Source organism: Halanaerobium saccharolyticum (genome assembly GCF_003053565.1).
Taxonomy (GTDB): Bacteria; Bacillota; Halanaerobiia; order Halanaerobiales; family Halanaerobiaceae; genus Halanaerobium; species Halanaerobium saccharolyticum_B.
Genome location: NZ_QAXS01000003.1, coordinates 1 through 57,671 on the forward strand (window position 1 = coordinate 1; position 57,671 = coordinate 57,671).

Sequence of the window (57,671 nt, forward strand, 5' to 3'; positions counted from 1 at the left end):
CATTCTGAAGATTTTTATTATAATTAAAATTAGTGATGCTCTATTACTATTTACTTACATTTTATGGTAACTATCATATTTCATTTGACGGTATCCGATTTGCCCTTCTTAAAAACTAAGACAGACTTTCGCTGAGCTCAACTAGCCGCTGCTGCTGTTTCTGGTTTAAATCAATTTCGGGAGAATTACTGAGATCTGTATCCTGGTTTTCTACTATTAAAACCATCGCTTCTTTACTCAGGGTGTGGGTATGCCAGACTGATTTTTTGACATTATAGAGCTTAAATGGCTCCATCTTTTGAGCCTGAATATTCTCAACTTTTTCCTCCCCTTCGGCCAGAAAGAGAGTACATTCTCCTTTGAGCAGCACAAAAACTTCGTCTGTCTGATTGTGTTTCTGCATCTTATCTATATTTTCCACCAAAAGCTCTTCACAGTAATTTAAAACGGCTACCCGCCAGCTATTGAAATCAATAACTGGCTGATATCCTTCTTCTGTATAGCTTTTGATTTCAATTAATTCTTCTTTAGCTTTCATATTATCACTTTCCTGCTGAATTAATTTTTAATTCAAAACTACCTCTAGCTTTAATTCTTCTTCCGCACTCTCACTAATTAAACTGCGCTCAACAACTGCCGCTCCAGCTTTATTCTCAAAGTTTACTGTCTGTCCGTTAATTTTAACTTCCTGAACCTGGTAGTCATCTACTTTAAGCTGATTTGAATTGAGATAAGTAATATTTAATAGCTTATCAGCAAAGATAGTTTTGATTGCTGCCTCACCCTGTGCATCAAAGTGAGATTTAAGCAATTTCGGATCAAGCACTAGATTACCCAGCTCACCTCTAACACCAAAAATCTGAGTTACCTCAGTTAAAAGCAGCCAGCTGGCACTACCTGTCAGATAAGGATACATTCCGCGTCCCCGCTGATTGATGTATTCAGGAATTCCAGGGTAGGTTCTGCTGGTATCAAAATCCTTACAGTGCTGATAGATATAATCTATCACTTTGTGGCCGGCCTCGGCAAAACCCTGCTTATAGAGGGCGTTGCTGTACATTACTGCCATATGACTGAACATGGCTCCATTTTCTTTGTGCCCGTAAGCAAAACCAAATAGGCGGCCCAGATTGGTCTTTAATTCTTTAAAATCGGTATTTAAACGATAACCACCAACACTTAAATCCTTAAGATACTTATCAGCAGAGTCAACAACCTGCTGGATCTGATCTTCGTCAGCTACACCTGCCATCACCGGGAAAACCTGCCCGGTTAGAGTCATTCTGATTCCTTTGGGGTGGTCACCTTCCAGACGCTGGCCGTCATCATCATAGTAGCCGTTGTAAAATTTGTCGCCGGCCTCTGTTTCAATCCATTCGTTCTGATTTAAATGTTCAAAAATTGACTGACCTTTGCTTTCTAAATCACTTATCAGCTCAGTTAAATCAACTTCTATTTTGCGTCCACTAATCCCCTGGCTGCAGGTCTGTCGGTAATCACTGAGAACTTTTCTCTTGTAATCAACTGACCCATAGTTAAAATCTCTTTCGATTGTATCCAGCAAAATGCTAAGTTCTTCTGCTAATTCAATTTTTTCAAGGTCTTTCTCTGCTGCTAGAGCTTTTAAAAGTTCAGCCAGCTCAAGTAAGTTGCTGCCATATAGAGCTGTAAAAGCTACACTTTCTCCTCTATTTTCAGCCATATCCAGACCGTCATTCCAGTCACCATTTTTAAGCAGGAAGTTATTATGTTCTCCCACATCAAAGAAATGAGTTAGATGCTGAACCAGAAAGTGCTCAATTACAGTCCCCTGATAAATTTCATCATTCTGGTCTTTCAGTTCACTGCCTTCTTCAAAATAGCTCTGTTCTTTTAGTAAAAAGTCTAAATCTCCGCTCTGGTCAATATATAATTTAGTTGTGATTAAAGGCCAGGCACCGTGATCCATCCAGACTCTTTTGATATTATTTCGATCAGCCTTAAATTCACCCGGTTCAGACCCGATAATAGTTGCATTACTGCCGTCAATTCTGACTCCGGAGAAATTATTGTACAAAAGATCGCTTACAGGTTCCGGCTCCATTAAAAGCAGTGCCAGACAGTCCTGCCAGAGATCTCTCCAGCCGCGACCTCCACGTCCATAGTCATGACTGGGTAAAAATGAGCAGCCATAAATCCGACGTAAAATCGGCTGTAGAGTTACCCACTTCATCCACTGATCAAATTCACGATCAGCAGAGTTAAAATCAACTACACTGAGCTTCTGCTCCCAGAACTCTTTGTTTTCTGTCAGATATTTTTCAAATTTCTCCTGACTGCAGTATTTAGCTGCCAGTTTGTCATAATCAACTTCCTCTTCTGCTATAGAAATTGCAATAACATAAGCTGCTTCTGCTCCTGCTTTAAGAGTTATCTCTTCAAATTTTAGAGCACCGACTGTTTCGTAACCATCAATTTCTGCACCGGCTTTGAGATAGTCATCTGAACTCAAAACAACAGCCTCCGGCCACTCTAAACTACCTCCATCACCAATATAATCTTCAAGCACAGGAAAAAAGCCAACTGGTGCCTTTCCATCTGCTTCTGCTCCCAGAACCGCATAACTTACCTCGTTCTGCTTGTGTCCCCGCTCATCAAAAGAGAGAGTCGGTTTAACAACAACTCCATTTTCTAAAGTCTTAGTTCTGTGTAAAAGTGAAGTTACATGTCTGTGATCTCTTAAGTTATCGGCTGAGCGTCCATAAATTGGTACTGCCGCTGTCGGTTCAATTTTTAGCGCTTCATCACCTGTATTTTTAACTTTAACCTGCATTAATTCTAATGTATCTGAATTGGTTGGGACAAAGTTTGTTATTTCAGCTTTTAAATTTAAGTTTTCATTTGTTCTGGTAATTTTATGCCAGAGTAATCCTGCCTCAAGCTCAACATCCTCTTCTTCGCCGCTAAATTGTTTTGCAAATTGAGCAGCAGAATTTCCTGAAACCGACCAGATATTCTGCCCATTAACTTTAAGCCAGAAGTTTCTGGCTGATTTTGTATTGTGCAGATCCTCTAAAGAGACCGGTCTCATGGCAAATGTGTTCTGTCCGGTCTTAATATCTCCGTGTAGACGCGGTGTAATTGCTGACATCATTTCCGCTTCATTGGCCAGCGGAAAATACAGATATTTACTCTGATCTGCATTTTCAACTTTAAATTCTCCGTTCTCTCCAATAAATTTCCATTTATCAAGTTTTTTCATATTTATGACCTACCTTTATAAAAAATATTATCTCCTTAAATTAGTTATTAACCTTTGATTGAACCTTCAGTAATTCCAGCAATAAACTGTTTTGAAGCCAGCATAAAGACTCCAATAATCGGGGCAATTCCCATTGCTGTTCCGACCATCTGAGCTCCCCAGTTCTGATCAACCTTACCTCTGAGCATTGATAATGCAACCGGAATTGTATACTTAGCTTCACTTTCTAAAACAAGTAGAGCCTGCATATAGTTATTCCAGGATCCAAGGAAAGTTAAGATTGCCAGTGTTCCCAGACCAGGTAAACTTAAGGGTAAAACTATTTTATAAAACATTTCAAACTCACCAGCACCATCGATTCTGGCTGCCTCCATTAATTCATCCGGTATATCTTCCATAAACTGGGTCATCAAAAAGATACCAAATGCATTAGCAGCTCCAGGAATGATCAGCGGCTTAAAACTGTTCAACCAGCCAAATTCGGTCATCATAATATACCAGGGGATTACTCCTAAAAGCATCGGAATCATCATTGTAGATAACATTAAAAAGAACAACTTGTTCTTACCTTTAAATTCATATTTAGCAAAACCATAACCGCCCAGTGCACAGAAAAACAGAGTTAAAACTGTAGCTGAAGTGGAAACGATTAAACTGTTTAAAATGTTTTTGTAAAATGGTAGACTGGCCATTAATGAATTATAATTTTCAGCCAGACTGTCTCCAAACCAGAGTGGCGGTGGATAAGAAAAGATCTCTGATCTACCTCTAGTTGCCAGGACAATCATATAGAAAAATGGAAATAGTGTTGCTAAAACTCCGAACAGTAACACTGTATATAATAATATTTTTTTAAATAACTTCATGAACTTACCTGAACTCTGACCTGCATAATTCTTCTTTTTCATTCTCTTTCCTCCTAAATTTCCCTGCGGAAATATTTATTAAAGATTATCGAAGCAATTACAATAAACACACACAGCACATAGGCAATTGCACTACCGGTACCAAACTCTGTCCAGCCAAAAGCTGTCTGATATAAATACATTGCTGTTGTTAAACCAGCACGATTAGTACCTCCCATTGCTCCTAATAAGATTATTGGTTCATCAAAGATCTGCATATTTCCGATAATCGACATCAGCATAGCAAAGAACATAATTGGGCGTAACAAAGGAAGAGTAATCTTGAAGAAAGTCTGCCTTGTACTTGCTCCATCGATCGAAGCCGCCTCGTAAATGCCATTAGAAATTTTTTGCAAACCTGCATAATAAATAATAATATTCCAGCCGGTAAAGCGCCAGGTCAATAGTGCTGCCACCGAAGGGCGAATAAAGTTTGGATCACTAAGCCAGCGAATAGGGGATGATATATTTAATAATTCCAGTAAGTTTCCGATTAAAGGTAGACTTAAAAGTCCATTCAAAGTAGCGTTCAAAATTCCAAAAGGCGAACCAAAAAGGGTTGTAAAAATCATAGCTACAGCTACCGGGGCTGTAATGTAAGGTAAAAAATAAGCGGTTCTAAAAAATTCTTTAAACTTAACCATACCTCGATGTAAAATAAAGGCAAAACCAATAGCAAATACATGCTGGGGAATAGTTGTCATAATTGCAATCGAAAGTGTATTAAAGATTGACTGCCAGAACCAGGGATCTGTCAGTACAAACTGATAATTTTCAATGCCGACAAAACGCATGGCACTCATTCCATCCCAGCGGAAAAAACTTAAATAAAGTGAAAATAAGATAGGAAAGGCTCCAAAAATAAAAAATAATATAAAAAATGGTGAAATAAAGACATAGGGTGCGTGTTTTTTCTTTAGTCTCATTTTAATGCTCCTTAATTATTGATTAATAAAAAGGGGCCTGCATGCAAGCCCCTTTTTAATTATAGTTATAATTATCTTCTAATTCTTCTTTCGATTAATGTTTCAGTTTCATTAAGTGCTTCTTCTGGAGTTTTATTTCCTTCTAATACTTCTCCTAAAGCATTACCCATCATATCCATTACAAATGAATCATGCTGATTGGTGTTGATAGCAGGAATATTCAGGATTGTTTCTTTCCAGACAAGTCTAGCTTTCTGTCCACCATAGAAGTCAATTTCTTCTGCAAATGCTTCGTGGTCATAAAGATCTTCGATAGTTGGGAACATATCAGCTATTCTAAAGTTGCTCCACTGAACAGCTCTATCAGTAGCCATAAATTCGATGAACTTCCAGGCTGCTTCCTTGTTGTCAGATGATTTAGGAATACCAGCAAAAGATCCACCCCAAGGTCCGTCATATCCTTCTGGGAAAGAAGTAACTCTCCACTTACCTGCTGTTTCAGGTGCAATCCACTCTTTTAAGTGGCCGCCCAACCAGGCACCTGAGGGCTGCATTAAAACCTGACCTTCTCTTAAAACAGTAAACCATTCGTTTGTCCACTCAGAAATCTCTGCATCTAAGCCCATATCTCTAACTTCTTTTGCTGTTCTGAAGGCTTTCAAAAAGCGAGGGGAATTAATAACTAATTCTCCGTTTTCATTAAAGAATCTATCTGTGCTGCTGCCGTTAACCATCATTGTGTAGATATTGGCAACATCACCGATTAACCATCTGTTTTCACCGGATTCTGTAAATTTCTTTCCAACTTCAATCCAGTCTTCGAAAGTCTTGATGTCCTCGATATCAACACCAAGTTCTTCTAAACGATCATGTCTGTAAAAAATTGTTCCTGGAGCAACATCAGTTGGCATTGCTACTAATTGTCCGTCCTGAGTAGTTGCCTGAGCAAATGGATAACCCACTAGCTTGTCTTTATACTGATCTCCATTATATGGCTCCTGACTTAAATCAACAAAACCACCTCTCGCAGCTAAAGTTGAAATATACTGATCTTCTAAATAAGCTACATCGGGAACTTCTCCACCGGCAGCTAATCTAGTCAGTAAATTATCATGGTGGTCTTCAATTGCTGCTAACTGAAGCTCAACATTAATGTTTGGATATTTGTCATTAAATAGTTCTACTGCTGCTTCAAAAGACTCATCAGCCCAGGTACCAACTGTAATTGTTACCTCTTCGTCCTGCGCCATTACTGAAGCAGAGGCACTAAACAATAAAACACCAATAACTGCTGCCATTACAACTAAACTAAAAATACTTTTTCTCTTCAATTTTCTTCCTCCTAATAATTATGTTTTTATGAATCTTTTAATATAAACGCTGCTCATTTTGAGCCTTATATAACTTATGATTATTCTAAATACCGGGAGCGGTCCCTCTATAATAGGAGAGATTTAGTTTTATTTTACCACTGATTATCTGCTTAGCTTAAGAGCTCTCTTAAAATTATTAATCAGTTAATTGATAAAACTTACTAAAAGCTTTTCGGGAGTGCTCCCAAATCTATTAAAAAATATAATTTTACTCTTATAGTAAAATTATATATCAAACAATATTAATCTAACTTGCTGGTGGAATCTCTTTCAATTAATTCCATCTGAAAAATTACATCTTCAGTATGCGAATTGCTGGCTTCTCCATTTAATTTCTTAATTAATTTCTCCATCCCCAGGTAACCCATCTCAAAAGCAGGCTGTGCCAGAGTAGTTATCGGTGGATCCATTAAAGCAGCCATTTCTATACCATCAATTCCAATAATTGAAACATCTTGGGGCACTCTCAGCTCCATACTCTTTAGAGCTTTAAGACCTCCAATAGCCATCATATCTGAAGAATAAAAAATAGCTGTTACTTCAGGATGTTCAGTCATCAGCTTTTTAGTAGCCTGATTGGCTTCTTCTCGGGCAAAATAACCGGGATAAATTATCTCATCTTTAATCCCTGCCTCTGCAAGTGCTTTTTGGTAGCCTTTGACTCTATCTCTAGAAGCATCAGAAGAAGCAACATCTTCACCCTTAATATGAGCAATTCTTTTATGACCCAGATCTATTAAATATTTTGTAGCCCTGTAACCGGCATCTACATTATCAGCATTCAACTTGGGTATTTTTTCATTTTCTATTTTTCGATCAACAACTACAATATCGAGATTATGAGTTGCTAAGTTGTTTAAATAACTATCAAGTCTTTTTTCACTACCACCACTGATCATTAAAATTCCATCAACTCGTCCTTCTTCGAACATCTGGATACACTTTAATTCTTCTTCAACTACCCAGTGACTATTGGCCAACATCATATTGTAGTTGGCTTCCATAGCCTTTCTTTCAGCTCCCTTAACAAACATTGCAAAAAAAGGATCAGTTATATCTGAAATTACGAGACCAATTGTTTGAGTTTTTTTACTGGCCAGCCCTTTGGCTGAACTGTTTGGTTTGTAATTTAGATCCTTAATTACTTTTGAAACCTTTTTGCGAGTTGAATCTTTAACTCCAGCTTTGTTATTGATTACTCTGGAAACAGTACTCTTAGAAACACCTGCCTCATCAGCAATCTTATAGATATCAATATTTTTATTTTTCATTATTTGCCTCACTTTTCAACTAAAAGGATTTAGTTTATTCCCGGGAGCGGTCCCAGAAGGTAATATAAGTATAGTACATGCTTTTTGCTTTGTCAAGCTAATTTTCGAACAATTTTAAATAATTTCCTATTTTTTTCAAATCAAATTCTAAATTTTTAGTTAATTTTATTAATTTAAGCGGATCAGGCAACTGTATATCTTGCTTTACCATCCTCTTTGGATTTATATAAAATATCATCTACTCGTTTGAATAAAGGCTGAATTTGATCACCTTTTTTTAGTCTGCTCAGTCCAGCACTAACAGTAATTGAAATATCCATTCTCTGGCTGAGCTTTTCGACATTTTGATAATAAGTATCCAGATTTTTTTGAGCTTCAACTTCATTTTTATAACAGATCACTGCAAACTCATCACCACCCCAGCGTGAAATCAAAGAATTCTGAGGCAGTGTTCTCTCCAGCTCTGCTGCAAGTTTAATTAAAACCTGATCTCCAATATCATGTCCATAATTATCATTGATTTCTTTAAAATTATCTATATCAAATAAAATTAAGGTTATCGCTTTATCCAGATGCTGCTGTTCTTTAAAAATATTTCTGATTTCCTGGTCAAATGCCCGGCGGTTATATTTTTTAGTTAGAGGGTCACGATTTGCCAGATTTTTTAATTTTTTGTTTGCCAGACGGAGTTTTTTAGTTGAAAGACCAAGCTTGCTTTTTTCCTGGTTGTAGGCATTGGCAAACTGCAGTAACAAAAGATAAGAAGCCAATAACACAATTGGAGTCTGAACAAGTTTATCATAAAATTGAGATTCTTCACTGTGAGAAATCAAAAGCTCAGGGTAAAAATATTCTAAAGAGAACATTAACATAAATACAGCTACTAAGCTAAAAATCAGGTTGTTTCTTAATTGAAAGCGCTTGAACAAAAAAGTTATTGAAATCAAAATCAAAAATATGTAGGAAAGACTATTATTATTACTTCCACCAGATTGAAACCAGGAAAAAGGTAAAAAAATAAAGATTAAAAAAAGATAATAACCCAGTTTTAAATAATAAACCTTAAAAACTTCTTTTCTAATAAACATTAAACTAAAAAAAGAAATTCCAGCCATTACAATCCACTTTAGATTTATAATCAGACTAAAACCAATCAGGTAATTTATAACTATATTCAGCAGAGAAATTATTATCCCAAAAAGTAAGATAATCTTAAATATTTGATTTTCTAAATTATCATTGAGCTCATAATCTCTCTGCATAATAACTACTCCCTGCTTTATCTATTTAATTACTGTACTATATTATTTCAACAAATATTCAGTTTTTCCTTTTATTAAAACCTAAATTGCCTTTTCTTCCTTCCATTTCCCTTTTTTAAACCAGATTCCACCAATAATTGCACTTAAAAGGTTGGACATAAACATTCCCCACCAGATACCATTGGTTCCCAGTTGAAAATATCCAGATAAAATTCTGGCTAAAGGAACTCTAAAACCCCAGAGGGCCACTACAGCCAGCACCATAGCAGCAACCGTATTACCAGCCCCTCTAAAAGAACCTCCAATTACTATTCTGACCCCTAAAAAGCCAAAAGATAGACCAACAATTTTTAGAAACGCAACTCCGATACTTATTACTTCAGGATTGTCATTAAAGACTGAAATAATCTGAGCCGGAAATATTTGAGTTATTAAAATCAGGGCAGTCATCAGAGCAAAGGTCAAACCAACTGCAGTCCAGGCAATTTTTTCAGCCCGATCAGCATCATCAGCTCCCATAGTCTGTCCGACCATCGTTGTAGTCGCCATTGAAAGGCCACGCATCGGCATCATTACAACTGATAAAATTCTGTTACCAATACCATAAGCAGCCACTGCCAGAGTGCCAAACTCAGAAACTATTCCCATTAAAAAGGTCATACCCAGAGCAATAATTGACTGTTCTGCTGCCGAAGGAGTTCCCAGTTTTATTATCAGCTTTTGAACCTCAAAGTCAGGAACTAAATTTCTGGCCTTGAGTTTTATTCCTTTTTTGCCCTCAAAAAGCAAATAAACTCCATAAATACCGGCAAGGGCTCTCGATAATACTGTAGCAATAGCAGCTCCTCTAACTCCAAGCTGCGGAAAAAAGCCCCAGCCTAATATTAAAAAAGGGTCCAAAATAATATTAAATAAGGTTGAAAAAACCATCATTTTCATTGGAGTTTTGGTATCCCCAACTCCTCTTAAAAGGGCAGTAAAGACAAAAAAGATAAACATAAAGGCAACACCAGCAAAAATTATATCCAGATAGGCCACCGCATCTGTCATAATATTTTCGGGTGCTCCTATCCAGCCCAGAATTGTCCGATCAAAGATAAAACCGGTTGTTCCAAAGATTATTGAAAGAAAAATGACAAGAGTAAAAATCTGGCCGGCTACATGGTCAGCCATCTCTTTATTATCAGAACCAGTGTACTGGGCCACCAGAGTTGTTCCAGCGATGGTCATTCCTCCCCCAATTGAAATTAATAAAAATACTAAGGGAAAACCAACAGATATCGCCGCTACCGAATCGGCTCCAAGTCTACCAACCCAGAAGGTATCAGCCAGATTATATAAAACCTGCATTGTATTACCTACCATAATCGGCCAGGAAAGTTTAAAAAGTGTTTTTGGAATTGAATCATTTAAAATCGCTTCTCTATTATCCGGATTCTTTTTTATTTTTTTCACCTTAAATCATCTAATTTATATTATTGTTAATTAAATTAAAATAACTGTTTTAAGTTTTATTTTCTAGACTTTTATTATCTTTAATAACCACAACAGCAAGAATTAAAACTGCAGCTGAAGCTAAAAATATTCCAACTTTAAACATTGTCGGAATGCCAAAATTATCGATTAAATAACCACCTAAAAGACTGCCGATAATTCCCGCTGCTCCAAATGCTGACATCATAGCAACACTTTGAGCAGTTGTTTTTAAAGCTGCCGGAGCTACAAGCTTGACATAATAGCGAACTGTTACCAGAAAAACGCCAAACGAAAGTGACTGCAGCATACCAAAGAAAAGAAAATATACCGGTGATGTGGCCAGAGCAGCAATGATAAACCTCACGAGATAAAAGAAAGCTGAAAATAGCAGCAGAGAATTAGTTTTATATTTTTCTAAAAAATATTTGGCTACAAAAAAGATTGGTGCCTCACTTACAGCATTAAAAAAAAGTGTATAACCCAAATCAGTTGAGTTTCCTCCCACTGATTTAATGATCGGAGCCAGGTAAACAAAAACCATCTGGTTGGGGATGAAAATCATTAGGGTTATAAATAAAATAAAGATATAATCCGGATTCTTAAAAAGTCTCATTATGTTTTTATCTTCAAGCTCAGCTTTGATTTCAGCATCTTTTTCCAATTTTTTCGAATGATTCGTGTCAATATTTTTATCATTTTCTTCATTCTCATTTTTATGAAGTTCATCGTAACTATTATCTTCAAGACTAAAAGCAATTACAATTACAATCAGGGCTATTATTCCATAACTCAAAAAATGAGCCCGCCAGCCAAATCTTTCAATTACCTGACCAAAAACTGTAACAATTACTGCAAAACCAATCGATCCCCAGGCCCGCATAAAACCATAATTATGAGCAGTATGAGCTGAAGTTTCTAAAATCCAGCTGTCAAGTACAGACTGCTGCGGCTCCCAGAGAAAGCCAACCACCCCTATTGAAATTGCCAGCATCAAATCTCCATAAAAAGTTAATGGAGTTACAAAAACCGCCATTAGAAACATAGAAGTCAAAAATACAATCTTTCTGCTTTCCAGACGGTCACAAATATAGCCAACAATCGGAGGTCCAATCAACCCCATAAAGGTTCTAATCGACATCAGGGTTCCAATCCGCATATTACTGTAACCTAAATCTGTAAGGTAATAAACTAAGTAAGCACCATAAATAGCCCAGGTGCTCCAGAAGAAAAACTGTAAAAATGAAAATTCAGTTATTATTTTATATGAATCATTCTCTTTGATTTTTTTAATTAAATTCAAATTTGGTACCGGGTACTTGGATAATTTTGGAGATATTCTTAAAGAACCCGATTACTCCTTTCTTCAGTAAAATATTAATTGATTTGTTAATTGGCATAATTTAATTTAAGTCTTTAATTAACCATCTTATTTATATAATACTGGAGAATAAGCCAAAAACCTTTAATAAATTGAAAATAATTATAAATTAAAAGTGAAATCAAAAAGTTTAAATTATCTATTGTTAAAGTAAAAAACTCGATACCAATACTATGATATCGAGCAGTTCATATCCTTATGTATATTAAAACACTAATTTATTAATAATAAATCAACATGAAAGGCAGACACTGATTATCTAAGTCAGTATCTGCCTTATAACTTAATTTTCTTTCTAAATAAAAAACATTGATAGAAGAGCAACAAATAAGATTGTTACAACTCCCTGAACTAAGGTTGCAGTCGAATAGGCCTTATAGGCTGTATCAGTATCCATATTAGAAAACTGACTTACAACCCAGAAGTAACTGTCATTCGCGTGAGAAACTGTCATCGCCCCAGCACCAATTGACATAACAACCAGCGCTTTTGCTACAGAAGCATCAAGCCCAAGTGAAGGCAGCATTGGAGCTAATAAAGCTGAAGTTGTAATAATTGCCACTGTAGATGATCCCTGTGAGGTTTTTAAAGCAGCTGCAATTATAAATGGTAAAAAGATGCCGAGATTATATGTTGAAAGAACTTCTCCTAAATAGCTTCCGATTGGAGTTGATTTTAAAACCTGACCAAAGGCCCCACCAGCACCAGTAATCATGATGATAGTAGCGGCATTAATAAGTCCCTTTCCTACCCAGTCATTGATATATTCTTTATCAAATGATGGAAGCAATCTAAAAGCAATGAAAACTCCAAGCAGTAAAGCAACCGTTGGATCTCCAATAAAGACTAGGAAAGTCTTTATATTACCTGTTCCAAATATATTTGCAGGAAACTCTGCAATTGATTTTAAGGTAATTAAAAGTATTGGCACTACAATCGGAGCAAAGGAATCAAAAACAGAAGGTAAATTAACCTCACTTTCTCCATCATCTATCTCTATATCAGCATCAACCCAGTATCTGGAGGCAAATTTTGTTGCCCAAAGGTAACCTGCAAGTATTGCTGGAATAGAAACTACTACACCAAACATAATTACCAGACCCAGATCTGCACCAAGATTACCGGCAGCAGCAATTGGACCTGGAGTAGGTGGAACTAGAGTGTGGGTTGCATAGAGTCCAGTTGAAAGAGCAACAGCCATAGTTGCCATTGAAATTTTAGCCTTTTTAGCCAGTGATTTATTTAGGGATGAAAGAATAACAAAACCGCTGTCACAAAATACAGGTATCGAAATAATTGCACCAGTGATAGACATTGCCAGAGCTGATTTTGCTTCTCCAACCCAACCCAATACAGTATTGGCCATTGTCAGTGTTCCCTTTGACTTTTCCAGAATTGTACCAATTATAGTTCCTGCAATAATTACAATTCCGATATAGCTTAATATTCCACCAAAACCACTTGTAACTGTGTTTACAACTTCAATTAAAGGCATTCCCGATAAAATTCCAACACCAAATGAAGCAAGCAGTAAAACTAAAAATGCATGTAGATTAACCCTTGCTGTCATATAAATAATAAATATGATAGCAGCAACTAAAATCACCAACAACATTGGACCTTGTACCATTTTTATTATCCCCCTTTATTTATATTATCAGGACGAATAATATTAATTTTTTCCTAACCCCCTTTGAATTTGAATTGTCCTGATTATTTGTTCACTTAAATTAGCCAGAAGTTCAGGACTTCTTTCGACAATCTGATTTAATTCAGATGGGCGATCTATAATAGAAAAATAAGAATTAATTCCGTGTTCTAATACTTTTTCTACTCCGCTGCCTAAAGTACCAGCAACTGCAATTACCGGAATATCTTTTTTAGCAGCACTGCGGGAGACTCCAACAGGTGTTTTTCCATAAATACTTTGTCCATCAAGCATGCCTTCTCCTGTAATCACTAAATCAACATTTCTTAAGCGGCTTTCAAAATCTATTATATCAAGCACAATATCTACTCCTGCTTTTAATTCTGCATCCAAAAAAGCCACCAGTCCAGCTCCAAGTCCACCGGCGGCACCTGCACCTGGGATCTGATTTGTATCCTTATTAAGCTCATTAATTACAATCTGATTGAAGTGACGCAAATTTTGATCCAGTATTTCAACCATTTCTCTATCAGCACCCTTTTGGGGAGCGTAGACATAAGCTGCTCCATCTTCACCATAAAGAGGATTATCTACATCACAGGCAACCATAATTTCGACATTCTTTAATCTGGAATCCAGTTTTTTTAAATTTATTTTTTCAATTTGATCTAAGTTTCCACCACCAAAGGCTACCTGGTCACCTTCAGCATCAAGAATTTCTGCTCCTAAAGCCTGGGCCATCCCTACCCCGGCATCATTAGTCGCACTGCCGCCAATTCCAATAATAATTTGCTTAACCCCATGCTCCAGCGCTGAGTCAATTAACTCACCGGTTCCATAGGTAGTTGTTTTTAAGGGGTTCTTTTTTCCCTCCGGTACTAAAGGGAGGCCAGAAGCAGCTGCCATTTCGATCACTGCAGTTTTTCCATCACCGAGCAAACCGTAAAAAGCCTCAACTTTATTTCCCAGCGGTCCTGTTACCTCTTTTTCTATAATTTCACCATCGGTTGCATCGACTAAAGATTGAACTGTACCCTCACCACCATCAGCCATCGGCAGTAAGTCAACATCTATTTTAGAGTCAAAATTATGTATTCCACGCTTTATATTTTCAGAAACTTCCATTGCTGTTAATGAGCCTTTAAAAGAATCAGGAGCTACCAGTATTTTCAATATTATCGCCTCCAGACAAATTTTCTAAAAATTCACTATATTAAGTATAACAAATTAAAAATTTTATTTCCAGTCTTTTTAAAAAATGTTACTTTTATTAATAAAAGTAATTATTATTAGTTAACCTGGTTGATTGGATTACCCTCTAAAAAATTCTTTAAGTTTTGAACCACAGTTTTCATTAGCCTCTCTCTTGCTTCCAGAGAAGCCCAGGCTATATGAGGAGTAACAATTGCCTTCTCAGAATTTAAGAGCGGATTTGATGCTGCCGGGGGTTCAGTTGAAAGCACATCAACTGCAGCAGTTTTAACTTTTCCTGATTCCAAAGCAGCCGCCAGATCTGATTCCACAATCAAGCCACCTCGGGCAGTGTTGATTATAATTACTCCCTCTTTCATTTGAGCAATGCTAACTTTATTAATCATACCCTCAGTCTCCTCGGTCTGAGGACAGTGCAGGCTGATTACATCTGACCTTCTGTAGAGGTCCATTAAATCTACAAATTCTACCTTATCCGTTTTTACTGCTGGATCAGCTTTCTTTTTCTCAGGACTGCGGTCATAAGCAATAATCTCCATCCCAAAAGCTGAAGCAAGTTCTGCTGTCCGCTGGCCGATACTGCCAAAACCAATGATCCCCAGCGTCTTTCCCTGCAGCTCAATTAATGGGTAATCCCAGAAACAAAAATCATCAGCCTCAGTCCAGGCTCCACTCTTGACAGCCCGGTTGTGCTCACCAACATGGTGGCAGGTTTCCAGAAGCAGGGCCAGCACAAACTGAGCCACTGTATTGGTTCCATAAGTGGGCACATTGGTGACCACCACCTCATCCTCTGCTGCCGCCTCAACATCAACTACATTGTAGCCGGTGGCCAGTACTCCTATGTATTCAAGCTCCGGCAGAGCCTTAATTATCTCCCGATTTAGGGGAGTCTTATTTGTTAAAAGAATTGCTGCTCCCTGAGCTCGTTCCAGTATTTTTTCTTCCGGAGTCCGCTCATAAATTTCTACATCTCCTAATTTTTTAATTCCTTCCCAGCTTATGTCACCGGGATTTAAAGCAAAACCATCCAGTACTACTATTTGCATTTTTCTTCAGCCCCTTTCTCAGCCTGTATTTCCCGCAGTTCTTCACAAATAGCTTTAATTTTAGAATAATCTGTTTCTTCTCTTAACTTCTGCTCTGATAATCGCTTACGCTCCAGCTCTTCAGCTTTTACCGGAAGATTATAAAAATTCTTCAGTCCGCCTACCTGACAGAGATGTCCATAACCACAGTCAAAGCAGGCATATTCTCCTCTGATTTCAATTTTTTCTATAATCTTCATTCTGGCATCTTCCAAAAATTCTGTACAATCCTGTATAACTCCGCTGGAGTCACCATCACCGCTGACTCCAATTAAAACAGCAGGCTTATCTGCCAGCGGAAAATATTCATTGTGGCGGGTACTAAAACAGATCCTTTCCCAGAAGGCTCTACCCTTAGCATTCATGCCTCCCCAGTATTCCGGAGCTCCAAACACAATTCCTTCTGCCTCCTGCATAGCCTCGGAAATTTCATTGAGCCGATCATTTTTAACACAGCGATGAGATTCAACACAGCCATTACAGCCATCACAGCTTAATATTTCAAAATCTGATAATGAATAAAAATCATAATTTTTATTAGCGGCCTTAAGTACTGTTTTTATCACTGTTTCTGTTACTTTATTTTTCCTGCCTGCACTTATACCAATCCATTTAGCTTCACTCACTCTTTGCCTCCTTATAATTCTCCCCGATTAATAACAAAAGCTTCTATTCCTCACCACTGCTTAAATGATAACAAATAGAAGCTTAACTTTCTATCTTATTTAATAATTAAATTAATCTATGCAAAGCATTTTTTATAAACTTCCAGTGTCAGAAGCTCCTGCGGTAGCCTGAGGTCATTTTCCCAGGCCTGTTTCAGCTCTGCTGCCAGCTCATTATATCCCTGTTCTTCAAATTCGGTCAGTACCTGAGCCAGAACTTTTTGATTTTTATTCTGCCGCTTATGACAGGGATAAAAATTATCTGACTCCTCTACCAGCAGCTGATAATACTCTCCCAGAAGTTTAATCTTAAAATCAGGATATTTATTTCTCAAAGCCACATAAATTGCGAGTCCTTCCGGATCCAGGTCACCGGCATAACAAATATTTAAAGCTTCAAGCCGCTGCTGACGCTGCCTGGTCTTAACTTCTACAGCCTCCAGACCCAGCAGCTCCTCTAAAAAAGAAAAGCTTCTGATAATTCTTTTACCCTGGCCGTAAATTACAGTATCAAAATCTCGAGCAAAAATATCAATCCCGGCTGCCAGAGCTTTTTTGGCACCGATAAAGGCTGAATGATTTTCCATAACCAAAATATTATTGATTTGAGCTGGATCTACTGACCAGTAGACAAATAGATGATTGTACTGCTGAGCCTTTAAGTCAGCCAGGCTTAAATTTAAATTACTCAAAATCTTTTTGCCTGCAGTCCGGCTCAAAAATTTCTCATCTGCAAAAAGCTCCAGGGATCGCTCCTCCCGGCTGGCCGATTCTCGCTCAGATTTAGTTTTCAAAAAATCAGCCAGGCTAAATAATTTCTGCTTTAGCTCCTCTGTCTGCTGAACTGGCCTTTTAAGAAAATAGCTTAAATCAAGCTGGCGGGAGAGCTGTAAAATATCTTTATCCGACCAGCCTTCCACCTCTTCTTTAAGCATAGTCCAGCGTTTTTTTAAACGAGGCTGCCGCTGATTGAACTCAGAACTTTTGATTGCTCTAATTCGCTCTTCAATTTCCATCTTTTTTAGAAGCTGATATAAATTCTGATAACCACCGGCTGCCTGATAGGCAGTAGCTCCTCCCAGTCTAGCTTTAATAAAATTTTCAAAATCAGCCAGCTGAAAGCGGAGCCTGCCCGCAAGCTCATCCTTTTTATATTTTTCGAACAATCTAATCCATTTTTGCTCGTCTTTCACCATAAATCACCTGTCCCTTGACAACACCCTGGTTGCGCTCAGTGTCACCGATCTCCAGTGCCCAGAAAACAGGAAAGCGCTCCGAAATTTCAGTTTTGATAATCTCCGGTGCAGCAAAGGCAACCAGCTGGAAATTAAGCTTATCGGCAATCTTAAAGATTGGATCCAGCACATGAGCTGCCGAAGCCTTACCAAAGGGATTATCCAGAAAAAGCACTGTCCAGGGATTTGACTTATCAAAACGCTGTTTTTTGTAATTTAAAAGCATCATCATCATGAAGGCATTGATCGAAAGTGACTGACCACCACTGCCCTCAGGTCCATTCCCCTTACCCTGAATCACTGATTCCCAGTCAGAATAGAAATAATCCTGGGGACGGGCATGGATAAATTCATTTTTTTCGGTCATTTTATAGACCTGGAGCACAGGATAGCGGCCGCGCAGTGCTCTTGAGAAAAGAGCGGCATCTCCACAGTATTCCTTGAGCTTATAATCCGGCAGCTGCTCAACATCAATTTCCTCCCGGTTAAATTTATTGATCAGCTCCAGGAAATATTCCTTCAGCTCTGCAATTACCTCCTGCCCATCATCAGGCAGCAGATCATCCCGGCGCAGTCTGACCAAAGGAAAGGCATGACCCCGCTGATTGTGGTAGACCATATTGCTGATCATTTCCTTCATCGAAGTAATCAGCCGCATCACATGAATTGCCGAGCGCTCAGCCCACTGCTGTCTGGCCTCTTCTGCCTCCGTTTTGTTGCGGTCAATTGTGTTCAGCTCATTATTTATATATTCCTTAAAGGAATTCAGCATCTCATAGTTATACTGATAATCACTGGCGCGAAAGTTATGGAGCAGTTTTTCGTTGATGCTGTTTTTTAAGGTGATATTTTCCACCACATCTTTGACATCATTTTTAAAATGATAGAAATTATCTTCAGTCTTTTCCCGGAGAGACTTAAGCTTATTTTCAATAGCGCGGTAGTCATTCTCCCAGTTCTCGATAACTGCTGCCGGGGAATCCTTAAGTTCTTCTTTAACTCCGGCATTGAGTTCACCCTTTGCTGCCTCCAGCTGATAATATTCCAACTTATTGCTGAGGTTATTATAGATCTGTATTTTTTCCTGATAATTTAAAATCATCTCTTCCAGCTTGGAGAAATAATCCCTATTTTCACTCAGCTCTTTTTTTATTTCCAGCTCCTTAATATTTAGCTCTACTTCCTCCCAGCTCTGAACCGAGCGCTGAAAACGACCTTTAATTTCAGCTGCCTTCTCTTCCAGCTCATTTTCTCTTGATTCCAGTTGGCCGCGGCGGACCAAAATATCTTCCTGCAGGTTCTGAGCCTGCTTTTGGAGCTTTTTAAGCTGCTCACTTATTTCCTCCAGAGCAGTCTTAAGCTGACTCTGATTTTTGAAACCATAATCACGCTCTTCCCAGTCAGCAGAGATCTGAGTCAGTTCTGATTTCAGCTCATTAATATCTTTCAGCAGCTTCTGCAGCCCTGCCTCCAGGTATTTAAGTTCAGCTGCCTTTTCCTCTTCTTTTTTCTGGAGTGAAATCACTTCCTCGTAGTTTAGATAACACTGATGCTGCTCAAAGGCAAAAAGCTCAGGATACTGCTCCCGGGGAGCAATGTTAAGCTCCTCTTTTCTAAATTCACTTTTCAGTTCAACCTGCCTGTCACTCAGCATTTCATTTAAGCTGCCGGCAAAGTCCCGCAGAGCCTGCAGCCAGTTCTCATAATTATTTTCCAGCCGCAGCTCTTCTTTCTGCCTCTTTTTCTGCTCTTTTTTATTATCTCCAAGCAGTCCCTCCAGCCGCTCTATCTCAGCCAGCGCTTCCTGATAGTGGCTTTCTTTCTTTTCCAGCTCCCTTTTTGCCTCCAGATAGTCTTTAACCTGCTTTTGATTTTCTTGAAGCTCAGTTAATTTTTTCTCTTTTTGCTGATATTCTTTGTTCAGAGAATTGATTTTTTCAGCTGTATTTTTAATCCTCTGCTCATATTTCTTGATTTCTGCCTGCAGAGATTCCAGTTTAGATTTCTCATTTCCCAATCTTATTTTGATTTCAGCAGCTGATTCTGCTGTCAGCATGGTCTCAGCCCGGTAGTTGAGCTGATTTAAGTTTTTGAGTTTTCGCTCCAGAATAGATATTGTCTCTCTAATCTCAGCCTCTTTGTTTTTTAAACCACTAAACCACTGCTCAAAATTCTTTTTATCCTCAGTAAAATTCTTTTCCGTACCGGTCAGAAGTTTAAAGGGAAGCTTAGAATCACTGCCGTTCAGCTGATGGTTGATAAAGATAGGTACAGCAAAGTGAGAAATCTCCTCTATAGAAATATTAGCCTTAATCTTTTCCCAGTCTGACTCATAAACTACCACCAGGCCATAAGGCAGCAGGGGATAGTCTTTTAGATATTTTTGCCGCTGCTCCACCAGTTCAAACAAAAATTCACTGCCGTAATAAACGCGAATATCGAGCTCTTTAATTTTCTGATAGAGCCTTTTCTGCTCCAGACTGGCCACCCAGTATTCTCTGTCATTTAGATTTAAGTCAAGCTGGAGCTCAAACTTATCTGCATTCAGCTCCTGCAGCCTTTCCTCTTTTTCGTTGATTAATTTTAAGAGTTCATTTTTTTGCTGCTGCAGCCACTGTTTACTGTAAAATTCCTCAAATTTATCAAGATTTAAACTTTTTAGAAGCTGAGAAAAGAGCTCTTCCTCAGATTCTTTCTGTTTTTGAAGCTCTTCTTTTAGCTTTTCGACCATAGTCTCTTGAGCGGCTGCTTTAACTGCAGTCTGCTGTTTTTCAGCCTGCAGCTTTTCTTTCTGTTCTTGCTGTTCTTTTAAAGCTTCTTCCAGCTTTTCCAGTTTAGAATTTAAATTAGCTATATCTTTATCCAAATTCTGCAGCAGATACTCCGGCGTTTCCAGCTCCAACGGGTTAAAAAAGTGAGCCAACTTTTCTTTTTCGGCCTCAAACTGCTGCTTCTCGTGCTCATATTTTAACTTAAACTGCTGCTCATCTCTAATTTTTTGTTCAATCTTATTTTCTTCAGCTTCCAGCTGCTTAAGTTTCTCTGCTAAATATTTCTGATAGGAATAATAATCAGCAGCTGAATGTTTAATTTTAGAGTTTAGATCAGCAATTTCTGCAGCTGTCTCTTCCTTAAGTTTCTTGATTTCTGTTTCCAGTTCCTTAAATTCAGTTCTCTCTTTTAGAGAATTTATTTTTTCTCTTTTTGCTTCGGCTTCATTCAGCAGCTCCTCTAATTTGAGATATTTCTGGTTCAGCTTTAACTGCAGCTCTTCTGCTTTTAGCCGCTCAAGCTGACTATCTAATTTCTGCTGCTCAACTTCGGCGCTTTCCTGTTCTGACTTAAGTTTATTTAAAGCCCTCAGTTTTTTAACATATTTTAAGTTTTCTGATTCAAAATTAAGCTCTTTAATCCGCTCTGCAGTCTTTTCTTTTTCTCGCTGACTGCGGCGCAGCTCATTTTCTAAAAAAGTCCTGCGGTCTGCAATCCCTTTCAAATAATTATTTCCTCGCTCTCTGATCATCTCCCGGGTTTCTTTAAGCTGCAGCCCCTGCTTAGCATCACTTAAGAGAGGGTCAACCATCTGGGAGAGAGTTTTTAAATCCTCGCGTCGGGATAAAAGCTCAGGCAGATTGCGGGCAATTTTTACATTGTCTACAAAAATATTGAGCAGCGAATTTTTTTCCCGCTCATTGTAATAACTGATGCTCTCACTGACAGCTGGAATAATCAACTGATCAAAAAGAGCCTTATTATCTTTTGCCTGCGAAAAATATTTCTCCAAACCTCCCTCACTGCGGTTGATATTTTTCATAATCTCCCACTCCGAACGATAAATCCCGTGGCTGCTTAAATACTGATAGTATTCCGAGTTAAGACTCGACACAGCTGTTTTGGAATATTTGATAAAATCAGCCCGATTTTGATCAATGAATTCTTCCAGCCGCTGATATTCCAGCACCTGATCACTGCTTTTAGTGTAAAGGGGCAGATTAGTCAGACTAAAACGGCTATTACCCTGATACTCATGAGTATAGAGAAAATATTTTAGACCAACTTTGCCTTCTTCATCAGTTGTGCTCTGCTGTTTGTGAGCGGAAACACAGATTCCGGTCAAAAGCTTTTTATCTTCACTGCCATCAAGCCGCCACTCCAGCACCACGTGGAAGGTATAAGGCTGAAAAACCTGATAGCGGTCATAAAACATTCCCTCCAGCTTATTTCCATTCCGCTTACCCCAGGCAGTTCCAGGAAGGAGGAGCTGAGAGATCAGCTGCAGCATAACCCCCTTACCACTGCCATTTTGCAGGGTAAAGAGACTGTGGTCAGATTCCAGATCAAAGATTGAGTTCCGGTGCTGTTTCTGAAAACCATCATATTTATTCCCTGTAATCCTAATTTTGCTCAGTCTGGGCATTCTGATCTTCCTCCTCTAGCTCTTTTCTGCTTTCTAAAATCAAATCCATAAATTTATTGTAGCGCTTCTGGCTGTGGTAGAGTTCATCCAGCCGTTCATAAAGCTCCGCTTTTGGAATCAGCTTTAGCTCATCACTCTGGTCAATAATCAATCCCTGTTCAGTTAAGGGTTTCAAAGCCGTGTTAATAAAAGAAAGTCGATTACCCTTAGTTCTGGTCACATCCACCTGCTCATCCTTATTCAGCCGATATTCGCTAAACTCAGTCAGCCAGAGCTCAGCCACCTCTTCCACGGCAATTGACCAATTTTGAGTAAAGGACTCATCTTCTTTTTTGCGCTCAAGCCAGCTCTCTAAAGTTGCGGTAACCAGGTCAGAAAGGCGGTGATAGGAGATTCCTTCCTCTTCCCAGCGTATCCGAACATGACTTTCTTTATCAATCTCAGCCAGAAAAATTGAAATAATGATATTGGCCAGATAAAAATAGCGCTTCCGCCTGAGGCCGGAATATTTTTCTTTCATCTGGGTATATGAATTAGCAAAACTTGAGCCTCTTGCCTTGGAGACAAGATGAACATTTTTGGCCGTTGAAAAAACTCTTAAACCCGCCTCAGCAGCCATGGTGTTGACGATATTATGTACCTCACTGTTAGTTCTGTACTTTTCAGCCAGCGGATCAGAGACTGAAAGAATCTCTTCTTCTAAAAGTTTGAAAAATAGGGCGGCTCCATTTTCGAGCTCTTCCTGTTTAAATGCCATTTTAATCTTCCTCCAGATAAATTTTATAGGGTGAAATAATAAACTGATCAAGTAGATTTACTTTTTTACTGCTGCCTGTCAGCCTGGCTGCGAGTTTTTTACCTTCCAGCTCAGCCAGTTTTGGCTCGGCTTTTACTAACTTATTGAATAAAAGCAGCCGCTCATCCAGTCCCGGATATTCTTCCACAATTTTAAGTCTAATATCGGTGATGATAAACATCATAAATAACTCCAGATTAATTGGCTGACTCAGCCATTTCTCTTTTTTGGCTGTGCTCAGCTGATTTAGTTCTGTCAGCTTAAATTCTCCTTTTTGCAGCAGCTCGTTAAAAACATCCTGCCAGAGTTCAACCGCAAGCTCCCAGTCTATTTCCCGCTCTGGAGCTGAGTCAATTTCTACTGTTTCTATTTCCCCTTCACTTTCTTCCAGATAGCTGTAAAGCTGTTGTTCAGACCAGGCCCAGTCTAGGGGAAAGATAAAGTTCTGCTTCGGTGAAAAAAATGGATTTAACATTTTTTCTAAATCATCAATTTTAGGTAAGCCAGATTTAACTACAGTATTCTGCCAGAAATCTTTTTTAAAACTCAGGCGAGAAGTCTGCCAGAAAATATCGGGATTTTCCCGTCTCAGCTGCAGCTCAAGTGACAGATTGGAAACTGTCAGTTCTGCCAGATAATCATGGAGAGCTCTTGCTCGCTCCAGTTCTTCAAATAGGAGTTCTCCTTCTTTCTGATCAACATTTTCAAAACTGTCCAGCCTGTCCCGCCAGACAAAAATATCACTGAAAACTTTTTTCTCTTCTTTAAACTGCTCCCTGACCTCAGCCTCAGTCCGACGTCGGCGCTCTTTGTAGGCTGAAAATATCAGGCCCGGATTGCGCAGTATATCCTCCCGCCAGTCCTTTTCCTTTTTGATCAAGTTGCGGACCCGGGCAATTAAATTGCTGACACTGCCTTTAGCTTCTTTAAAGTTACCGTTTTTAATCAGCTGCAGAGTATAAAACTGCTCCAGATCAAAACCAAACTCCTGCAGAATCTCCCTGGTAATAAAAATTATCTCCTGTGAAATCTCGGAGAGCCTGTAGACTGTGCTCCCACCTTCCTGCCAGTTGGAAGCCTCCCGGTCCGGAATCAAATAGCGGTATTTAAAATCTCTAAATCCTCCCGCTGTTTCATCATAAATTTTGACATGAAAATATGACTGCTGTTTGGGATCTCCCGAATAAAGAACTCCATCCACCAGTCTTTCAATTTCTTCCATATTTATATTAAGCTGCATTTCTTTTAAAATTTCAACAGTCAGCTGCAGCAAATCACTGCGGCTGCGCTGCTGATTATTATTTATTTCTCTTTTGAAAACCTTTAGCAGCAGGTAAAGAGAAATTTGATGGGAATATTCGTTAAGTGTGCCCACATCCATTCCCTGTCCCAGTTCTGCTATTGCTTTTGTCTTTTTTAAGCGCTCATGTAAACCTGTATTTGCCTGATCCATAAAACCCTCTCCAGAATAATTTTTAATTTGCTTTCATTTAATATTATTCTATTTAGGAGAGATTCTTCCTGCTTTTAGAACCAGATAATCTGAGTTTTAATATATTATGTATTTTGATTCACATATTTAATATAATCCAGATAATATTTTATTGACTTATCAAGATTTTGATAGACCAGCTTATCATTCTTCAAATAAGAAAGCTGTCCCTGAATTTTTGATTATAAACTATTGATCTTCTCCCAGACTTCTTCATTAACTGGGATTCCTTTTTCTAAATTTTCCTGTCTTCTTAAATAGGTTCTTTCCCCTGGATAAGTAGGTCTTTGTTCAGGATCAACTCTCTCAGCCGAATGAACCGAATCAACTGTCTGTTCAATTGTTTCTTCATTAATTTTATCTTCCATATCAAAAACCATAAACAGTTGAGAAATCGCATATTCTTTTTCTTTTTTCCCAATTAAAAAAGTATTTAAACCTCCAGAGAGTAGTGAAGCAAACAAATCAAACATCATTGAAAGCCCGGATCCTTTCCAGTAACCAGCTGGAAGCGGTCGCATTGATTTCAATATCTCTCCTGGATCAGTGGTTAATTCCCCTGCTTGATTATAGCCACCTGGATAGGGTAATTCCTTATTTCCCATCTCATATTTCCCCAGGGTTCCATAAGCATACTGAGAAACTGCCATATCTAAAACAATATGCTTTTTAGGCCGGGGAACTGCCATTACAAGCGGATTATTCCCAAGTTTTGATTCTTTTGCTCCCCAGGGTGGTAAATTAGGTAGTGTATTAGTAAAACAAATCGCCCCACAACCTGCTTCTGCTGCCTGCCAGCCAAAAGCACCTCCCCGCAGCCAGTGGTTTGTATTTTTCAGAGCCATAACTGCTATACCCTCTCTTTTGGCTTTTTCAATTGCTTTCTCCATTATCAACTGAGCATTTAAATTCCCGGGGCCCAGCTGTCCATCATATATTTCAATATTCCCATTAGTATCAACCTTTTTTGGCTCAGCCTTGATATCTATATAACCTTCGTCAATCATCATTATAAACTCGGGAAATCTATTAACTCCGTGAGACTGAAAACCATCCAGACTGCTGTCGGCAAAATTTTTGGCAGCCAGTTCTGCTTTTTTCTTCTCGAAACCTCGGTCCAAAAGAATTTCGAAAAATTTATCATATAGCTTCTGGTAGGAAATTCGCATTTAACTCACTCCTCAATTATTTTTCTGTACTTTTTAATCCTGATAAATTATTAATATTCTCTCATAACTATTATTCTTTTTAAGCAGTAAACTTCCTGCTTTATTGCTAAGATTATAATAGTTTAAGAGCACTGGTTTTCATTAAATTGAAGCTTTATATTTTTAAAAAACAAGGTTATGTAAAATTATTTTAGCCATTTAATAAAAGTAATAAAATAAATTTATTAGAAATATATGTGAATATAAGCAGGAATTATCCTCTTTATAGCAAATATATTATATAGAATTAAGATAAAATTTTTACAAATCTAAAATCAAATATTTATAAGGGCAAAATAATTGAAAGATTATTACGCAAAGATCTGAATCTAAGGATTTTATCTATGATTGTCAGATTTGCCTCAGGTATTTAAGGCCACAGTGATGAAAATTGCTGTGGTTTTTTGTATAAAAATTATAATTAAATCGCTTGGTAGAATTTGCAGCAGGGAGGATTAAAATATGAAAGTATTAGATTTCTTTAAAAAAAGCAAAGAATATAATTTTATTAAAAACAATGATTTAGAGGACTGGTGGAATAACAATTTTAGTGAAAGGGAAAGAAAAAAAATAATCTCTGAAAGTGCATATCTTCTTCAAAATAAATCAAAGAAAACAGCTGCCAGAACACTGTATCTGCTGGCTGGAAATGTAATCACAAAATTTTACAATCAGAATCCAGAAGTTGTAATCCGCATCTTAAATAAGGCAGCTGAATTATCAGATGAGCCAATGGAATTATTTGAAATCCACTCTCAGTTAATTAAACTTTACTCTGATAGAGAAAATGAAGATGACAAAAATAAAGAGAAAATAATTAAGCTCTGCCAAAAACAAATTGCCATCTCTGAAGATGTTCTCAAAATCTTAAAGAACAAAGATCATGAAGCTCAAAAATCCAGTTATCCGGCTCATATTGGTTATCAAAAATTAGCATTAATTAGATTTAGAGAAGGAAATAAAGAAAAGGCTGTTCATTTACTTAAAAAAGCAAAGAAAGAAAATTGGAAGGGTGACTGGGATCAAATCCTGACAGAATTTAATTCTAATAGAGAATAAAATAAGAATCTAATTATAAGTTAATAGTATAATCCAAATCTAAAAAGCTTAGAGGCCTTCTCTTAAAAAGGCTTCTAAGCTTTAATTAATTCTTTTATTATTTAACTCTTTTAAAATTATTTTTCCAGCTTTTTAGTTGAGTTCCGAACTACTAATTCCGTATCAATAATTTCAAATCCTACTTTTTCTTCGTGATTATTAATCAACTCTAAAACCATATCAGCTGCTTCAATTCCCATCTCTTCTTTTTTCTGGCGAACTGTAGTTAGAGCAGGATTTAAATACTGACTGATTTCAATATCATCAAAACCAACAATAGAAAAATCGTCGGGAACACTTAAGCCAGCTTCCTCAATCGCTTTCATTGCTCCAACTGCAATTTCATCACCCATACAAAAAATTGCCGTAGGTCGATTCTTTAATTTTAAAACTTCTTCCATTGCCTGGTAACCACCATCAACACTAAATTTACCCTGAATTATCCACTTATCTTTAATCTTTAAATTTTGCGCTTCCATTTCAGCTCGATAACCTGCAAGCCTTTTTTGAGTAGGAACAGTTATTTCTTCACCTTCAATAACAGCGATTTTTTCATGCCCCAGCTCTGCCAGGTGTCTGACTGCTTTACGAGCACCTTCTTCATTATCAGAAATTATATAAGAAGCTTTTTCATCCGAAATGTCAAGATCTATAAAAACTGAAGGGATTTTAGCCTGCAGCAATTCCTGTAATTTTGGATCGTCTTTAGGCATCCCCATTAAAATAGCACCATCTACATTTCGAAACTGACACTTTTCCAAATAACTGAACTGATCTTCCCAGTTAGCAGAAAATAAAATCATATCATAATTATTTTCTAATAGTCTCTCTTCCAGCCCGGAAATAATTCCTCTAAAGAAAGGATGTTTTACACCACTATCCTGGTGATCTTTAAAGAAGAGCCCGACTAAAAAAGATTTATTTGTTCTTAAAGATTGAGCATTTGCATTTGGCCGATAATTATTTTCCTTAATGATCTTTAAAACCTTTGCCTTTGTTACTTCTCCAATATCATCATAACCGTTCATCACCTTAGAAACGGTTGCAACAGAAACCCCCGCTTTTTTGGCAATGTCTTTAATTGTCAACATTCAGATCATTCCTTTATTTTGATTAAAAGTATTTCCCCTATTTTACCTATATTTATTTTATCATTAATTTACTGAAAATTACAGCTTTATCATCAATTTTTAATAATTTGTCGAAATTTAATCGAAATTGATTTAGTTAATTTAAAAAATCGACAGCAGATCAAGTCTAAATAACCTGACTGCTATCGATTTAAATAGGGTCTCTCTATTAAAATAAATTTTTGACTTATTTATAAACCTCGATTCTCTCCTCTAGAGGTTCAAACTCCTTTTCCTCTGGTTCTTCCACCGGGTTACCAAAAGGCATCTGGGCCACAAAACGCCATTCATCAGGAACATCCCATTCCGCCTTAACATCTTCTTCTATTAATTCTGTATAATGCTGCAGAGATGCTCCCAGACCTTCTGTTTCCAACATTGTCCAGACATTATACTGCAGCATCCCACTCGAGTGCTGAGACCACTTAGGAAAATTATCACTGTAGAGTGGAAATTGCTGCTGCAAGTTTTTCACTATTTCCATATCTTCATAAAATAAAACTGTGCCATAGCCACTGCGGAATCCATCGATTTTTTCTTTAGTTGTGTCAAAATCTTCCTCCGGCACAACCGGGCGCAGATTTGATTCAACAATATTCCAGAACTTATTGTGCTGATCATTAAAAAGCAGGATCACCCTTCCTGTTTGAGAATTAAAAGAAGTAGGCGTGTATTTAACTGCGTGCTCGACTACCTCTTCTACCTTTGCTTCTGGAACAATTTTTTTGTCATCTATATTATAATAACTTCTTCTTGTCTTTGCTGCCTGATAAATATCTTTGACCATTTTTATAACCTCCATTTAAAATTTTGTTATGTAAAAGCCCCGGCTGCGGAGGCCAGGGCTTTTGAGAATATATTGTATTCACTTACTTAGCCGCTTTAAGTTACACCCTTTCAACTTAAATCTATTCTTTGGTAGATTTAATTCCTGCAGCAACTCTGGCTACTCTCTTAGCAAGTCTGCCCGCCATATTCAAATCGGCTTCTACTGGTACTTTACTGCCATCACTGCCAGCAACTGTAGATGGACCATAAGGAGAACCTCCATGATAAGAATCATCACTTAATTCTGGATTCTGTCCATAAGTTGAACCTACAAAAACCATACCAAAATGAATCATCGGCAGCATTGAGCTTAAAATTGTACTTTCCTGACCACCATGAAGTGTATTAGAACTACTCATAATACCGGTTGCTTTATCTTCAAGTTTGCCTCCTGCCCACAGACCGCCAGCAGTATCAATAAACTGTTTAACCTGGGCAGGCATATTACCAAAACGGGTTGGAATACCCCAGACTATTCCATCAGCCCATTCTAAATCAGCTAAAGTTACTTCTTCAACATCTGATTGGGCTTCCTGTGCTACCTGATAAGCATCCTGCCCGGACATTGCCTTTTTGGCAGCCTCCAGTTCAGGTATTTTTCGTAATTTAACCTCATAATTTTCATTTTCTGCAGCAGCGTTTCTGGCTGCTTTTGCCATTTCAAACATGTGTCCATAAGAACTATAATATGTGATTAACAATTTAGTCATTACTAAACCCTCCTGTTATTAGATAATAATTATTAGATTTATTATATCCGAGTTATTTACTCTGGAATCTTCTTAAAAAAATTTATATTAATTATCCCCATTCTACCGGGGATAATAGATTAACTATTTATCTTCTCGAGTATTTATCCCCAGAAGTTTATACAGTGCACACTTTCCTGTCAATCCAGTGTAGAGAGGGATGATTCCTAAAATGCCAAAGTATTTAGCATTTCCTTCTACAAAGAAAAACATTGACAGCAGAACAATACCAAGTATTATTCTGATCCACTTATCAGTTTGTCCAACATTCTTCATTAATTTTTCCCCCTTCAAGTGTTAAATTATTAAACTTAATTTTTATTTACTAATTATAAATTATCATCTAAGCAGACTGATTTCTGTATTATTGATTACATTTAAGTTTGTACCTGGTTAAAGTGATTTTTTTCACTAATATTTCATATTCTTTAGCTCTTCTGCCAGCTGCAGAATCTCTCTTCTAAAAGGTCTATTCCTTTAAAGAGAAAATAACCTAACAGACTGACAGCAATAATGCCGCTGTACATCTTGGCATAGTTGACCATCGACCAGCTGTTCATTATATAATAGCCAATTCCATATTTAACCGCAAAATTTTCTGCAAAAAATAAGACAGCAATACTGGTTCCAATAGTAATTCTTAAAGCAGTAAGTATTCCCGGAAAAACTGCCGGCAGGACCAGATGCTGATAAATATCCAGCCTGTCCATCCCCAGTGAGCGGGCAGAAGCAAAATATTTGCTGTCAATACCGCGTACTCCATCCCGAGTTGTAACTATAATCTGAAAAATTACTATTACAATCAGCAGAATTATTTTAGAAAGATCTCCCAAACCAAATAAGAGCATAAAGACCGGCAGGAAGGCAATTTTAGGAATTGGATACAAAAGATAAATCAGTGGTGCTAAAAACTTATCAATTTCAGGGTGCATTCCTGTTAGAAGCCCTAGACTGACACCAAAAATCAGAGAAATCAGTACTGCAGCTGTAATTCTGTAAAAACTCATTAAAAGATGGGGCAGAATTTCGCTGCTGAAATTGACCAGAAAGACTTTACTAACTGCTGTCGGCGAGCTGATAATTGCTGAATCAATGGTAAAATAAAGTAAATACCAGACAGCTATAATTAAAAACAAGGCGTAAAAGCTATTAAATTTCTGCTTTTTCATCGTTAATTTCCCCTTTTTTATCTAAAGACATTAATCTCCTTAACTTTTTCTGCAGCTCAAAAAAACCTTCTTTTTCTCTCAGATTTTTTTCTCCATAATGTGAGTTTTCTAAAACTGTCACGATTTTTCCCTCTTTGATTACTGCAATTTTATGCCCCAAAAATGCAGCTTCAGCAATATCATGAGTTACCAGCACAAATGTAAAGTTTTCTCGATTTTGAATTCCTAATATTAAATTTTGCATCTCTTCTCTGGTCAGAGCATCAAGAGCTGAAAAGGGTTCATCCATTAACAAAAGATCCGGTTTTAGAACAAGTGAACGCCCGACAGCTACTCGCTGTTTTTGCCCCCCACTTAATTCAGCCGGATATTTATCTTTCAACTCACTAATTTTAAGCCTCTCTAAAGCAGAACTAACCTTTGTTTTTATTTCCTCAGCTGCAGCTCCTCTAACTTTAAGGCCCAATGCCAGATTATTATAAACTGTTTTCCAGGGGAAGAGTCCATAATCCTGGAGAATAACTCCACTCCTATCCCTAATTCCAGCTAAAACCTGAGAATTGATTTTAACGGCTCCCCGATCTGCTTTTTCAAGGCCGGCCAGCAGGTAAAGTAAGGTTGTCTTGCCACAACCGGAAGGACCGATCACAGCAAGACTCTCCCCCTTTTTAACATCTAAATTTATGTTATGTAGAACCTTTTCTTTTTGATAGGCAAATTCTAAATTTTTTACCTCAATCATTGACTGCTGTACTTCCCTTCTATTACCTGATTATAATCTATATTGATTTCACTGCCATCAGTTTTTTCTATCCAGCTGATAACCCGGTTTAAATATTCCTTACTAGGAACTCTTGTCAGATGATATTTGGGCATTGCAATTAAATCCTTGATTTTAACTGGTAAATTCAGATTTTTTATTAAAACTTCTCTGGCCTCACTGTCATCCTGCTGAATTTCTCTAACTGCCTTATTGTAAGCATTATGGAAAGCTTTGAGTTCTGCCTCCTTCTCTGTCAGGGCTTTTTCAGTAAAAATCATTGCTTCCGGCATAAAATCATATTCATTTTTATAAACTCTTTTTTCTAAGCCCTGGAGTTCCGCTGTTGAAGCTAGAGGTTCAGGAATCACTGCCATTTCAAGCTGGCCTGATTTAACCATTTCTAAACGGGCGGGAATAGCAGGAATAAAGGTTTTATTTAGTTTATATTTATCTCCTAAAAATTGTTCTGATAAGAAGTTGGAAACACTTACTTCCATCATTCCAATATTTACTTCCTCTTCTTCCTCAAAATTCTTACTGACTAAAATAGGAAAGCTGCCATCAGTACTGGTAGTTATTTTAACCGGAAAGCCATTATTAACATTATTAACAAAGGCAATTAAGTCAGTCATAGCTCCGTCCAGTTCGTTTGTCTGCAGAGCAGTCTGTCTGTTAACCGCATTTGTATAAACATCAATCTTGATCTCAAGACCTTCATCAGCAAAATATCCTTTTTCCTGAGCCAGCAAGATTGGGGCTGAATCGACCGCCGGCATAATTCCAATTTCGAGCTCCATCTCCTGAGCCGCTACAGTACCAGATAAAAAGATAAGTGAAAATATTAACATTAATAGTGATAAAAAAACTTTTTTCATTTTCATATGTATTCTCCTCCTCAGATTTAAACTTTTTCTATCTTTCATAGTCTATTATATAGTTTTTTGCTCAAATTTCAAAGCTATATTCCAGACTTTTTGCATCTCAGCCAGTATTATGAAATAATATATATGTTAAAAATGTAACGAAAGGAAGTTTTATTTTGAAAATAACTAAATTTTTAAATGAAATCTGGAAGGCATCCCGCCCTCTTTCTTTAACTCTTGCCTTTTATTCGACAACTCTCGGTATGGCAGTTGCTCACCTGGAAGGGAAATTATTCAGCGGAAATTTAGCCTTTGATCTAAAATTAATATTTTTGGCCACTCTGGCCGGACTTTTTGTACAGACAGGAACTAATTTTATCAACGATTATTTTGAATGTGAATACAAAAATCTTCACTTTAGCGATTCTAAAAAGTATAAATTTTTAGGCAAAAAAAGAAATCCCTTTGATATTCTAATTTTTCTGCTCGGAATTTTATCTTTTCTGATAACTGCCCTGCTCGGGCTTTATATTATTTTAATCACAACAAAAAAATTGCTTTTAATTGGTCTGATAGGAATTATAGGTGGTTATGCCTATACTGGTGAGCCGATTGTTTATAAAAAAAGAGGTTTAGGTACCCCACTCTCCTTTGTCCTGATGGGACCACTGATGGTTATGGGAACTCACCTTGCCTTTACCCATTATTATTCCTGGCGCCCGGTATTTTTAGGGCTGCCGATCAGCCTTTTAATCCCTGTTTTAATGCTGAGCAATGAACTCAGAGATTTTGAGCGCGACAGTTCACTGGGAATCAAAACTCTAACTGTCAGAATAGGTTTTAAACGAGCTAAATTTCTTTACCTAACTCTACTCAGCAGTTCCTATCTTTTGACCATACTTTTTGTATTTTTAAATCTCTATCCACTAACAGCACTTTTAACTCTGCTGACAATACCGCTGGCATTAAAGGCTTATCAAAATGCTGCCAGGGCAGAGAAAAAAGGAGTTCCTATAACCAATCAGCTTCACCTTAGTTTTGGCCTAATTCAGCTGCTGACATTATTTTTATCATAAAATACTAGACCCGAATATTATAATTTTCAGCTAAAAAATCTAAAATATCTCTAGCTGAAGGGGGACAGCCGTTAACAAATTTATCTGCTCCACTGCAGCAGCTGCCTATTCCAATCCCTGAAATTTTTTTGCCCTGATAGCCATGCCCGATCTTGATCATACCTGCAATTTTGTCCAGCTGCCCGCTCTCTTCTATTCTTTTTAAAGCGTGGATTAAACTGCCATAGCAGGCTGAGCAGGCATCTTTTGCTTTGACCTTTGCTGCTAGCTTTTTTAGTTTTCGAGAAGAATAATCTATCTCTGCTGCCTGATCCTGATTTAACTCAATTATTTCAGCCCTAGATAAATCTTCACTGCCAACTCCAATTTGGGCTGCTATTTCAATATATTCTACCTCTGCTGCAGAATAGCCCAGCAGTTCAGCTGCATAGCTGTCTGCTAAAACTGGATCCTCGGCAGCGATAATCCTATTCATCTTGACCGGATTTCCACCTTCTTCAAAATCGAGGTCACCATAGATTCCATCTATAATAATCAAATCCTGTTTTAAAAGTTTATTTAAATAAGCTATTGGCTGATGTAGTCCCTGCCGATGAAATTTCCTCTTCTCTCTGTCTGAAATACAGCCTTTCAGATTTTTCAAAGCACAGGTTATATTTGTCTGACAGTGGCCCTTCAGCACCGGCAGATTAATCAGATAATCAGCAGCTAATGCTTTTTCAGCTATCTCAATCTCCAGCCCCTGATAAGTCTTTTTGATAAAATTATCATCTTTTAAATTGTATAATGGAATATCATATTTTTGAGCAAGTTCCTGATAGCCGCAAACTTCAAAGGCTTTATCTGTATCTGCTCCCACCCAGGAACTCTCAATAATCATCAAATTATTAAACCCTTTATTTTGCAGATATTCAATAACCCCTGCTGCGAGCTCCGGATCAGTGGTTGCTCCCTTTTCTGACTTAGTAGCATTAATCAAATTGGGTTTTAAAGCAATTAAACTATCTGACTTGAGTTTACGTTCTGGCTTTATTTCGTTAAGCAGCTCTTTGGCCATTTTTCTAGCCTGATCACCATAATTAATCAGCAGTTGATTTTTCTGCATAAATCACACCTCACTTCTAACATCATTATAATACTTTTACTTTCAAATTCAAGTGATTAATTTCACTATAACCAGGTCCAAAAGAGTGAAAAAGGACAGCACCCCCGATTAAAAGGATGCTGCCCCAATTAAAGTTGATCCACTTATTATTTTATTTAAGCAGCATATCTAATTCTTAGAGCTGCTGACTGATCAACTTCAGTTACTCTTTGAGCTGGATCTACCTTAATTTCTTTCAGCTCACGCAGATGCTCAATTAGAGCATCTCTAACTTTAATATATTGCTCTGTAAAGTCAACTTCAGTAAAGGTAGCAAATCCGTCTCCACCTTCAGCTAAGAAGTTATTGGTAGCTACTGTATATGTCTGATCCATTTTTAGTGGAGTTCCATCAGGAAGACTTACAGAAACTACTCTTTCATATTTAGGCTGATCTGCGTCATACTCAACCCTTAAACCGGAATGCTGAAGCATTCCCTTATCAAAGGTAAAGCTCTGCTCTAAGATAGAGACAATCTGCTCACCTGTCATTTCTCCTGTTACAATTGTATTACCAAAAGGCAGGAGCTCGTAGATATGACCAACATTAACCTCACCCTGAGGTAGATCAATTCTTAACCCACCTGGATTCTGGAAGGCTATATCAGCATCTACTTCCTGAGCCATTGCATCTGTTGTCAGAGCCCCAACCTTAGAAATAGTGTCATAACTGCTGACTAACTGTTCCTCAGTTTCAATTAGAACTTCTGACATTATTGGTTCTAATTCCTTCTGATATTTTCTTACCATTTCAGCTATTTCGGGGTCTTCCTTGATTTTAATTACACTTTCTCGAACTGGGTGGCTCATTGGTACTGCATTATAAACTCTGCCTGTTTCCTTATTAATAAAGAATCTTAAGTTTCCGAGTTCTCGTCCGTGCTTATAGGCTTCTACAATTGGATTGCCGTTGACAACAGCTGTTACTGTATGGTGGCTGTGACCGCCAACAATACCATTTACGTCTACTTTTTTAGCTGTTTCCACTAACTCTCCGCTTACTTCACCACTTTCATAATCTGTTGTACCTGGAAGGTGGCCGACAACTATGACTAATTCGGCTCCCTGATTTTTCAGCTGAGCACTGTACTTCTCAATTGCAGCTGCCGGATCAGTAAATTCTAATTCGGCAATATTAGAGGGCATTGTAGTTCCTTTTGTATCTGGAGTTGAAATTCCGATAATACCAATTTTCACTCCATCTGCAGGAATCATTCTTGTAGGCTCTGCCCACTCTACTAGTTCACCAGTATTTTTGTTAACTATATTTGCAGCCAGCATTGGGAAATATGTCTGCTTGTTGATTCTTTTAAGTTCTTCAATTCCCCAGTCAAATTCGTGGTTACCAACTGCCTGAGCCACATAGCGGGCCTCATTCATAAATTCAATTACAGGTTCTGCGTTATTTAAACTGGAAATTGGAGTACCCTGATAGGCATCTCCACCATCAACTAAAATAGTACCTTTGCGGTTGGCACTGCGGTAGTGTTCAATTGCTCCCATCAGCTTGGCAGCCCCTGCTTCATAGCCTGCTTCTACCTTACCGTGGAAATCATTAGTTGAAAGCACATCAATCTGCCTGTAATTGTTGTGGGCTCTGTAGAGTAAGGCTGACATTTCTCCCATTGTCATCTCTGCCTTTGGAGCCAGCATATTATCTCCGCGGCCGACTAAGAGTCCCATTTCTACTGCCAGAGCAACTCTATCTTTATCATCTAAATTTCTGGTTATTTCTGATCTATCATTAAATTTATCCAGAACAGATAAATCAGGCATCTCAGCAATTCTCATCGCCTCGATTAACATTGAAGCAGCTTCTTCTCTAGTTAATACCATTTCTGGATTAAACTGCTCAGTATTTTCGACCAGACCTGCCCTTAAAGCAGCTTCTGCATAAGCGAGGTCTTCTCCTTCTAAGTCGCTAAAGCTTGCTTCTTCAACTTCAGCTGGAATATCATAGTTGAACATTCTAACCAGAGCCTGAACCAGCTTCATCTTTGTCAGCTCATCTCTTAAATTAATGCTCTCTGCATTCCAGGAGCGGTTAATTGAAGGGATTTCCAGTATATCATTATTAACTAAGGTTAGTGCTTCCTCTCTTTGTGGATGATCTAAGTCAGCACCAACAATTTCCCAGTTGTTGTCAACTAATGGTCTGATTTCTTCCTTCTGGTCTATATACTCAATGATCATTTCTCTAATTCCCTCTTCAGACTTGTAATAAGGATCATTTGAGATTATGCCATCAGAGTTTAAACCACTGTAGCGGTAGTTATTTAGGGCAAGTTTAAATGTCTGATCATCTCTTACCGGCTCTCCCTCAAATCTTAAATCTCTGATTCTGTTTCCAACCGGTTCAGAAATATCAATTTTGTAGTCAATACCCTGGAACATATCATAAGCATAACCGCGAATTTCTGGATCAAAACTAATAGTAATATCTCCAGGCTGATATGTGTTATAATAAGCAACAGTTGATTCTAAATAATTCTTAAGTTCTTCACCTGTTATTTCAACAGCATATAGTGTGTTGCTGTATTTATATATTCTGGCTGCATCCTTGATTGATACTGGACCCTGATTAATAGTTGAGTCAGCTACAAATAGGGCCGCAGAAGAAATATCAGCACCTGTATTTTCTAACTGAACTCTATTAATTAAATCAAGAACTGCTGTATCCTGAACCTGAGCAGCAGGGATACCTGCTACCGGATCTTCAGGAGTGAAATCGCCGGTTGCATAGCCAATAGGAGTATTTACATATTCTACAACTTCATTGTGATAGGGCTCAGCAACAGCCAGAGTTTCTGGATCAGCTTCATAATCTTCAGCTTCTAAGTGTACTCCCTCTTTACTGGCAACAACCCATTTGCCATTTTCCTGAGCTAGAGTCATTTTAATTTTTGAAGCCTGTTCTCCTGCATCTTTGGCTGCCATTACCAGCACACCATTAACTATTTCATTGACTGGATCGTGATCATGACCTGTAATCATTAGATCAATCTCTGGATTATTTTCTGCTACTTTGCGCGCCTGATCTCCACCACTTGGATCATGACGGCCTTCCAGACCGGAATGGACTAAGGCAATTATAATATCTGCTTTTTCCTCTAACTCCGGTATATATTCAGCAGCTGCCTGATCCATATCTTTAAATTCTAATGAATCTACCTTGTCTCCATCCCAGATAGGAATATTGGTAGTAGTTAAACCTAAAATACCGATCTTTACACCATCAATTTCTTTGATAGTATAAGGCTGAGCAAAAGGCTCACCTGTTTCTCTGACTATAGTATTGGCAGAAAGAATTGAAAAATCAGCATCAGCTAAAATTTCCTGCTGAGTTTCCAGACCAAAGTTAAATTCATGGTTTCCCAGAGTCATCGCACTATAGCCCATATGATTCATAACTTTCATCATCGGATGTACTACATCGCGGCGGTCCTTAAAAAGAGCTGTCAGTGTGTTACCCTGAATGGTATCACCTGCATCTAATAAAAGAAGGTTGGGGTTTTCTTTTTTTGCTTCTTTAACCATTGAAGCAATTTTTGCAATTCCTATATCATCTGCTTCACCGATCTTATAGGACCAGGGATAAATGGCACCGTGGATATCACTGGTTGCAATCACCGTTAATTCTTTTGCCGAAATAATTCCTCCCATGAGCATAATAAAACTCAAAGCCAAAATTACTGTCAGCATTAACTTTTTCTTCTTAATAAACAATCTAAATTCCCCCTCATAAAATTTTTGATTAAATAAAAATATTCACACTTTTCTAAATTAAAGCGCTAAATATTTCTATTTATGCTATTATTTATTTTATTCTGTATAAAAGTGAAAACTCCTGCCTCAAAATACAGCAGGAGTTAAATAATATTGAAATTTTTAAATAATATTAAAATTATTCAAATTCAGCCCAAATTTGTTTTTGGGTGATAATTTTCTTATTTTCAGCAGCTGCCTCCTTTATTTTTAAGGCTAAATACTGATCCTGAGAAGCTTCTGCTAAGGAATAAAAACTTTTCCCGCTTGCTAAAAATTTATACATTCTGACTAAAGCTTCCGCGACTGCAATTTCATCATCGGAAAATCTGGCCGGCAGAAATGGATTTTGATAAAGCCAATCTTCTCCACAGGTAATTCCCTTAAGATAAAAACCTTCCAGATTTTGATTAATACCAGCTTCCACTCTTTTTAAGTCTAACTCAACTGGGCTTTGATAATCCTTTAAATATTTTAAAGTTGAGTTTTTTATCTCACCTTCAGTACCCCTGATTAAAATTTCCTGGGATCTAATCCAGGAGCGGTGCTGACCACGCTCAAAATCATAGACTCCCAGTTTGCCGTCAAAGTTTAAAAAAGCAAACTCATGGCTTTTACTCACAATTTCCTTTTTGTCAGGCAGCCCAGAGCGGTCAGGACCTTTTACTACAGGCTCTTCAAAAAATCTGGCTTCAATTTCGGCGTTTTCAAATTTAATCCCTAATGCTTTTCTGAGCAAACTAACTGCATGATAGCCGTGGCTAATTGAGACCCTGGCATAATTAACTTCTCCCAGTCGGCCAGAATCAGCAAGCTTATAAATTGCCTGATGCAGAGGCTGCAGGTGATACTGTTCTGCTATCTGAATTGGATAATCTTTACCCAATTTTTGATTTAATTTAATCAGCTCAGCCAGATTAGCTGCTGGTGGAGTTTCTGCAAGAATAGGAATCTCAAATTCAACCAGCTTTAAAATCACCTCAGCAGCTGCCTCTTTGCTGATCGAAAGCACTACAAAATCAGGACTTTCAGCCTGCAGCAGTTCTTCAGCTGACTGATAGGCTTTAAATCCCCATTTATTTCTAATTTCTTCGCGTTTATCTTCCCTACTGCTGACTACTCCTGCAAGCTGAAACTGCTCTGGCAGAGCTCTGGCAATTCTCAAGAAAAATTCTGCCCGCCAGCCGATTCCAATTACTGCAAAGTTAATTTTTTTAGGTACCGGGTACTTAGAATTTTTTTCCATTTTCATCTAAAAACTCCTTTAATAAAGCCAGACCAGCTTTTAACTCTTTTTCATTACCTGCAAAACCAATTCGGAGAAAATTTTCTCTGCCAAAGGCAATCCCGGGCACTACTAAAACTCCCTTTTCTTTAAATAATTTCTTGGCAAAAGTTTCAGAATCTAAATCCAGCCTGTACTTTAAAAAGGCAGTTGTACCTCCATTTGGCTTAACATATTCCACCAATTCTTCATTCTGAACCCAGCGGTCCAGAATCGCAAGCTGCTTTTTTACTTTAGTTAAATTTCTTTCGATTATCTTATCTTTATTCTCCAGAGCAATAGTAGAAAGATAATCAGATATCATTCCATTAGAAATTGTCGTATAATCCCGATGCAGCTGACAGAGCTCAATCACCTCTTTCGGTCCAGCAATCCAGCCCATTCTTAAGCCGGCCAGAGAAAAAACCTTGGACATACTGCCGACACTGATTCCTTTTTCATAGAGATCAGCAACCGAAGGTATCTTTTCTTCCAAATCAAAACCGCGGTAAACCTCATCTGCTAAAAGGTAGGCATCAGCATTTCTTGCTATTTCAACTATCTTTTCTAAAATTTCTCTCTTCATCACTACTCCAGAAGGATTATTGGGATTGTTGATTGCTATCAGTTTTGTCTTTTCGCTTATCAGGGACTTTAATTTTTCTAAATCCGGCAGGAAACCATCTTCATACTTTAAATCCAGCTTTTTAACCTCACCTCCAAATGATTCAGGAATAGAATAAAGCTGCTGGTAAGTTGGAAAGACTGAAACAACTTCATCTTCAGACTCAACTAGAGAATATAATAATAAAAAGTTGGCGCCAATTGCCCCGTGGGAGGGTAAAATATTTTCCGGCTTTACACTTTCATAAAGGCTGCTCACACCTTTTTTGAAAGCAGCTGAACCTTTGATATCTCCATATGTAAGCTGCATTTTTTTGATCTCTGCCAGCCTGGCAGCCGGATCATCACTGAAATTTATAAGCTCTTCTACTGTCAGAGATTCCACACAGGTTTCTGCAATATTATATTCAGCATCCATCTCATACTCGTTCATCCACTCTTCTACTCTAAATGGTGCTATTTTCATCTACTTCCCCTCCATTTTGTGAATTAATTCTTCTGTACCCGGTTCAAAACATCCTTTTTGAACCGGGTACCAACCAACTTAATTTTATCAGATAAAATAGAAAAACTCCACCGGCTTAAATCCAGCAGAGTTTCCCTCTTAATAAGGGAGGTAAAAATTTCCAAGTACCCGGTACCTGCAAGGTACCTGTAATTACTTTCCAGAACCCATTGTCAGGCCGCGGATAAAGTATTTCTGTAAGAAAACAAAGACTACAATTGTTGGGATAGTAGCCAGTATAGCACCAGCCACTAAAACACTCCAGGAGGTAATAAAATTACCCTTAAGTGTTGCCAGTCCGGCAGTTACTGGTTTAAATCTATCATCGCGCAGTAAAACCAGTGCCCAGATATAATCATTAAAAATCCAGGTAAACTGCAGAGTCCCCAGCGCCGCCAGAGCCGGAAGCGAAAGCGGAATGTATATTTTATAGAAAATCTTAAATTCTGAAGCACCATCAATCCTGGCTGCTTCGGACAGTTCCTCCGGAATGGTAATCATATAGTTTCTCAAAAAGAAGGAACAAAAGCCCATCTGGAAAACAGTGTGGATCATAATCAAACCCCAGTAATTATTATAGATTCCCAAAAAGTTGCTCAACCTAAAAACTGGAATTAAAAGAATCTGAAAGGGAATCAGCATTCCAGCAACAAACATTAGATAAATAAACATGTTGCCCTTAAATTTATATTTGGCCAGGGCAAAACCAACTAGAGAAGATAAAGCTAAGGTCCCAAATAAGGAAGGGATGGTAATAATGAAACTATTTTTTAAGTAGGTATTTAAATTTCCGTCTGACCAGGCTGTTGCAAAATTACTGAAAGTTACATTCTCAGGCAGACTCCAGAATCCATTATTCATAATATCATCCATTGTTCTAATTGAAGTCAAAAACGCCCCAAATACAGGCAGCAGCCAGACTATAGTAAATAAGAGTAGGGCAGCAAAAATTACTGCATGTTTGATTCTTATTTTCTGATGAATTGATAACTGCATTATTCGAGCTCCCCTTTCCTGATCTGGCGTAGATAAATAACTATAAAGATAAACATAATTGCAAATAAGACTACAGCAATTGAGGCACCATAACCCATATTATAATTCTTAAAGGCTTCATTATACATATAATGTGCTAAAACATTGGTGGTATTAAAAGGTCCACCTCTGGTCATCATGCTGACAAAGTCAAAAGCTCTTAAAGACTGAATCATCGTAATTACAATTACAATTACAGTTGTCGGCTTTAAAAGTGGCAGCAAAATATAACGAAATCTCTGCCAGGCTGAAGCTCCATCAATCTTGGATGCCTCAATAACTGTAGGTGAAATTGCTGTTAGACCTGATAAAAATAAAAGCATTACATAACCGGTATGCCGCCAGACTGCTGCTCCAATAATCGCATATAAAGCTGTATTGGGATTACTAAGCCAGCCCCTGGTCAAACTCTCCAGCCCAATATAGGTTAAAGTATTATTTAAAAGTCCACCCTGCGGCTGATAGATCCAGGACCAGATCAGACCAATAACAACCGGTGCCAAAATCATCGGTGAATAAATAGCTGCCTTATAACCTCTGGCCCATTTAATTTCTTTGCTTAATAAAATTGCTAAAAATAGACCCACACTAACCGGAATAGCCATAAAAATAACCAGCCATTTAACATTATTAACTAAAGAAGTATAAAATATAGGATCATTAAATAAGTCCAGATAATTCTTTATCCCCTGAAACTCTGGTGCTGTTAAGCCATCCCAGTTGGTTAAACTTAAATAAATTGTATAAATTGTTGGCCCAATTACCCAGACTGAATATAAACTTAAGGGTATAGATAAAAATGCCCACGGTATATACTTTCTTTTCAAAATAACACCTCCAAAAAATCTTCACCTGTGAGGTCGCCTGACCCCACAGGTGAGATCTTGATTATTTAGTCATTGATAAAGTTCTGACGATGTGCTTCCATTTCTTTCATGATATTTCTGTAATCTTCTGGTGAATACCAGAATGCCATTAAAGAGTCCATTGTTTTATCAGCAAGTTCTGGATCCATATCACGATCATAGAACTGAGCTAATTCATCTGTTTCATCAATCATCTTTCTACCTTTATTTGTTAGATCATCATATACTTCATCATCCATATTTTTATTAGTTACCAGACGGCCTAAGTCTTCAGCAAATAAGCGCTGACCTTCGACTGAGCCAAGGAAGGCAATAAAGTCTTTTGCCAGTTCTGGATGCGGAGCTTTAGCGGGAACCATAAAACCATCTGTAGGCAGATCTTCGGCAACCGGTACATCTTCGTCAATAATTGGGAAGCGGAAGAAGTTAAGATCCTGAGCAACCTCTTCGGAAGTTGCATCTAAGATAAACTGTCCCATCAGATACATAGCTGCATCTCCTCTAGAAAGGAACTGTAGACCCTCCTGCCAGGAGTAGGCTGCAGCATTTTCTACAAAATAGTCATTTTCGATTAAGTACTTCCACTTTTCAAAGACATCTGCAACTCTCTCATCTGTAAATGGAATATTACCGGCCATTAATTCTTTGTGGAATTCAGCTCCGTTGATCCGCATGTTGAAATAGTCAAAGAAAGCGGCGGCTGTCCAGCGGAATTTAGTACCGATAGCAAAAGGTGTAATTCCGTTTTCTTTTAAAGTTTCTCCTACTTCCAGGAATTCATCCCAGGTTTCTGGCTCTTCTAAACCATATTCTTCAAAAATTGACTCTCTGTAGAATACAGACCACCAGTAATAGTTATGGGGTAAGAAGTAAGCTTTATCATCATAAACACTGATACTCTGGAATGCCTTTGGAAACTTTTCATAGAAGTTTTCTTCTTCCCAGACATCTGTAATATCCATAACCAGACCGCGGTCTACAAAGTAACCAGCTCTATTGCCAGCAAACCAGCTGAATACATCTGGTGGATTATCAGATGTTAACCAGACTCTAATTGCCTGCTTAAAATCTTCGTGAGCTGTTATGTTCAGTTCAACATCAACATCAGGATTCATTTCTTCATACTGAGCAACCAGTTCCTGCATTGCTTTTCTTGGCGCCGGATCACTGGTATAGGTGTTTACAACCAGAGTATCCTGAGCTGCCGCAAAGAAAGACAGTGCCATAACCATCACTAAAGTAATTGTAATAAGTGAAAAATTCTTAAAATTCATTTAAAAATAACCCCCTTTTGATTTTTAAACCCTTAATTTAAACGTTTTAAATTAACTTTAAAATATCCCTCCTCTCAAGTACCAACTTAAGTAACGGGTACTTGTAAATTTTTGGAGCTTTTATTTTAGCTAAGCTTTCCGACTAGAATCTCTAATTACTAATTCTGTAGGAAAGATAAAAAACTTTTCTTTTGGACTAAGAGTTTCTCCAGCTATCCTCTTAAGCAGTATTTCTGCTGCTTTATCTCCCATCTGGCTGACCGGTATATTTACTGTGGTCAGAGAGGGATTATAGAAATTTGCCATTTTAATATTATCAATTCCAACTACAGATATATCTTCTGGAACTTTAACTTTCTCAGCAATTAAAGCCTGAATTACACCAATCGCCATTTCATCATTTAAACAAACTACAGCCTCTGGTTTATTGTCTCTGGCAGCTATTTTTTCGCCAACTGTGTAGCCACCTTCCATTCTTAAATAATCATAGTATATATTTTCTTCTTTAAGCTCCAGTCCATGCTTCATTAAAGCACTTTTAAAACCATTTAATCTTTCTACACTCTGACCAGCAAAAGCAAGTTCTCGGTGGCCAAGTGAAATCAAATAGTCAGCTGCCTGATAAGCAGCATGGTAAACATCACTTTTAACAACTGGAATCAAATCATGATCTACTCCATCACGGTCAACATAAATAACTGGTATATTTTCTTCAACCAGTTTGATAATCAAGTCGTTGTGCTGAGCCATCATATCTCCTACACAGGCAAATATTGCACCATCAACCTGGCCAGAGCGAAACATATTGATATACCTTAATTCTTCTTCACTCTGATAGTCAGTACTGCACAAAATAACATTAAAGTCCTGACTGCGCACATAATCCTTAATCGCCTGGGCCAGCTCGGCAAAGAAAGGGTTAACCACCTCAGGTATAACCAGTCCAATAGTTTTAGTTGACTTTTTTACCAGTGCTCTAGCCCTCGCATTGGGGACATAGTTTAGTTCATCTGCTATTTCTTTAATTCTAATTTTGGTATCTTTATTTACTTTGTTACTGTCATTTAGTGCTAGTGAGACAGTTGCCAGTGAAACTCCTGCTTTTCTGGCAATATCATTTAAAGTTACAGCCATATAATCGCCCTCTTTTAAAACGTTTAAATTAACATATTTATATAATAACAAATTTTCATACAATTTGCAAGATTAAATATCAAATTCTCTGAATTTATTCTTAGTATTTTGAACCTGGTCCAAATAAGCTCATTTGAACCAGGTTCAGATTAATTTTAATAGTCAATCCCTTTAAAGTTAATCTCAAATTCGAATTCCTTTACACTTAATTCATATTTCTTTAAAGCCTTAGGACCACAGGATGTACTTCCGAGACCACGATTTTTATGAATTAGCTCCAGATAAATCTCATCCCGGAACGGAAGCTCACAATCATGGTGGGCCATCTCCAGATCAGCTTTACTGTAACAGTGAGCGGTAAAATCAAATTCTTTTGAATTAAAAAACTCAATTCCAGCTCCTACTTTATTATTCAACTTCAACCATTTATTGTCCGAACGATTACCATTATCCTGTGGATAAACATAAGGAGTATGAAGTTCACCCACTTTTTTAGTAAAGAGATCAAAATATGATGCTCTTTTGCTGTCCGGATAGGATTCCCCCGGTCCTCTACCAAACCAGCTTAGATTATCTAGATCCTGGCTTAATTCCAGCTCCAGCGCAATTCTGGGTAGAGAATGGTCTTTTTGATCTTTAAATTCTCCAGCTGTAACTATTTCTACCTCACCATTATCATAGATTTTATAATCCAGTTCAGCCTTAATAATTAAATCTTTCGCAGCTGGCGCAATTGTATAGAGGCTTTTGATCAGTACATAATTTTCTTCTGCTTCAACAACTTTTATTTCGTCCAAGCGCTGCCTAAATTTATCGATTCCCTGTTCTTTCCACTCAGAAGTATAGTTATGAGTAATATCAGTATTATCATTATCGATAGGAGCCCGCCAGAAACTCAACTCCGGTCCCCGCTCAATCAGACTCTTACCGCGGTAAATATATTCACTCAGCTTACCGCTTGCCTTATCAAAGAAAACACTGAACTCATTACCCTCTACTTTTATATAAAGATCGCTTTCTCTCAAATCTAGCGCTTTATTTTTTAAGTGTTTATGAGCAGGATGATACAGTCTGTCAAAAATAAAAGGAAGTTTAAACTGCTTAAATGTTATCTCATGACCGGCTTCTGCCCAGCTGCTTTTATTGTTTAAAACTATAGAAAAATTGAGATAGCTGTCTGCAGGCAGATTGTCCTCGATCTCTCTTCCCTTCTCTTCAATTATTAATTCCAGGTCATCTAGCTTCAGTCCTTCAACTCTAAACTCCCCAGTTTCTCCAGCTTGAAGCTCAAACTTCTGACTGCCGCTTTCAATGACAATCCCACCAGTTTTTACTTCCCAGTTCAGCTTATAATCTGAGCTGTCGATAAAATCAAATTGATTCTCTATTTTAACTTTAGCCTCTTTAAAATTAAAATCACAAATTTTAAAAGGAGCCATTACATATTTATATTCAGTTAAACCGGGAGAAGGAGTGCGGTCAGGAAATACCAGGCCATTGATGTTAAAGTTCTTATCATTTGGCTGGTCACCAAAATCGCCACCATAAGTATAACAGATCTCTCCAGCTGAATTTTCAACAGCTATTCCCTGATCCAGCCAGTCCCAGATAAATCCTCCCTGAGCTGACGGATATTTATAAAATACATCCCAGTACTCTTTTAGTTCACCGGGGCCGTTACCCATCGCATGAGCATATTCACATAAGATGACCGGTTTTTCTCTTTTTTGAGCCAGTTCTGCAGTCTTCTTAATTGTCGGATACATCGGACCAATAATATCTGCAACTTCCTGCTTGCGGTCACCCTCATAATGGATTGGCCTTGTTGGATCCAGTCTGCGAGTTAACTCCGCCATACTGCGGTGGTTATCACCAAAACCGGACTCATTACCTAAAGACCAGATGATTATTGAAGGATGATTTTTATAATGCTCAACCATTCTTTCCATTCTGTCCAGAAAAGCTCCCCGCCAGTCCTCTGAGTCAGCCAGTTCATCCCAGCGGCCAACCGGCTCCATACCGTGACATTCTATATCGGTTTCAGCCAGCACATAAAGTCCGTGTTTATCACAGAGTTCATAAAAATAAGGATGGTTTGGATAGTGGGCTGTACGGACAGCATTGATATTATGTTTTTTCATTAGTAAAATATCTTCTTCCATTTTTTCGCGGCTGACTGCTCTACCGAGATCAGGATCGAAATCATGACGATTAACTCCCCTAATCATCACTGCCTTACCGTTGACCAGCAGCTGAGCGTCTTTGATTTCAACTGTTCTAAAAGCAGTCTTCTGCCTGATAGTCTGAATTTTTTCTCCAGCTGGATTTAAAAGCTTAATCTCCAGCTGATAAAGGTATGGATTTTCTGCTGACCAGGCAGCAGGTTCAGCAATCTCCAGTTCTGTCTTAAATTTATTCAGTCTTTTTTGTTTCAGCTCCGGTAAGTCAATAGTTTCAGCTGCTGCTCTTACTCCCTGATCATAGAGAGCTATTTTAATCTTTGAACCCTCAGGAATATATTCCTGGTAGGAAAGCACCTCAAAATCACAATTTAAAATCCCCAGCTCCTGCTTTCTTTTAAATTCACTTTCAATTTTAAAATCTTCAATTTGATAAAAAGGTTGAGAATAAAGGTATACATCACGATAAATTCCGCTCAGCCACCACATATCCTGGTCCTCTAAATAACTTCCATCTGACCACTTAATAACTTTAACTGCAAGCAGATTTTGACCTCCATAATTTAAATGCTCAGTTAAATCAAACTCTGCTGCCAGCCTGCTCCCCTGACTGTAACCAATATACTCGCCATTAAGCCAGAGATAAAAGGCTGAATCAACGCCCTCAAAACGGATTAAGTTCTGCTCTCCCTCCAGGTCAGGACTCAAATAAAACTCTCTGCGGTAAAGCCCGGCTGGATTTTCGGAAGGAACTTTAGGCGGTTCTACCGGAAAAGGATAATTAACATTGGTATAATGTGGTCTATCATAACCTTCCAGCTGCCAGTTAGAAGGAACAGTAATCTTATCCCAATCTAAAGTAGAAAAATCTTTTCTGTAAAAATCCAGCTGATATGTATTATGATTCTGCAGGTATTTAAAATCCCACTCCCCATTTAAAGATTGAAAATTATAATCAGTCAGAGTTTCCTGATCTAAAAAGAAAATACGGTTTGCATGGGGGAGACGCTTATTAACTGCATAAATATTTGGATCTTCCCATTCTCTCATTTAACTCACCTCTTTTAATTTTTTAAGAAGGCCAGGCCGGGGAAACACTCCCGGCCCAACTCTACAATAATTTTTGCCAAATACAAAAATCTATAAATCCTGATAAATATCTAAAATATCTTCTATATCTTCCAAGCTAACCTGTTCTGCAGCAAAGAAATGGAGTCTATAAATCGGCCAGGCTTTAAAAAATCCAATTTCTTCAATTTCTTCCTGGCTTAAAACTTCTTCGACTGCTTTTTTGCCCAGAGGATCAGCAAGCCAGTCTTCAAAAGGAGACTTGGGTGTTAAATCTTTAAGTTTGAAAGAACTTTCTACCTGAATCTCTTCTGTAAATTTAATATCTCTTGAAGAAGCACCAATCATTATTTTATACTGATCTTCTTCAACTATCCAGCCAGCATCCGGGTGATAATAGGCTAAATCCTGATAATCTAGTTCCAGCTCCAGCCATTCCTTTTCGCCGGGTTCAAGCTCAATTTTTGCAAATCCTTTGAGTTCTTTTGGAGGTCGTTCCAGTGCGGGACTGCTTTGAGAAATATAAAGCTGCACAACCTCCTTACCTGTAAACTGGCCTGTATTTTCTATTAAAACTTTTAGCTTTAATTTCTCTCCTTCTGCCAGATAGTCGGGCACCTCCAGAGCCCGGTAAGCAAACTCTGTATAGGAAAGTCCAAAACCAAAGGGAAAAAGAACATCCATTTTCTTTTTATCATAATAGCGGTAGCCAATATAAATTCCTTCTCCATATCGTACAGTGCCATTACTGCCCGGAAAATCAAGGTAAGAAGGATTATCTTCCAGTTTTAAGGGATAGCTTTCGGCCAGTTTTGCAGAAGGATTAACTTCTCCTGTAATTATTTCAGCCAGTGCTAAAGCTCCCGCCTGCCCCGGCAAACCAGCTTCTATTACAGCAGATACATTATCAAGCCACTGCCTTATGTCGACAGGCGCGCCATTATTTAAAACAACTATGATATTGGGATTGACCTTTGCCAGTTCCTTAATCAGCTGATTCTGCTCCTGGGGCAGCTGCATATCTTTGCGGTCATAGCCTTCAGCCTCAACCTTATCCGGTAGACCGGCATAAATAATTACATAATCTTTATTTTCAGCTTCTCTCAGCGCTTTTTCTCTTAAGTTCTCATTTTCCTCTGCTTCGGCCTCAGAACTATAGCCGGGAGTATAATGAACTGCGAGCTCCTCTGCAAATTTATCTTCTAAAGCCTGATAATGATTATCCAGTCTGGTAGGATTAACCTGGGAACTACCAATACCCTGATAGCGAACCTCCTGGGCCAGCTCCCCCACCACCAGCAGCGATTCCTTTTCAGCAATTTTCGCCTCGGTCAGCGGCAGTAAATCTCCCTGATTTTTAAGCAGAATAATTGTGTCTCCAGCAATTTCTTTTGCCAGTTGATGATGTTCTTCTGCCGGCAGTTCAGTATTTTTTTCAGTCTCCTGAGCCTTTAAAATTAGATCTAAAACTCTTGCTGCTGACTCATCAACTATTTCCTGACTCAACTCTCCAGCTTCAACAGCATCCACAATTTTTTGATCATTAACTGGATCTGCACCAGGCATCTCAAGGTCAAGTCCAGCTTTCAGAGCTTTAACTCTATCATGAATAGCCCACCAGTCGGAAACAATCAGATTATCATATCCCCATTCATCCCGGAGGATATCCTGCAGTAAGTATTCATTTTCAGTAGCAAAATCCCCATTGATCTGGTTATAGGCAGCCATTATTGTCCAGGGATTAGCTTTTTTGACAACTTTTTCGAATGCTGCCAGATAAACTTCCCTCAGGGGTCTTTCGTCAATCTGAGCATCAATGGAAAAACGTTTGTGTTCCTGATTATTGGCAGCATAATGCTTTAACGAGGTTCCAATTCCTTTATTCTGAACTTTTTTAATAAAAGCAATCGCCAGCTCAGCACTTAAGAATGGATCTTCAGAAAAATATTCAAAATTTCTGCCCCCAAGTGGTGAGCGCTTCATATTGATCCCCGGACCCAAAAGCACATCAACACCTCGGGCTTTTGATTCTTCAGCCAGAGCAGCCGCAACTTTTTTTATCAGATCTAAATCCCAGCTTGCTGCCAGATTTACAGCTGTTGGAAAACAGGTAGCTTTTTGGGCAGGATCCGCATGATGCCTGTCAGCAACATAACGAACTCCATGTGGTCCATCAACTAAAAATATTGACGGAATATCCAGCCTGGCAACTGCTTCTGTCTGCCAGACATCTCCACCTGAAAGCAGTGAAGCCTTTTCTTTTAAGCTTAATCCTTTTATTAGTTCATCTATATTCCCCTTCATTATTCTACCCCCTTCTTTACCAATTTATATACAATTATATATTATATCTCATTCCCCTAGCTAGATAATTATCCTTTTAGGGCTCCCATTGTAATTCCTGAAATAATATACTTCTGGAAATAGAGGAATATTATTATTAGAGGTACAGTTGATAAAGTTGCTGCTGCCATAATGTGGTGCAGGGGAATACCAAACTGCTGTCCCTGCAGCTGAGCAATAGCAACCGGTACAGTATACATAATCGATTTATTTGTTACAATTAGCGGCCAGAAGAACAGGTTGTAATTATTCATGAAATAAATTGTACCCAGGGCTGCTACAGCAGGTTTGATAACCGGCAAAATTATCTGAAAAAATATTCTAAATTCCCCACAGCCGTCGATCCTTGCTGCTTCAATTAAGTCATCAGGAATTCCATCAATATACTGTTTGAGCATAAATAGCCCAAAACCCTGAGCAGCAAAAGGTAAAATCAAAGCAGGATAGGAATTTATCCAGCCAACCTGAGCCATTAGAATATATAAAGGAATAGCCAACACCTGCATTGGAATCATCATTGTTGATAAAATTACTGCAAAAAACAATTTTCTCCCCGGAGCTTCCCTGTACTTTGAGAGAGCATAGCCTCCAGTTGCCGAAATAAAGACACCAAAAAAAGTATACATAATGGCAACAAAGAATGAATTGAATAGGTTTCTTCCATAGGGTACAGTGTCAAAAACATCCACATAATTATTCCACATTACTTCATCCGGCAGTAAACTGGGAGGGTATTCTGAAATCTCGGCCAGTGTTTTAAAAGATGAGGTGATCATCCAGACAAAGGGGAGTAGAGAAATAAGTACCCCTGTAATTAGTAATATATAAAAAACATAGGTTTTAATATTTTCTTTTTCAAACATCGTTTAAATTCCCTCCTCGCCAGAACCAATTTTAATCTGAAAATATGATGCTACAAAAATAATGGCAAATAGAACATAAGATAAAGCTGATGCGTAACCCATTCTAAACTGCTGGAAACCAGAATTATATAAATACTGAACAACAGATAGAGATGACTGCATTGGACCTCCACCGGTCATAATATAGGGCTCGGTAAAAATTTGGAAAGATCCAATTGTTGAAAGAATAAAAGTAAATAAAATAATAGGGCGCATCATCGGCACAGTAATATAGAAAAATTTCTGCAGGGTAGTTCCTCCATCAATTTCTGCTGCTTCATATAAGTCTTCCGGTATATTCTGCAGTCCGGCCAGCATAATAATCGTATTATAGCCAACCCAGCGCCAGGTAAGTACTATCACGATTGAAATCTTTGACCAGGTTGTACTTGTTAGAAATGGAATCTTTTCAAAACCAACACTCTCAATAAAAAAGTTAACCAGACCGAAAGAACTATCTAATAAAATAGTAAATATAACTCCGACTACTACTGTAGAAGTAACAAAAGGCATAAAATAACCAACTCTAAAATATTTTAAAAATTTTACCTTTTTCTGGTTGAGCATAACAGCTAATATAAGAGCAAAACCCAAAATCAAAGGAGTGCTTGTCAGCCACATAAAAATAGTATTCTTTAGGGCTGTATGAAAGGTTGAATCAGTAAATATCCGCATATAATTTTTTAATCCTGTAAAAGTAGCCTGTCCAAGGCCTCCCCAGCGGTGTAAACTCATATAAAAAGAAAAAATTATTGGAAACAGCATAAATACAGAAAAGAATAATAAAAATGGGACTAAGAAATAATAAAAATGACGATTTTCTTTAATTTTTTGTAAAGTAGTTTTATCTTCCAATTATTATTCACCATCCTTTTAAGAAAGCAGGGTCAAACTGACCCTGCTTTAATGTAGACTAATTTATTTTACTCCATTAAATCTTCAATTGCATTTTGTGCTTCTTCTAAACCTTCATCTAACTCTACTCTGTCAGTTAAGATTCTTGTTAACTGCAGGTTAACTGGAGCACCTTCAGCACCAAAAGCCTGAGTAGAATAAGGGGTAGCATTCCAGGTAGCTAACTCTTTTTCACTAATTTCAGCAAGCTTCTGCCATACTTTCTGACCACCAAAGAATTCTACTTCTTTATTAAATGCTTCTGATTCAAATACAGGTCTATAAGCAGGCATTACTCCAGCATCCTGGAATAAGAATTCTGTACCTTCTTCAGTAGCTAATACATATTTAGCAAATTCAACAGCAAGCTCTACATTTTCTGAATTTGAAGGAACAACCATTGCAGTTCCACCCATCGATCCAGCTGCTTTTCCTGTAAAGTTAGGTGCCTGCATAACTCTCCAGTTACCTGAAGTTTCAGGTGCGATTTCAGTAATGTTACCAATAAACCATCCACCTGCTAAAATTGTTGCTACATCACCATTCTGAATAGCAGCATTCCAGGGAGTTGTCCAGGGAGTTGCTTCTAATCCAATACCAGAATCTGTGATTTCCTGCATAACTTCAATTACCTTATAATTAATAGAAAGCTTATCTACAATTGGAGCACCCTGCTTATCAAAGAAATTTCCACCTGCTGCTCTTAAAGCAGGTTCAAAGTTCCAGTTACCAAGCTCATAGTGAGTTGTAGGCCAGGGCAGCATTTTAGCCCCTGTTTCTGCTTCAATTGTTTTACCAGCTTCAATATAATCGTCCCAGGTTTCGATACTTTCAGGATCTACTCCTGCATCCTCAAAAATATCTTTACGATAGAACATTGTGTAAGGACCTATATCTGCAGGAATACCGTAAGTAGTATCTTTGTATCTTGAGCCAGCATAAGCGGCTGCTGTAAACTGATCAGAAATAGGGTCAACATATTCGGAAATATCTGTTAAACCACCAAGTTCAGCAAAACTAGCAATATGTGTACCTAAGTTAACAGTTGCCAGGTCAGGTCCACCTGTACCTGCTGACATTGCAGCCTGCAGTCTTGGAACCATATCTCCCCAGCCGATTAATTCTACATTAATTGTGTGGTCAGGATTTTCTTCTTCATAGCGGTCTGCAAGTACTTCTAAGGTGTCAGGATAAACTCCCCAGCCCCAGACTGTTATTTCTTCTGCAGCTGCACCCATAGTCAGTGAAAGAGCAAAAATAAGTGTTAAAGTAATAATTAATGTTTTTTTCAAAATAATTCCCTCCTGATATTTTTTTATTTTTTCAGATTAAAAGATTCAGTAGAGCCAGATTCACCTCCCTTAAAAGTTTTCTTTAAAACGTTTTAAGCAATAAATCTTTCTCCTATTTAAAGCCTTTTAAAAGGTTTTAAATAGGATATAACTAAATATTTAATTCAAATTACATTTCTAGTGTAGCATAAATTTTTTGACTTTTCAATAATATTCGTAAAATTAAACCCCTCCAAAATCAGGTATAGAACCTGATTTCAAAGGGGGATAAGGGAGTAAAATTATTTTCTATTGATTTAAATTTAGATATCTACAATTTGATTTAGCTCTTTAATCTTTTCTAACTCCAGTTTGAATTCTCTATTTTCATCAAGCAGTCCATTTTTTTCCTGCTCAACATCAGTCAGCTGAGTATAGCAGTAACCTCTAAAATACTCTGCTTCCTTAATCAGCACCATTAATTTTTCGATCCGCTGGAAAAGTTCTTCTTTGGTCTGAACCTGTTCACCATAGCCCCAGCCTTCTTTGTTCTGGAAAGCCACTCCGCCAAATTCACTAAAGAGCAGCGGCTGCCCCTGATAATCATAATTATCAGCCATAATGAACTTTCCACCTTCAATATAGACCTGATCATTGAAAACTTCTTTGTTGGCGAGCAGTTTATCTATCTTTTCAAGATAAGTCTGCCTTAGTTTGTCTATACTCTCTACATAGTCATGAAAGGTAATTATATCTGAAGTAGTATGTTCCCAGCCATCATTTGAAATTATCGGGCGCTCACTGTCAATACTTTTAGTCAGCTGATAAATGCTTTCGGTAAAACTCTGCTGCTTTTTGTTGCTTTTAACAGCCTCAATACCCCAGGATTCATTAAACGGAACCCAGCAGACAATTGAAGGATGATTATATAATTCTTTTACCACCCGCTGCCACTCAAGACTAAAGTTTTCTACTGCCTGCTCACTAAACTCATAAGTAGATCCCATTTCAGCCCAGACTAAAAGACCTAATTTATCTGCCCAGTAATAAAAGCGGTCATCCTCTATCTTCTGATGTTTGCGGGCTCCATTAAAGCCCATTTTTTTAGCTAATTCAACATCTTTTTTTATTGCCTGGTCAGAAGGCGGTGTTACTAAACTATCAGGCCAGTATCCCTGATCCAGTATTAATTTTTGATAAAACGGCTGGTTATTTAATAAGATTTGATCAGCTTCAATCGAAATTTTTCTCATGCCAAAATAGGAACTGAGTTGGTCTACAACCTCATTATCTCTAAATAATGTTAATTTAAGATCATATAAATTGGGACTATCCGGGTACCACAATTTGAGCTCATTATTTTCGTCTTCAACATTTATTTTTAACTTATAGTTAGCTTTTGTTATTTCAAACTCAAATTCAGTTATCTTTTTCCCTTCAAATTCAATTGTAGTTAATAATTTATAATTTCCAGTCCCAAAATCTACAGCATTAAAGAAATAGTCCAGTTCAACTTCGCTTTGATCAATATCAGGAGTTATTTTAAGATCTCTAAGATAAAGATTCTGATCAACATACTCCAGCCAGACAGTCTGCCAGATACCGGTAGTTCTGGTATACCAGCAGAGGAAATTATCATTTTTATAAGTCTGCTTGCCCCGCGGTTGAGATTTTGAGCGAGAATCTTCAACCTTTACCACAAGATTATTTTCCTCTCGGTAATCAACAAAGTCACTGATGTCAAAAGCAAAAGAATCATAGCCACCACTGTGACTGCCGGCAAAGCGGCCATTAATCCAGACCTTAGTTTTGTAATCAACTGCACCAAAGTTTAATATAATCTTCTTCTCAGAATCAACTTCCACTCTAAATTTTCTCTGATACCAGATAAAATTATGTTCACTTCTGTCAGCAATACCGCTGGCTTTAGTTTCAAAACTGAAGGGAACGATTATTTTTTCCTCAAGTTCCTCTTTCTTATGCCACTTATCCTTTTCTCCCAGATTTTGATCATCAAAGGCAAAATTCCAGGCTCCATTTAAATTCTGCCAGTCAGACCTTTCAAACTGAGGTTTGGGATGTTCCGGTCTTGGTATTTTTCTATCCATTTTCCGCCTCCTCAAATAAATTTTTTACCTATATTTTTTCTTAACCTTTAATTCCGGTGAATTTAATACCCTGAATAATCTGCTTCTGGAATAATAAGAAGGCAGCTATAGCAGGTAGTGATGCAATCATATTTACAGTCATTGGTATTGAATAATCAGGTGTATAAGCATCAGTAAATGTTGGAACACCTACAGGTAAAGTAAACATTTCTTTGGTCATAATTGCGATAAAGGGCCATAGGAATGCGTTCCAGGCCTGAATAAAGGTAAAAATACCAATTGAAGCTATAGCTGCTTTAGACAGCGGCATAAAAATCGAATAATAAATTCTGAATAGGCCGCAGCCGTCAATGCGGGCACTGTCAATTAAATCCCTGGGAATGGCATCAAAAAACTCTTTTAAAATTACTATTCCTAAGGGGATTGCAATTCTCGGCAGAATCAAACCAGGATAAGTATTAATTAAGCCTAACTTTTGAACAATATCAAATAAAGCTACAACATTTGCCTCAGTTGGTACCATTAATCCAATCGTGAATAAGACAAAAACCAAATTTTTATGTTTAAAGTCAATTACTGATAAAGCAAACGCCGCCAGTGAATCAAAAACAATTACAACAAAGGTAACACTTGCTGAAACTATAAAACTGTTTAACATCCATTTTAAGACCGGTGCCTGATCAATCACCTCAAAGTAATTAGAAAAAGAATAAGGTGGCAAAAACCATTCTACAATTTTAGAAACAGTATAACCCGATGGTTTAAGTGAAGCAAAAAGCATCCATAAAATCGGAAAAATAAAGAGTACTGCCAGAAGATATGAAAATGAATATTTTAAAACTTTTGCGGTTGGTGAAGTTTTATTCTCCATTATTACACTTCCTTCCTGTTGCGTAAGTAAATCTGAATCATAGAAACAATTACTAAAATTATAAAGAAAGCAAAGGCCATTGCTGCACCATAACCCATACTGTTTTGTTTAAAACTAGTTTCGTAAATATACTGCACTATCGGACGTGTTTCTGTACCAGGTCCACCACCGGTAATCAGCCAGACCTGTGAGAAAATCTTAAATGAGAAAATAATCTGCAGTAAAGTTACTACCCAGGTGATTGGTTTTAAAGATGGAAGGGTAATATATAAAAGCTGCTGCAGCTTGGTCGCTCCATCTACTTCTGCGGCTTCATAAAAGGATTCCGGTATATCCTGCAGGGCTGCCAGATATAAAACCATATTAAATCCAACTGTCCACCATAAAGTTGCAAAAACGATTACAAACCAGGCAAGATTAGCTTCTCCTAACCAGAATATTGTCTCTTCTACTCCAAAATAACTCTGTAAAATACCATTTAAAAGTCCACTGTGAGGTTGGAAAAAATAAACCATAATTGAAGAAATAACTGCTACTGATAATACATAAGGTAAGAAAAATGCTATTTTCAAAAATAACTGCCCTTTAATTTTTTGATTGGCCAGCAGTGCCAGCACTAAGCCCCCAATAACAATAGTTGGTGTTGAAAGTATAACAAACATCAATGTATTTCCTAAAGATTCCCAAAAGGCTGGATCTTTGATCATATAAAGATAATTATCTAGACCAACAAAACCCATGTTTCTGATCATAGTCCAGCGGTGCAGGCTCATCCAAAACCCTCTAAAAATTGGGAAAATCAAAAAGATAAAGTAAACAATAGCAAATGGCAGTAAAAACGGTAAAGCTTTTAAAAATGGATATCTATCCGATAACTGATTATAAAATTTCAAATTTAAAACCCCCTTTAATTCTTCTATAAAGGCACAGGTGCCCTCAAAGCACCTGTGCTGTATTGTCTAACTGTCTAACTACTCTAATTCTTATCTACTTAACAGTCTCTCTATACCTGTTACTGCCTGATCTACTGCTTCTTCTGCTGTGATTTGGTTATTCCAGACCTTACTTAAAGCTGTGGTTATCTCTGTTCTAATGCTCCATGTATATGAGCCAGCACTATCAAAGCTTACATAGTCAGCTGCCTTTACATAATCC

General features: G+C 37.8%; 44 protein-coding genes and 1 riboswitch (1 of these 45 running past the window's edge). Of the genes, 2 read left to right on the plus strand and 42 right to left on the minus strand.

Features of this window, described 5'->3' with window-relative positions; translation table 11 throughout:
* Positions 1 to 115: 115 nt before the first annotated feature.
* The 18 genes from C8C76_RS01805 to yiaK form a co-directional block, all read right to left on the minus strand.
* Positions 116 to 538, minus strand: a complete 423-nt coding sequence (locus tag C8C76_RS01805) for a WxcM-like domain-containing protein (RefSeq protein WP_108138102.1) — start codon at positions 536 to 538, stop codon at positions 116 to 118.
* A gap of 27 nt (positions 539 to 565) precedes the next feature.
* Positions 566 to 3,241: a GH36-type glycosyl hydrolase domain-containing protein gene (locus C8C76_RS01810; RefSeq protein WP_108138104.1), complete on the minus strand. Its 2,676-nt coding sequence runs from the start codon at positions 3,239 to 3,241 to the stop codon at positions 566 to 568.
* A 47-nt stretch (positions 3,242 to 3,288) separates the two neighbouring features.
* Positions 3,289 to 4,149 (minus strand): carbohydrate ABC transporter permease, encoded by an 861-nt coding sequence (locus C8C76_RS01815; protein WP_108138106.1) that lies wholly within the window; start codon positions 4,147 to 4,149, stop codon positions 3,289 to 3,291.
* A gap of 11 nt (positions 4,150 to 4,160) precedes the next feature.
* Positions 4,161 to 5,072, minus strand: coding sequence for a carbohydrate ABC transporter permease (locus C8C76_RS01820; RefSeq protein WP_108138108.1), 912 nt, complete (start codon positions 5,070 to 5,072; stop codon positions 4,161 to 4,163).
* 71 nt (positions 5,073 to 5,143) lie between these two features.
* Positions 5,144 to 6,403, minus strand: coding sequence for an ABC transporter substrate-binding protein (locus tag C8C76_RS01825; RefSeq protein ID WP_108138110.1), 1,260 nt, complete (start codon positions 6,401 to 6,403; stop codon positions 5,144 to 5,146).
* Between the two features lie 284 nt (positions 6,404 to 6,687).
* Entirely contained in the window at positions 6,688 to 7,716 is a 1,029-nt protein-coding gene (locus tag C8C76_RS01830; protein WP_108138112.1) for a LacI family DNA-binding transcriptional regulator, read from the minus strand.
* A 182-nt stretch (positions 7,717 to 7,898) separates the two neighbouring features.
* A complete protein-coding gene (locus C8C76_RS01835) occupies positions 7,899 to 8,978 on the minus strand; it encodes a GGDEF domain-containing protein (RefSeq protein WP_108138114.1) in 1,080 nt (359 codons plus the stop codon).
* An 81-nt stretch (positions 8,979 to 9,059) separates the two neighbouring features.
* Entirely contained in the window at positions 9,060 to 10,433 is a 1,374-nt protein-coding gene (locus tag C8C76_RS01840; protein ID WP_108138116.1) for an MATE family efflux transporter, read from the minus strand.
* 49 nt (positions 10,434 to 10,482) lie between these two features.
* The gene (locus C8C76_RS01845; protein WP_258222402.1) at positions 10,483 to 11,754 is read right to left on the minus strand and encodes an MFS transporter; all 1,272 of its coding nucleotides are present in this window, start codon (positions 11,752 to 11,754) and stop codon (positions 10,483 to 10,485) included.
* 373 nt (positions 11,755 to 12,127) lie between these two features.
* Positions 12,128 to 13,462, minus strand: a complete 1,335-nt coding sequence (locus C8C76_RS01850; protein ID WP_108138119.1) for a GntP family permease — start codon at positions 13,460 to 13,462, stop codon at positions 12,128 to 12,130.
* A gap of 42 nt (positions 13,463 to 13,504) precedes the next feature.
* The gene (locus tag C8C76_RS01855) at positions 13,505 to 14,653 is read right to left on the minus strand and encodes a glycerate kinase family protein (RefSeq protein ID WP_108138121.1); all 1,149 of its coding nucleotides are present in this window, start codon (positions 14,651 to 14,653) and stop codon (positions 13,505 to 13,507) included.
* Between the two features lie 116 nt (positions 14,654 to 14,769).
* Entirely contained in the window at positions 14,770 to 15,741 is a 972-nt protein-coding gene (locus C8C76_RS01860; protein WP_108138123.1) for a D-2-hydroxyacid dehydrogenase, read from the minus strand.
* Positions 15,732 to 16,406, minus strand: a complete 675-nt coding sequence (locus tag C8C76_RS01865) for a flavodoxin family protein (protein ID WP_181248128.1) — start codon at positions 16,404 to 16,406, stop codon at positions 15,732 to 15,734. Before C8C76_RS01865 ends, C8C76_RS01860 begins: the two co-directional genes overlap by 10 nt.
* A 116-nt stretch (positions 16,407 to 16,522) precedes the next feature.
* On the minus strand, positions 16,523 to 17,641 hold the full coding sequence (locus tag C8C76_RS01870) for a Wadjet anti-phage system protein JetD domain-containing protein (RefSeq protein WP_108138127.1): 1,119 nt from the start codon (positions 17,639 to 17,641) through the stop codon (positions 16,523 to 16,525).
* Positions 17,613 to 22,097, minus strand: coding sequence for a hypothetical protein (locus C8C76_RS01875; RefSeq protein WP_108138129.1), 4,485 nt, complete (start codon positions 22,095 to 22,097; stop codon positions 17,613 to 17,615). Before C8C76_RS01875 ends, C8C76_RS01870 begins: the two co-directional genes overlap by 29 nt.
* Positions 22,075 to 22,854, minus strand: a complete 780-nt coding sequence (locus tag C8C76_RS01880) for a DUF6063 family protein (protein ID WP_108138131.1) — start codon at positions 22,852 to 22,854, stop codon at positions 22,075 to 22,077. Before C8C76_RS01880 ends, C8C76_RS01875 begins: the two co-directional genes overlap by 23 nt.
* Before the next feature lies 1 nt (position 22,855).
* Entirely contained in the window at positions 22,856 to 24,346 is a 1,491-nt protein-coding gene (locus C8C76_RS01885) for a hypothetical protein (protein ID WP_108138133.1), read from the minus strand.
* Positions 24,347 to 24,567: 221 nt separating this feature from the next.
* Positions 24,568 to 25,554: a 3-dehydro-L-gulonate 2-dehydrogenase gene (gene yiaK, locus C8C76_RS01890; protein WP_108138135.1), complete on the minus strand. Its 987-nt coding sequence runs from the start codon at positions 25,552 to 25,554 to the stop codon at positions 24,568 to 24,570.
* Between the two features lie 319 nt (positions 25,555 to 25,873).
* Positions 25,874 to 25,958, plus strand: a riboswitch (cyclic di-GMP riboswitch).
* Between the two features lie 97 nt (positions 25,959 to 26,055).
* Here yiaK and C8C76_RS01895 point away from each other — a divergent pair.
* The gene (locus C8C76_RS01895) at positions 26,056 to 26,652 is read left to right on the plus strand and encodes a hypothetical protein (RefSeq protein WP_108138137.1); all 597 of its coding nucleotides are present in this window, start codon (positions 26,056 to 26,058) and stop codon (positions 26,650 to 26,652) included.
* 116 nt (positions 26,653 to 26,768) lie between these two features.
* Here the strand turns inward: C8C76_RS01895 and C8C76_RS01900 are convergent, their stop codons facing one another.
* From C8C76_RS01900 to C8C76_RS01930, 7 genes are all read right to left on the minus strand, one after another.
* A complete protein-coding gene (locus tag C8C76_RS01900) occupies positions 26,769 to 27,782 on the minus strand; it encodes a LacI family DNA-binding transcriptional regulator (RefSeq protein WP_108138139.1) in 1,014 nt (337 codons plus the stop codon).
* Positions 27,783 to 28,008: 226 nt separating this feature from the next.
* On the minus strand, positions 28,009 to 28,608 hold the full coding sequence (locus C8C76_RS01905) for a nitroreductase family protein (protein ID WP_108138141.1): 600 nt from the start codon (positions 28,606 to 28,608) through the stop codon (positions 28,009 to 28,011).
* Positions 28,609 to 28,729: 121 nt separating this feature from the next.
* Positions 28,730 to 29,359, minus strand: a complete 630-nt coding sequence (gene wrbA, locus C8C76_RS01910) for an NAD(P)H:quinone oxidoreductase (RefSeq protein WP_108138143.1) — start codon at positions 29,357 to 29,359, stop codon at positions 28,730 to 28,732.
* Positions 29,360 to 29,482: 123 nt separating this feature from the next.
* A complete protein-coding gene (locus C8C76_RS01915; RefSeq protein WP_108138145.1) occupies positions 29,483 to 29,674 on the minus strand; it encodes a YgaP family membrane protein in 192 nt (63 codons plus the stop codon).
* 152 nt (positions 29,675 to 29,826) lie between these two features.
* The gene (locus C8C76_RS01920; RefSeq protein ID WP_108138147.1) at positions 29,827 to 30,567 is read right to left on the minus strand and encodes an ABC transporter permease; all 741 of its coding nucleotides are present in this window, start codon (positions 30,565 to 30,567) and stop codon (positions 29,827 to 29,829) included.
* On the minus strand, positions 30,548 to 31,309 hold the full coding sequence (locus C8C76_RS01925; RefSeq protein ID WP_108138149.1) for an ABC transporter ATP-binding protein: 762 nt from the start codon (positions 31,307 to 31,309) through the stop codon (positions 30,548 to 30,550). The genes C8C76_RS01920 and C8C76_RS01925 overlap by 20 nt, the downstream gene beginning before the upstream one ends.
* On the minus strand, positions 31,306 to 32,211 hold the full coding sequence (locus C8C76_RS01930) for an ABC transporter substrate-binding protein (RefSeq protein ID WP_181248129.1): 906 nt from the start codon (positions 32,209 to 32,211) through the stop codon (positions 31,306 to 31,308). The genes C8C76_RS01925 and C8C76_RS01930 overlap by 4 nt, the downstream gene beginning before the upstream one ends.
* A 158-nt stretch (positions 32,212 to 32,369) precedes the next feature.
* On the opposite strand from C8C76_RS01930, the gene C8C76_RS01935 reads away from it, so the two are divergent.
* Complete coding sequence (locus tag C8C76_RS01935) at positions 32,370 to 33,269, plus strand: prenyltransferase (RefSeq protein ID WP_108138153.1); 900 nt, start codon at positions 32,370 to 32,372, stop codon at positions 33,267 to 33,269.
* A 4-nt stretch (positions 33,270 to 33,273) separates the two neighbouring features.
* Here the strand turns inward: C8C76_RS01935 and C8C76_RS01940 are convergent, their stop codons facing one another.
* The 17 genes from C8C76_RS01940 to C8C76_RS02020 form a co-directional block, all read right to left on the minus strand.
* A complete protein-coding gene (locus tag C8C76_RS01940) occupies positions 33,274 to 34,374 on the minus strand; it encodes a DUF362 domain-containing protein (RefSeq protein ID WP_108138155.1) in 1,101 nt (366 codons plus the stop codon).
* Between the two features lie 155 nt (positions 34,375 to 34,529).
* Positions 34,530 to 38,138 (minus strand): 5'-nucleotidase C-terminal domain-containing protein, encoded by a 3,609-nt coding sequence (locus tag C8C76_RS01945; RefSeq protein WP_108138157.1) that lies wholly within the window; start codon positions 38,136 to 38,138, stop codon positions 34,530 to 34,532.
* A 178-nt stretch (positions 38,139 to 38,316) separates the two neighbouring features.
* Complete coding sequence (locus tag C8C76_RS01950) at positions 38,317 to 39,429, minus strand: Gfo/Idh/MocA family protein (protein ID WP_108138159.1); 1,113 nt, start codon at positions 39,427 to 39,429, stop codon at positions 38,317 to 38,319.
* On the minus strand, positions 39,407 to 40,531 hold the full coding sequence (locus C8C76_RS01955; protein ID WP_108138161.1) for an aminotransferase: 1,125 nt from the start codon (positions 40,529 to 40,531) through the stop codon (positions 39,407 to 39,409). The genes C8C76_RS01950 and C8C76_RS01955 overlap by 23 nt, the downstream gene beginning before the upstream one ends.
* 192 nt (positions 40,532 to 40,723) lie before the next feature.
* Positions 40,724 to 41,566 (minus strand): carbohydrate ABC transporter permease, encoded by an 843-nt coding sequence (locus tag C8C76_RS01960; protein WP_108138163.1) that lies wholly within the window; start codon positions 41,564 to 41,566, stop codon positions 40,724 to 40,726.
* On the minus strand, positions 41,566 to 42,432 hold the full coding sequence (locus C8C76_RS01965) for a carbohydrate ABC transporter permease (protein WP_108138165.1): 867 nt from the start codon (positions 42,430 to 42,432) through the stop codon (positions 41,566 to 41,568). Before C8C76_RS01965 ends, C8C76_RS01960 begins: the two co-directional genes overlap by 1 nt.
* 65 nt (positions 42,433 to 42,497) lie before the next feature.
* Complete coding sequence (locus tag C8C76_RS01970) at positions 42,498 to 43,745, minus strand: ABC transporter substrate-binding protein (protein ID WP_108138167.1); 1,248 nt, start codon at positions 43,743 to 43,745, stop codon at positions 42,498 to 42,500.
* A 129-nt stretch (positions 43,746 to 43,874) separates the two neighbouring features.
* Entirely contained in the window at positions 43,875 to 44,879 is a 1,005-nt protein-coding gene (locus C8C76_RS01975; protein ID WP_108138169.1) for a LacI family DNA-binding transcriptional regulator, read from the minus strand.
* Positions 44,880 to 45,034: 155 nt separating this feature from the next.
* Positions 45,035 to 48,109 carry a glycoside hydrolase family 2 TIM barrel-domain containing protein gene (locus tag C8C76_RS01980; protein WP_108138171.1) on the minus strand — a complete coding sequence of 1,025 codons (3,075 nt, stop codon included), beginning with the start codon at positions 48,107 to 48,109 and terminating at the stop codon, positions 45,035 to 45,037.
* 90 nt (positions 48,110 to 48,199) lie between these two features.
* The gene (locus C8C76_RS01985; RefSeq protein WP_108138173.1) at positions 48,200 to 50,431 is read right to left on the minus strand and encodes a beta-glucosidase; all 2,232 of its coding nucleotides are present in this window, start codon (positions 50,429 to 50,431) and stop codon (positions 48,200 to 48,202) included.
* 68 nt (positions 50,432 to 50,499) lie between these two features.
* Positions 50,500 to 51,333, minus strand: coding sequence for a carbohydrate ABC transporter permease (locus C8C76_RS01990; protein WP_108138175.1), 834 nt, complete (start codon positions 51,331 to 51,333; stop codon positions 50,500 to 50,502).
* Between the two features lie 3 nt (positions 51,334 to 51,336).
* A complete protein-coding gene (locus tag C8C76_RS01995; protein ID WP_108138177.1) occupies positions 51,337 to 52,227 on the minus strand; it encodes a carbohydrate ABC transporter permease in 891 nt (296 codons plus the stop codon).
* 68 nt (positions 52,228 to 52,295) lie between these two features.
* A complete protein-coding gene (locus C8C76_RS02000) occupies positions 52,296 to 53,558 on the minus strand; it encodes an ABC transporter substrate-binding protein (RefSeq protein ID WP_108138178.1) in 1,263 nt (420 codons plus the stop codon).
* Between the two features lie 302 nt (positions 53,559 to 53,860).
* Positions 53,861 to 55,645, minus strand: a complete 1,785-nt coding sequence (locus tag C8C76_RS02005; protein ID WP_108138180.1) for a glycoside hydrolase family 2 protein — start codon at positions 55,643 to 55,645, stop codon at positions 53,861 to 53,863.
* Between the two features lie 40 nt (positions 55,646 to 55,685).
* Entirely contained in the window at positions 55,686 to 56,516 is an 831-nt protein-coding gene (locus tag C8C76_RS02010; protein ID WP_108138182.1) for a carbohydrate ABC transporter permease, read from the minus strand.
* Positions 56,517 to 56,518: 2 nt separating this feature from the next.
* Positions 56,519 to 57,409: a carbohydrate ABC transporter permease gene (locus tag C8C76_RS02015; protein ID WP_108138184.1), complete on the minus strand. Its 891-nt coding sequence runs from the start codon at positions 57,407 to 57,409 to the stop codon at positions 56,519 to 56,521.
* A 90-nt stretch (positions 57,410 to 57,499) separates the two neighbouring features.
* Positions 57,500 to 57,671 carry the final stretch of an ABC transporter substrate-binding protein gene (locus C8C76_RS02020; protein ID WP_108138186.1) on the minus strand. The gene runs 1,070 nt beyond the window's last position, so only the last 172 of its 1,242 coding nucleotides appear in the window; its start codon lies beyond the right edge, outside the window — the gene reads right to left on this strand; it ends in the stop codon at positions 57,500 to 57,502.

Coding starts and splice junctions, on each gene's coding strand:
- C8C76_RS01940 (WP_108138155.1), bottom strand. CDS start 34,374: ATGCAGAAAAATCAACTGCTGATTAATTATGGTGATCAGGCTAGAAAA.
- C8C76_RS01900 (WP_108138139.1), bottom strand. CDS start 27,782: ATGTTGACAATTAAAGACATTGCCAAAAAAGCGGGGGTTTCTGTTGCA.
- C8C76_RS01930 (WP_181248129.1), bottom strand. CDS start 32,211: ATGAAAATGAAAAAAGTTTTTTTATCACTATTAATGTTAATATTTTCA.
- C8C76_RS01875 (WP_108138129.1), bottom strand. CDS start 22,097: ATGCCCAGACTGAGCAAAATTAGGATTACAGGGAATAAATATGATGGT.
- C8C76_RS02010 (WP_108138182.1), bottom strand. CDS start 56,516: ATGGAGAATAAAACTTCACCAACCGCAAAAGTTTTAAAATATTCATTT.
- C8C76_RS01835 (WP_108138114.1), bottom strand. CDS start 8,978: ATGCAGAGAGATTATGAGCTCAATGATAATTTAGAAAATCAAATATTT.
- C8C76_RS01960 (WP_108138163.1), bottom strand. CDS start 41,566: ATGCAGTTATCAATTCATCAGAAAATAAGAATCAAACATGCAGTAATT.
- C8C76_RS01970 (WP_108138167.1), bottom strand. CDS start 43,745: ATGAATTTTAAGAATTTTTCACTTATTACAATTACTTTAGTGATGGTT.
- C8C76_RS01860 (WP_108138123.1), bottom strand. CDS start 15,741: ATGCAAATAGTAGTACTGGATGGTTTTGCTTTAAATCCCGGTGACATA.
- C8C76_RS01925 (WP_108138149.1), bottom strand. CDS start 31,309: ATGATTGAGGTAAAAAATTTAGAATTTGCCTATCAAAAAGAAAAGGTT.
- C8C76_RS01870 (WP_108138127.1), bottom strand. CDS start 17,641: ATGGTGAAAGACGAGCAAAAATGGATTAGATTGTTCGAAAAATATAAA.
- wrbA (WP_108138143.1), bottom strand. CDS start 29,359: ATGACTAAATTGTTAATCACATATTATAGTTCTTATGGACACATGTTT.
- C8C76_RS01830 (WP_108138112.1), bottom strand. CDS start 7,716: ATGAAAAATAAAAATATTGATATCTATAAGATTGCTGATGAGGCAGGT.
- C8C76_RS01915 (WP_108138145.1), bottom strand. CDS start 29,674: ATGAAGAATGTTGGACAAACTGATAAGTGGATCAGAATAATACTTGGT.
- C8C76_RS01880 (WP_108138131.1), bottom strand. CDS start 22,854: ATGGCATTTAAACAGGAAGAGCTCGAAAATGGAGCCGCCCTATTTTTC.
- yiaK (WP_108138135.1), bottom strand. CDS start 25,554: ATGCGAATTTCCTACCAGAAGCTATATGATAAATTTTTCGAAATTCTT.
- C8C76_RS01820 (WP_108138108.1), bottom strand. CDS start 5,072: ATGAGACTAAAGAAAAAACACGCACCCTATGTCTTTATTTCACCATTT.
- C8C76_RS01905 (WP_108138141.1), bottom strand. CDS start 28,608: ATGGTCAAAGATATTTATCAGGCAGCAAAGACAAGAAGAAGTTATTAT.
- C8C76_RS01955 (WP_108138161.1), bottom strand. CDS start 40,531: ATGAAAATAGCACCATTTAGAGTAGAAGAGTGGATGAACGAGTATGAG.
- C8C76_RS01815 (WP_108138106.1), bottom strand. CDS start 4,149: ATGAAAAAGAAGAATTATGCAGGTCAGAGTTCAGGTAAGTTCATGAAG.
- C8C76_RS01885 (WP_108138133.1), bottom strand. CDS start 24,346: ATGGATCAGGCAAATACAGGTTTACATGAGCGCTTAAAAAAGACAAAA.
- C8C76_RS02005 (WP_108138180.1), bottom strand. CDS start 55,645: ATGGATAGAAAAATACCAAGACCGGAACATCCCAAACCTCAGTTTGAA.
- C8C76_RS01950 (WP_108138159.1), bottom strand. CDS start 39,429: ATGAAAATGGAAAAAAATTCTAAGTACCCGGTACCTAAAAAAATTAAC.
- C8C76_RS01850 (WP_108138119.1), bottom strand. CDS start 13,462: ATGGTACAAGGTCCAATGTTGTTGGTGATTTTAGTTGCTGCTATCATA.
- C8C76_RS01920 (WP_108138147.1), bottom strand. CDS start 30,567: ATGAAAAAGCAGAAATTTAATAGCTTTTACGCCTTGTTTTTAATTATA.
- C8C76_RS01895 (WP_108138137.1), top strand. CDS start 26,056: ATGAAAGTATTAGATTTCTTTAAAAAAAGCAAAGAATATAATTTTATT.
- C8C76_RS01805 (WP_108138102.1), bottom strand. CDS start 538: ATGAAAGCTAAAGAAGAATTAATTGAAATCAAAAGCTATACAGAAGAA.
- C8C76_RS01990 (WP_108138175.1), bottom strand. CDS start 51,333: ATGTTTGAAAAAGAAAATATTAAAACCTATGTTTTTTATATATTACTA.
- C8C76_RS01810 (WP_108138104.1), bottom strand. CDS start 3,241: ATGAAAAAACTTGATAAATGGAAATTTATTGGAGAGAACGGAGAATTT.
- C8C76_RS01985 (WP_108138173.1), bottom strand. CDS start 50,431: ATGAAGGGGAATATAGATGAACTAATAAAAGGATTAAGCTTAAAAGAA.
- C8C76_RS01980 (WP_108138171.1), bottom strand. CDS start 48,109: ATGAGAGAATGGGAAGATCCAAATATTTATGCAGTTAATAAGCGTCTC.
- C8C76_RS01975 (WP_108138169.1), bottom strand. CDS start 44,879: ATGGCTGTAACTTTAAATGATATTGCCAGAAAAGCAGGAGTTTCACTG.